Below are 55,631 nucleotides of genomic sequence, written 5' to 3' on the forward strand. Positions count from 1 at the left end.
CAGGGCAGCCAGGAGGCGAAGACGACGATGGCCAGCGCGATCCAGCCGCGGCCGGCCGTCATGCCCGAGGTCCAGAAGGGCGTATAGACCAGCGACAGATAGGCCCCCGCCAGCCCCGCGCAGGCCCCGCCGAACAGCACCGCCAGGAAACGCACCCGCAGCACATGATGGCCCAGCGCATGGGCCGAGGCATGGTTCTCGCCACAGGCGCGCAGCACCAGCCCCGCACGCGTGCGGAACAGGAACCAGGAGACCCCCGCCACCAGCGCGAAGGCGGCATAGACGAAGGGGTCCTGGGCGAAGAGCACGGGGCCGATGAAGGGGATGTCCGACAGGTAAGGGATCGCGATGGCGCCGATCCCCTCGCGCTGCACGCCCACGAAGGGTGCCCCCACCACGCCAGAGAGCCCCAGCCCGAAGATGGCCAGCGCCAGCCCCACGGCCACCTGGTTGGTGGCGAGCCCGAGCGTCAGAAGGGCGAACAGCGCCGCCATGGCCATGCCCGCCAGCACCGCCGCCAGCACGCCGAAGGCGCTGGACCCCGTGGTGATGGCGGCCGCGATGCCGACCGCGGCGCCCATGATCATCATGCCCTCCACGCCCAGGTTCAGCACGCCCGAGCGTTCCACGACCAGTTCGCCGATGGCGGCGATGAGCAGCGGCGTGGAGGCGGTGATGACGGTGAGCAGGATGGCTTCGAACAGGGTCATTCTTGCGCCCTCAAACGCCGGCCGCTTCGCGGCCGGAGACTCGTGGCGCGATTCCACTGCTGCCCGGTCATGCCTCCGCCCTTCGCACCCAGCGCACGCGATACAGAAGCAGCGTGTCGCAGCCCAGCACATAGAACAGCAGCAGCCCCTGGAAGACGCGCGTCACGTCCAGCGGCATCTGCATCATGATCTGCGCGTTCTCGCCGCCGATGAAGGTGATGGCGAGGAACACCCCCGCCACCAGGCAGCCCACCGGGTTCAGCCGGCCCAGGAAGGCCACGATGATGGCGGTGAAGCCATAGCCGGGCGAAAGCCCCGGTTGCAGCATCCGCACCGTGCCCGCCGCCTCCAGCACGCCGGCCAGCCCCGCCAGCCCGCCCGCGATGGCAAACACCGTCCAGGTGAGGCGCTTCGCGTCGAAGCCCGCGAAGCGCGCGGCCCGCGGCGCCTCGCCCACCAGCGTGATCTCGAACCCCTTCAGCGTGCGCGCCACCAGCAGCGCCGCCAGCACCACCACCAGCAGCATGATGGGCGTGCCGAGGTTCAGCCGCCCGCCCTCCATCAGCAGCGGGATGGTGGCCTCGGGCGCGAAGACGACGGTCTGGGGCATGTTGAAGCCCTGCGGGTCGCGCCAAGGGCCGCGCACCAGCCAGTCCAGCAGCAGCTCCGCCACATAGACCAACATCAGGCTCGTCAGGATTTCATTGGCGCCGAAGCGCGTCTTGAGCAGCGCCGGGATCAGCGCGAAGAGCGCGCCGCCCAGGGCGCCCATCACCAGCATGGCGGGCAGCAGCCAGGCACCGGCGCCGGTGCCGTGCGTGGCCACGGCCAGCCAGCCGCCCGCCATGGCGCCCATGAGGAACTGCCCCTCGGCGCCGATGTTCCAGTTGTTCGAGCGGTAGCAAAGCGCCAGCCCCACCGCGATCAGCACCAGTGGGGTGGCTTTCACCGCCACCTCCTGCAACCCCCAGGCGTCGGAGACGGGCATGATGAAGTAGACGAACAACGCCTCCAGCGGGTCGCGCCCCATGGCGAGGAAGACCAGCACGGCCGAAACCAGCGTCAGCCCCACCGCCAGCAAAGGCGAGGCCAGGGTCAGCGCCCAGGGTGTTTCGGCGCGGCGTTCCAGGACGAGGCGCCTCATGCCGCGCCCCCCATGCGCAGGCCGATGGCCTCGCGCGTCAAGCCGGCCACGGGTTCCGCGGGGGAAAGCGTGCCGTGGAACAGCACGGCGATGCGGTCCGCCATTTCCAGCAATTCATCCAGGTCCTGGCTTATGACCAGCACGGCCGAACCCGCCCGCGCCAGGTCCAGCAGCGCCTGTCGGATCAGCCCCGCCGCCCCCGCATCCACCCCCCAGGTGGGCTGGGATACCACCAGCAGCCCCGGCTTGCGCAGCACCTCGCGCCCCACCACGAATTTCTGGAGATTGCCGCCGGAGAGCGCCCGCGCCTCCGGGTCGCGCGGGCCTTTGCGCACGTCGAAGGCGCGCGTGACCGCATCCACCCAGCCCAGCATGCGGCCGCGGTCCAGCAGGCCGTGGCGCACCATGCCGCTGGCCGCATGGCCGGAGACCAGCGCGTTGTCGGACAGCGTCAGGCGTGGCGCCGCGGCGTGGCCCAGCCGCTCCTCCGGCACGAAGGCCGCGCCCTTGCGGCGGCGGGCGTTGATGTCGGCGCGGCCCACCGCCGCGCCGTCCAGAATGATCTGTTCCGCGCGCGGCGCCAGCACCTCGCCCGAGAGGGCAGCGAACAGCGCCTCCTGCCCATTGCCCGCCACGCCCGCGATGCCCAGCACCTCGCCCCGGCGCAGGTCGAGCGAGATGTCCTTCAGCCCGACCCCATGTGGGTCATCCGGCGCCACGGACAGCCCCCGCACGGAAAGCCGCACCGGCCCCTCGGGCGGTGCCGCGGCGTGGCGCAGCGCGGCCACCTCGCTGCCCACCATCATGCGCGCGAGGCTCGCGGCCGTTTCCGTGCGCGGATCGGTGCGCGCCACCACGCGGCCATGGCGCAGGATGGTGGCGGTCTCGCAGAGGCGCCGCACCTCCTCCAGCTTGTGCGAGATGTAGAGCACGGCCCGCCCCTCGGCGCGGATGCGGTCCAGCGTGGCGAAGAGGCCCTCCGCCTCCTGCGGCGTCAGCACCGAGGTGGGTTCGTCCAGGATCAGTAGACGCGGGTCCTGCATGAGGCAGCGCACGATCTCGATGCGCTGCCGCTCGCCCACCGAAAGCCGCCACACCTCGCGCGCGGGTTCGAGTGGCAGGCCATAGGCACGCGAAACTTCCGCCAGCCGGGCGGCGATGCGCGGCACGGGCTCGGCGGCGTCCAGCGCCAGCGCCACGTTCTCCGCCACGGTCAGGTTGTCGAACAGCGAGAAGTGCTGGAACACCATGCCGATGCCCAGGGCCCGCGCCGCGCGCGGCTCGGGCAGGTGGATCGGGCGGCCTTCCCAGGCGATGTGCCCGGCTTCCGGCTGCAACAGCCCATAGAGCATCTTCACCAAAGTGGACTTGCCCGCGCCATTCTCCCCCAGCAGCGCATGGGCCTCGCCGGGCATGACGCGCAAATCCACATGGTCATTGGCGAGCAGCGCGCCGAAGCGCTTCACCAACCCGGTGGCGTCAAGAAGGGGGGCGTCCAGCAGCGGCGTGGTCATCGCCCGTGCAGCGCGGCCCAGAGCTTTTCCGGCGTGGCCGGCATCGTGATGTCCGCACCCACGGCGTCGCGGATGGCGGCCATCACGGCCTGGGGTGCCGCGATGCAGCCCGCCTGGCCCGTGCCCTTCACGCCGAGCCCGTTCGCCTCGGTCGGCGCATCCTCGCGCAAACTGATGTCCAGCGTCGGCAAATCCGACGCGCGGGGCAGGCAGTAGTCCATCAGCCCCGCCGTCAGAAGCTGGCCGCTGTCCGCGTCATAGCGGATGGCCTCCAGCAGCGCCTGGCCGATGCCCTGCGCCACGCCGCCCTGCACCTGGCCCAGCGCCAGCATGGGGTTCAGCAGGCGTCCGTAATCGTCCACGGCGGTGTAGGCGCACAGCGTGCATTCGCCCGTCTCGGGGTCCACCTCCACCTCGGCGGCATGGGCGCCGTTCGGGAAGGTGCAGAGGTCCAGCGCGTGGCGGGCCTCGCCCTCCAGCGGCGGTTCCTCGGCGGCGAGTTCGGCCAGCGTCACGCTCTGTCCATCGGCGAGCGCGAAGCGGCCGCCGGCATAGTGCAGGGATTCGGGCGCGGTCTGCAGCAGGCGGGCGGCACGGCCGCGGGCCTCGGCCAGGAGGTTGTGCGCGGCCTGGCGCATGGCCTCGCCGCCCATGTGCAGGCTGCGCGCGCCGCCATGGCCATTGCCAAAGGCCACCAGGTCCGTGTCGGCCTGGACGTAGCCAATGCGCTCCATCGGCAGGTCGAGCTGATGGGCCACATATTGCGGGAAGCTGGTCTCATGCCCCTGCCCGTTGGACTGGGTGCCGATGGCGAGCGTCACATCGCCCTTCGCGTCTACACTCAGCTTCGCCCATTCGCCGAAGGCGCCGCGCGCGGTCTCCAGGAAGGCGGTGAGCCCGAAGCCGCGCCGCTTGCCCTGCGCCTCGCTGACCGCGCGGCGGGCGGGGAAGCCCGCGCGATCCGCCAGCGCGGCGCATTCCGCGAGCCTTGCGGCGAAGTTGCCGTCGCGCAGTTCCATCCCCAGCGCCGAGCGATAGGGGAATTCGCCAATCATGTTGCGCGCCCGCAGCGCCGCCGCGTCCTGCCCCGTGGCCCGGGCCGCGTGCTCGATCAGCGTCTCGACGATGTAGTTGGCCTCGGGCTTGCCCGCGCCACGATAGGCCTCCATGGGTGCCGTGTTGGTGAAGGCCCCGCGCACCGTCATGTGGATGGCGGGGATGGCGTAGACGCCACCCATGGCGGTGGCCGCCGCATTGGTCGGGCAATGCGGGCCATTTGCCGAAAGATAGGCCCCCATCTCCGCCACGCCGTCGAAGTCCAGCGCGAGGAACCGCCCCTCCGAATCCAGCGCCAGCCGCCCGCGCCCGTGCAGCCCGCGCCCATGGGCCGAGGCCGCGTAATCCTCGCCGATGCGGGCCGTCCAGCGCACGGGCGCGCCCAGTTCGCGCGCCGCGTGCAGCAGGCAGACATGCTCCGGGAAGGCCACGTTCTTCACGCCGAAGCCGCCGCCCACATCGGGCACGACCAGGTGCAGCGCCTCGGGCGGCAGCTTCATGGCGGCGCAGAGCTGGCCGCGCATGGAATGCACATTCTGCCCGTTGACGATGAGGCTGAGGCGCGTCGCCTCCGGCACGGCCATGGCCGCGCGCGGTTCGATGGGCGCACAGGTGACGCGGGGGTTGGGAATATCCGCCTCGACCACATGGGCGGCCCCCGCGAAGGCGGCCTCCACCGCCGCACGGTCGCCCTTGTGCCAAAGGAAGGCGAGGTTGCCCGGCGCCTGTTCGTGCAGGGTGGGCGCGCCCGGTGCCAGCGCCGCGTCGTGGTCCGTGACCGCGGGCAGCATGTCGTATTCCGCGAGGATGAGTTCCGCCGCGTCTTCGGCCTGATGCGCCGTCTCGGCCACCACACAGGCCACCGCCTCGCCCACATGGCGCACGCGGTCCAGCGCGAGCGGCGGGTGGTCCGGCTTCACCAAAGGCGTCTCGGCCGCCAGCACGGAGGAACAGGGCAGGCCGCCGATGCCCGCCTCCGCCAGCATGGCGCCCGTCAGCACCAGGCGAACGCCGGGGGCGGCGTGGGCCGCCGCCACATTCAGCGCCACCAGCCGCGCATGGGCGTGCGGGCTGCGCAGGAAGACGGCATGCAGCGCGCCGGGCTGCGCCAGGTCGTCCACATAGCGCCCCTCGCCCTTGAGGAAGCGCGCATCCTCGACGCGACGGATGGATTGGCCGAACAGGCTGATGGCGTTCATGAGGCGAAACTAGCCTCGGATCGGCTTCGGTGGAATCACCGAAGCCGCGCAGCCGCCGCCAGGACGGGCGGCGGCTGCCGCCCGCGCCCGTTTCGCCTCAGGCGGCCCGCATCTGGGTCAGCAGGGTGCTCAACTCGCCCCGCAGCCCCTCGCCCTGCTGGGCGATGTCGTCGGTGGTGGCGGCCAGGCTGGTCAGGGCGCCCTCGGCGGCCTGGGCGCCCTGGCCCACCTCGTCCATGCGGGCGGCCACGCGGTCGGTGCCGGTCGCGGCCTCGGCCACGTTGCGGGCGATCTCGCGCGTGGCGGCGCCCTGTTCCTCCACCGCGGCGGCGATGGCGTTGGCCACCTCGTTGATCTCGGCCACCACCGCGCCGATGCCCTGGATGGAGCGCACCGCCCCCTCCGCCGCACCCTGGATGGCGCTGATCTGGGCCGCAATGTCGCCGGTGGCGCGGCCGGTCTGGGCGGCGAGGCTCTTCACCTCGCTGGCCACCACGGCGAAGCCCTTGCCGGCCTCACCCGCCCGCGCCGCCTCGATCGTCGCGTTCAGCGCCAGCAGGTTGGTCTGGCCCGCGATGTCGCTGATGAGGCGCACCACCTCGCCGATCTTGGTGGCGGCCTCCGTCAGGGCCGCCATGGTGGCATCGGTGGCGCGGGTCTCCTCCATGGCGCGGCCGGCCACGCGGGCGGCTTCGGCCACCTGGCGGGTGATCTCGCTGACCGAGGCCGAAAGCTCCTCGGCCGCGGCGGCCACGGTCTGCACATTGCGGCTGGCCTGGTCCGCGTCCTGGTTCACCGCATCGGCGAGGCGCGCGGTATGGCCCGCCCCGGCGCGCAGTTCCGATGTGGCGCCGCGCATCACCTCCACGCGGTCCGCCATGGTGTCGAGTGCGGTGCCCAGCGCCGTCTCGATCTGCTGGGCCACCGAGGCGCGGGCCCGGCGGGCCTCCTCGGCGGTGGCGGCGCGCTGGGCGGTCGCGGCTTCCTCCAGGCCGCGGGCGCGCAAGGCTTCCTGCCGCAGCCCGTCCAGGCCCCGGGCGAGGGCGCCGAACTCATCCGTGCGCGCGGTGGCGGGCACCGGGGCGTCATATTCGCCGGCGGCCAGGCGGCCGGTGGCGGATTGCAGGCTGGCCAGCGGCGCCAGCACGCGGCGCAGCACCACCCACACCGCGACGGCGAGGAACAGCAGCGTCCCCCCCAGCACGGCGGCGGCGGCGATGGACTGGGCCCGCGCCTCCGCGATCAGCGTCTCGGCGCGATCTTGCGTCACTTCGCTGGCGGCGTCGCGCACCAGCAGCAGGGTGCCGATCTGCGGCGTGGTGCGCTCGATGAAGGCGGGGGCCGCCATGCGCGCGGCCGAGGGTTCGGCCTGGGCCGTGCTCAGCGCCCGGAATTCGTTGAAATAGCCGGCCTGCGCCGCCGCTACCGCCGCCGCGAGGCGCGGGTTCGAGCGGGTTGCGGGCTCGGCCTCCAGCAGGCGCCAGGCGGAATCCACCGCCCCGCGCGACTGCGCGACGGCCGCCTGGTTTTGCGGCGTCAGGCCCCGGTTCGCGGCGATGGCGCCGGCCACTGTGCTGCGTTCTTGTCCGGAGGCATCGCGCGCCAGCCAGCTCGCCTGCTTCAGCATGTTCAGCCGCGCGATCAGCGGGTCATGTTCGCCGGCCGCGGCGAGCAGCGACGACCAGATGCCCTGCTGCGCCGCCACGAAGCGCGAGATCTCCCGGTGCAGTCCGCCGCGCGCGAAATCGGCGTCGCGTGCCTCGGCGGCCATGGCCATCTGCGCGTCGGCGCGGCGGCGCAGGGCCTCCAGCGGGGCGGCCATACCCTCCAGCTCCTCCAGCATGCGGACGGTCTCGGGCAGGCGGGCCTCGCGCAGATGGACCAGCGCCTCGGTCAGCTTGGCCTGGAACACGCCGCGGTGCCGCGCGATGGCGCCGCGCGCCGCATCACCGGCGGGCGTGGCGGCGGCCAGCGCGGCGTTGCTCTGGGCGCGTTCCAGCAGCAGCTCGAACAACCCTTCGTTCAGGCGCGCGGCGGCCTTGTTCATCTCACTGGCCGCCCGGTGCTCCTCCCAGGCGGTCCAGGAGGAGCGCAGGGATGAGGTGGCCGGGATCAGCGCCAGGATGGCCAGCACGAGACTGACCCCCAGGATGGGTGTGCGGACGGAGCCAAACAACTTGCTCATGGAGAAGACCTTGCAGCTATTTCGCCGCAGCCTGCCCCCGCGTCCCTGAATCCGCGCTTAACGTCGCGCTGGCGCCTCCGGCTCGCCGCCCAGGTCGAAGAGGCCGCGCAGGAAGCCCGGCGTCAGCGCGGCCAGCGGGTTCACCGTGATGGTGGGGTCCTCCGGCGGGCCCTGCGCGCGGAAGGTGGCGGCGAAGACCCCACCGCCACGCTCGGGGCTGAACAGCCGACCGACCAATGGCAGGTTGCCCAGCAGCGTGTTGAAGACATAGGCGGGCACGATGGTGCCCTCCATGTCCAGCACCGCGCGTTCGCGCAGCAGCCGCCCCTGCGCCGTGAGGCCCAGCGAGGCCGAGAAGGCCCGCGCCTCGTTCACCCGCAGCACGTCCGGCTCCAGCACGAAGGGCACCACGGCGCGCGTGAAGACGAGGCCATTGCCCCCCTGCATGGCCTCCAGCACGCCGAACAGCGTCATGGCCTGCAGCAGCTTGCCCAGCGCCGGCGCGTCGCGCACCACGAAATTGTCCAGCTCGGCCGTGCCGGAGAGCGGCGCGCCGGGCCGTGTCTCGGTGTATTGCCCGGTCAGCGCCAGCCGCCCGCCGCTGATCGAGGTGGTGATGCCCAGCGCCCGCAGCACCGCCCCGCCATCCTCGGCCACTGCCCGCACCTGGCGGACATTGCCGCGGCCGGGTGTCAGCGCCGCCTCGAAGCCCCCGCCGCCGCGGGCGGTGCGGCCGCGCAGCGTGGCCTGACGCAGCACGCCGGCCGTATCCATCCGGCCCGTGGCCTGCACGGCGAAGATTTCGCGCTGGGGGCCGACCAGCACCTGGTCGAAGCGCAAATCCAGGTTCAGCGGCGGCTGTTGGCCCTCGGTGGGGGCGGGACGCTCGCTGGAGGGCGTGCTGGGCCCCAGCACCGGCCGCAGGTCGAGCAGGGGGCCACGCAGCGTGATGCTCCAGGGGTCGTTCGGCCGCGCGCCGGCCCGGGCATCGCCCACCAGGCGCGAGGCGCCGAACACCGTCTCCTGCAACTCCACGCGCTCGATACGGTTGGCGCGGGCCACGGCGCGGGCGCGCAGCGCGAGTTCCAGCGCCTCGATCCGGATGCCCTCGATGCTGGTGAGCTGGTCATTGTTGAGGCGCAGCGTCGCCTCGGCCTGGCCGGGGCTGCCCTCGGGCTTCTCCCAGCCCAGCGGCGGGAAGGCCAGCACCGCGTCGCGCAGATTTCCGGTCAGCGCGTAGCTGGCCTGGCCGTTGCGCCGGCGTTCGCCCCGCGCCTCGATGGCCACGGGCCCGCGCAGCAGCGCCCCGGCGTCGAGCCCCAGCGCGGCGAGCTGCGCCGCCGTGGGCCGCGCCGTCAGCGTCTCGCGCGAGACCACCTGCGTGGCCGGGCCGGGCCGGTAGTCCAGCTCCACCCCGAAGCGCAGCGCCACGCCTGCCAGCGTGCCGGTGCCGCTGCCGCGCAGCCCCTGCATGTCGGTGGTGAGTTCCGCCGTGGCCCCCTCCAGGTCGCGCCCCAGCAGCAGCGAGGCCACGCGTCCCTGGGTCAGCCGTGCCTCGGCGCGCAGCTGCATCTGCTCGGTGCGGAGGTCCGCCAGCAGGGGGAAGTCCAGTTGCAGCCGGCCGCTGAACTGCCCGGCGCGCACGTCGATCGGGAAGGGCCGGCGGTCGAACAGGGCGAGGCGCGGGTGGCGCAGCACCGTGACCAGCCCGGTCAGCGGGCCGGACAGGTTGAAGGACATCTCGGCCGTGTCCGGCTGGCCGGGGGGCGCGAAGGCGAAGCGCAGCGTGGACTCGCCCGCCTGGATGCCGCCGGCCTCGGCGGTAAGCGCCCCGCCGCGCGTCTCGACCACCACGCCATCCCGCGCGAAGCGGGCGCGCCCGGCTACGCCGGAGACGGGGGGCATGGGGCGCAGGTAGTGGACGGTGGCGCCTTCCACGTTTGCCTCGCCGTCCAGCGCCTCCAGCTGCACCTCGCCCAGGGAATCATTGGCCGAGACGCCGATGCGCCAGCGCCCCTCGATGAGGGTGCCGGTGGTGATGTTGGTCGTGATCCAGTCCCGCGCGCCCCGGACCACGCCCTCGGGCCAGAGCCGTGGCAGTTCCGCGAAGCGGGCGTCGTTCAGGCTGAGCGAGACCTCGCTGGCCCAGCGCCCCTCCGCGAAGCGCGCCGCGCCCGTGGCCGCCAACCGTGTGGCGCGGCCGCCTTCCGCCGGGGCGGCGAGGTCGAGGTGCAACGCCTCCAGCGTCACCGCGCCGGGGCCGAGCGAGGCGCTGACCGCCGCCTCCGCGACCTGGAGGGCGCCCATGCCCGGAGGCGTCACCTCGGCCTCCGCCAGCACCAGATCCGCGCGGCCGCCCACCACGGCCCAGCGCGTCAGGTCGGGCGCGGTGGTCACGTCCAGCAGCAAGGCCGCCTCGCGCAGCACGCCGCGGTTCAGCGCGAGCCGCGCGGCCTCCCTGGCCTCGGGCGCGAGGTCGGTGGGCCAGAGGCGCGGGATGGCAGTGATGTCCAGTTCGCCCAGGTTCAGCCGCGCCCTTCCGGCCCAGCCCGGCGGCCGGCGCTGGAGCTCCGCGCTGGCCTCGATCGGCTGGCCCGCGGTGCCGGGCAGGCGCAGCATGGCGCGTTCGAGAATGAGGCTGTCCGGCGTGGCCAATGCCTCCGCCTCCAGCGCGTCGAAGGGGAGTTCGAGGCCAGGTGCGGGTCGCAGCAGCCCGCCCTCGGCGGCTTGCAGCGCCACGCCCAGCCCGTGCACCTGGCCCTCGCCATCCATGCTCAGGCTGGCCTGCACCGCGACCGGCGCGTCCAGCATGGTGAGCGGCGCGAGGAAGGGCAGAACCGCGGCCAACTCCGGCGGGCGCAGCACCGGCAGGTCGAGACGGAGATTGACCGAAGTGGGCTCGCCCTCCGCCTGGCCGGAGACATGGACGGGCAGGCGCTTGGCGATGCCATCGGCGCCGATCGTCTCCAGCATGGCCTCGCCATCGGCCTCCAGCCCGCCCTCGCCGCCGCGCAGCAGGGTCAGGTGGATCTCGCGCAGGTGGAAGGTGGCGCCCAGCGCGGCATCGCGCAGGCTGACGCGCCCGCCCAGGATGCGGACGCGGCGCAGCAGGGTGTGGGCGGCGCGTTCCTCCGGCGGGCGCATCAGGTCGGCCAGGAGCTGGGGCAGGGCGGAGGGCGTGGTGTCCGCGGGCGCCGGCTCCGCGCCTTGCTGGGGCGAGAGGTCGAGTCCCACCGTGCCATCCGCCTCCCGCCGCAGGCTGAGGACGGGGGCGAAGAGATCCACCGTGGCGGGGGCGAGGGTGCCGCGCAGCAGGGGGGCGAGGGCGAAGGTGACGGCGGCATCGGGCAGGGCGCCGGCCACCATCCCTTCGGCATCGGTCAGCCGGGCGCCGGAGACACGCACCTCCACGGGCGCCGAGCCGCCATGGAAGCCTTCCCAGGCGATGGCCGCGCGGCCGACGGAGAGGCGCAGTTCACCCCCCTCGGCATTGGCCGCACGCTCGATCTGCCGGGCGAGGAAGGCCGATTCCCAGGGTCCGGAGGAGAGCCGCCAGGCCAGCGCGCCCAGCACCAGCCCCGCCAGCAGCGGCAGGAAGAGCAGGAAGGAGAGGCTCCAACGAAGGGCTTGACCGGGCTTCACCCTGCGCGTTCCCCTGCCCACCCATGACACGTCCCCTGCACGACCCCGAAGGAATCGCGCGGCTTCGCGCACGCCTGGCGGAGGGCGACGCCGCGCAGCAGGCGCTGGCGGCCCGCGCCGAGGCCGTCTCGGTGCTGGAGGTGCTGGGCGCGCACAGCCCCTTCCTCTCGGACCTGGCCTTCCGCGAGGCGCCCACGCTGCACCGCCTGCTGGACCGGGGTGCGGACGCCGCCATGCAGACGGTGCTGGAGCCCCTCTGCACGGCCGATGTCGCCTCGCCGCGCGAGGCGGTGGCGAGCCTGCTGCGCCGGGCCAAGCGCCAGGGCGCCCTGGTGGCGGGCGTGGCGGACCTGATGGGAATGTGGCCGCTGGACCGCGTGACCGGCGCGCTGTCCGACCTGGCGGACGAGACTATCGAGTTCGCCATCGCCCACCTGCTGCTGGATGGCGCGCGGCGCGGCCAGATCCGGCTGCCGCGCACGAAGGGCGACAAGAAGCAGGTCACGAAGGGCTCGGGCCTGATCGTGCTGGGCATGGGCAAGCTCGGCGCGCGCGAGCTGAACTACTCCTCGGATGTTGATCTCCTGCTGCTGCACGACCCGGATTCGCCTTCCTACCACGAGGAACATGGGCCCGCGCCCTACATCCGCATCGCCCGGGACCTCGTTCGCCTGATGGAAGAACGCACGGGCGAGGGTTACGTTTTCCGTACCGACCTGAGATTGCGTCCGGACGCCACGCCGCTCTGCGTCTCGGTGCCGGTGGCGCTGAGCTATTATGAAAGCCTGGGCCAGAACTGGGAACGCGCCGCCATGATCAAGGCGCGCTGCGTGGCGGGTGACCGTGCCCCGGCCGAGGCCTTCCTGCGCGAATTGCGCCCCTTCATCTGGCGCCGCCACCTGGATTTTGCGGCGGTGGCCGACATCCATTCCATCAAGCGGCAGATCCACATCCACAAGGGCGAGCGCGGCGCGGGCGGCGAGATCGCGGTGGCGGGCCATGACGTGAAACTCGGCCGTGGCGGCATCCGCGAGATCGAGTTCAGCGTGCAGGTGCTGCAGCTGATCTGGGGCGGGCGCGACCCGGCGCTGCGCGACCAGACCACGCTGGGCGCGCTGGCGGCGTTGGCGGCGGCGGGCAAGATGGACCGCCGCGCGGCCGCCGACCTCGCGGATGCCTATGTCTTCCTGCGCAACACCGAGCACCGGCTGCAGATGGTGGAGGACCGCCAGACCCACCGCCTGCCCGAGGCACCACAGGAGCTGGACCGCATCGGCCGCTTCATGGGCTTCGCCGATGGCGCGGAATTCGGCGCGGCGCTGACCGCGCACCAGCGCCGGGTGGAGCAGCACTACAGCCGCATGTTCGAGGCGGCGCCTTCGCTCTCCACCGAGGGCGGCAGCCTCGTCTTCACCGGCGTGGAGGATGACCCCGCCACGCTCGAGAATCTGCGCGCCATGGGCTACCGCGAGGTGTCGTCCATCGCGGGCATGATCCGCTCCTGGCATCATGGCCGCCCGCGCGCCACCCGCACCGAGCGCGCCCGCGAATTGCTGACCGAGATCATGCCTGCCCTGCTGGCCGCCTTCGCCCGCCAGCGCGAACCGGATGCGGCGTTGATTCGCTTCGGGGAATTGCTGGGGCGGCTCTCGGCGGGGGTGCAGTTCCTCTCGCTGCTGCACCGGAACCCGCCGCTGATGGGGCGGCTGGCCGGGCTGCTGGGCGCGGCGCCGCAACTGGCGGACCATCTGGCGCGGCAGCCGATGGCACTGGACGGGCTGCTGGCCGGCAGCCATGCCGCGCCGGGCGAGAAGCCGCTGGCCGCCCTGCCCGCCCTGGTGCGCGAGGCGCGCGACCTGGAGGAGGTGCTGGAGGCCACCCGCCGTCTCGTCACGGAACGCATGTTCGAGGTGGATGCGGCGAGCCTGGAGGGCCGGATGGACGCCGATGCCTCCGCGCTGGCGCGCAGCGAGGTGGCCGATGCCGCCATCGCCGCCCTGCTGCCCGCGGTCGAGCGCGACTTCGCCCGCCGCTTCGGCCGGGTGGCGGGCGGCGGCATGGCGGTGCTGGCGGTGGGCAAGCTGGGCGGGCGGGAGATGCTGCCGGCCAGTGACCTCGACCTGATCCTGATCTATGAGCACGCGCCCGAGGCCGAGGCCAGCGAGGGCGGCGCCAAGGCGCTCGCCCCTTCGGAATACTTCATCCGCCTGGCGCACCAGGTGGTGGCGGCGCTGACCTCGCCGGGGAAAGAGGGGCGCGCCTTCGAGGTGGACATGCGGCTGCGCCCCTCGGGCAACAAGGGGCCGGTGGCGGTGCGGCTCTCGGCCTTCCAGCGCTACCACGCCGAGGAGGCCTGGACCTGGGAGCGCATGGCCCTGACCCGCGCCCGCGCCGTGGCCGGCCCGCCCGAACTGTGCAAGGCCGTGCAGGCCGCGCGCGACGCGGCGCTGACCCAGCCGCGCGACCCCGCCGCCGCCCTGGCCGATGCGGCGCATATGCGCGCCCGCATGCTGCGCGACATCCCGGGCGATGGGCCCTGGGACATCAAGTCCATGCCGGGCGGGCTGGTCGAGGTGGAGTTCATCTCCCAGGCCCTGACGGTCGCCCATGCCCCCGAACGCCCCCGCCTGCTGCGCGGCACGACGCGCGAGGTGCTGGCCGCGCTGGGCCGCGCCGGCTACCTGGAGGAACGCGAGGCGGCCACCCTGATCCAGGCCGAGCGCCTGTGGCGCACCCTGCTGGGCGTGATGCGCCTGACGGTGGGGCAATGGAAGGACCCGACCCTGCCCGTCACGGTCGAGGAGTCCCTGCGTGAGGCCGCGGCCACCCTTGTCCACCACGCGGTCCCGGATTTGGCCGCGCTGCGCGAGGTGATGCGCGACCACGCGGCGGCGGTGCGCGCCAGCTTCGAGCGGCGGGTGGGCAGGCTTTCGCCTTGAGCGGCTGATGTCAGGTCCTATCGCCTCAACCGGCTGATCCCATCCGCCACCAGGTTGCAGGCCAGCACCGTCAGCATGATGGCCAGCCCCGGCCAGAAGGCGGCGAGCGGCGCCTGGAACACCAGTTCCTGCGCGTTGGCCAGCATGTTGCCCCAGGAGGGCGCGGGCGGCGCGATGCCCAGGCCCAGGAAGCTCAGCACGCTCTCGGCCAGAACGGCGCCGCCGACCGCCAGCGCGGTGGCGATGGCGATGGGCGCGGCGAGGCTGGGCAGCACATGGCGCGTCAGTACGCTCCGTTCCGACACCCCCAGCGCGCGGGCCGCCCGCACGAAGTCTCGTGCCAGCAGCGACAGTGCCGAGGCCCGCACCAGCCGTGCCACCCCCACCCAGCCGAAGGCCGCCAGCAGCCCCGCGATGCGGACCATGTCGGCCGTGGCCTCGCCGCGCGGCAGGCCGATGATGGCGGGATCCAGCGCGGCCAGGATCACCAGCAGCGGCAGGGCGGGCAGGGCCAGGATGCCGTCGGCCAGGCGCATCAATACCGCATCCAGCCAGCCGCCGCGCCAGGCGGCCAGCAGTCCGATGACGGTGCCGATGGTCGTGGCGGCCAGCGCCGCGGCCAGCCCCACGGTCAGCGAAACCCGCGCCCCATGCAGCAGCCGCAGCAGCACGTCGCGCCCCAGGTCATCGGTGCCCAGCGGATGCTCGGCCGAGGGCGGCGCGAAGCGGTTGAACAAATCCGGCGCGAAGGCGTCATGGCCAAGCCACCAGCCGCCCAGTGGCGCGGCGAGCGCGGCCAGGGCCAGCAAACCCAGCAGGGCGAGGCCCACCTTCATCACGCGATCCGTGGATCGAGCCAGCGCTGCGCCAGGTCGGCCGCCAGCGTCGCCAGCATGGTCACCACCGCCACCAGCAGCAGCGCCAGCAGGGCCAGGTTGAAATCGTTGCCCATCACCGCGTCATAGATCAGCTTGCCCATGCCGGGCCGGGCGAAGACCGTCTCCGTGATGAGCGCGCCCGAGACCATGGCCCCGGCATCGAGGGCCGCGATGGTCAGCAGCGGTACGGCGGCATTGGGCAGGGCGTGGCGGGCCAGCACCCGCGCCTCGCTGGCCCCCTTGGCGCGGGCGGTGCGGATGTGTGGCTCCTCCAGCGCGGCGCGCAGGGCGGCGGCGGAATGGCGCGCATAGGCGGCGAGGTTGGCGAAGGCGAGCGTCGCCACCGGCAGCACCAGGAAGCGCCACCCCGCATCGGCACCCCCCGCCGGCAGCCAGCCCAATTGCACCGCGAACAGGATGATCAGCAGGATGCCCAGCCAGAAGGAGGGCGTGGCCTGCGCCACCAGCGCCACCCCCTGCACGAAGGGCGCGAGCCGCGGACGCGCCGCCGCCAGCGCCCCCAGCCCCACGCCGAGCGTGATGGCGATGCCGATGGCCAGCGCCAGCAATTCCAGCGAGGAGAGCAGCGCCGGCCACAGCAGTTGCGCCACGGGCTGCGCGAAGAGGCGCGAATGGCCGAAATTGCCGCGCAGCACCTCGCCGGCCCAGGCGAAATAGCGCGACATCAGCGGCTGGTCCAAGCCGTGCAGTTCGCGCAGCCGCGCCGCGTCCTCGCTGGTCAGGCGAGGGTCGCCGGCGATGGCCATCTCGATGGGGTCGCCCGGCATCAGCCCGATCAGCAGGAAGGCGCAGAGCGAGAGGATGACCGTCATCACCGCGATCTGCGCCAAGCGCGAGAGGATGAGGCCCGTCATGCCTCGGGCCGGTGGCAGACGGCTTCCACCCGGTTGCCGTCGGGGTCGAGCAGGAAGGCGCCGTAATAGGCGGCGTGGTAGTGCGGGCGCAGGCCGGGGGCGCCGTCATCCCGCCTGCCCGCCGCCAGCCCGGCGGCATGAAAGGCGCACACCATGGCGCGGTCCCGTGCGCGGAAGGCCCAGTGGCGGCGGTCGGCCACAACCCCGGGCCGATGCAGAATGGTGAGGTAGGACGCCGCCTCCGCCTCTTCCGTGCTGCGGAGGCCGTAGCCGATGCCATCCGCCTCGCGCCACACGCAGGGCACCTCCAGCGCCGCCATCACCGCATCGTAGAAGGGCGCGGCGGTGCCGAGGTCGTTCACGGTGATGGAGACATGGTCCAGGATCATCGCACCCCCCATTGCTCCGCCCAGAGCGTCGAGGGGTTCAGGTGCCCGGTGGGCCGCACGCCCGTCAGCCATTGCGGCCAGACATGCGCGTCCTGCCGGAACCAGAGCGGCAGGGCGGGCAGTTCCTCGGCATAGATGGCCTGCAGGCGATGCCACAGCGCGCGGCGGCGCTCCCGGTCCAGCTCCTGCGGCAGGGCTTCGAGCAGCGCGTCCATCTCGGCGTTGCGGAAGCCCGGGTAGTTCTGGCCGGACCAGTTGCGCTCGGCGGTCGGGATTTCGGTGCTGTGGAGCGAACTCCGCGGCACGCCCTCGGGCGCGGACACCCAGGCGAAGAGCACCGCGCCGGTGAAGCGCCGGCGCGAGAGGGTTTCCCCGAACAGCACGCGCGGTGGCTCGTTGCGGATGCGCGCCTCGACGCCCACCGCGCGCCACTGCGCCTGGATCACCTGCTGCGTGGCCTCGCGCGAGCGGTTCCCGGCGGTGGTCATCAGCTCGATGGACAGCCGCTCCCCGGCCGCGTTGCGGCGGATGCCGCCGGGGCCCATGGTCCAGCCTGCCTCCTCCAGCAGGGCGGCGGCGCGGGCGGGGTCGTGGGGGTAGCGGCGCACGTTCTCGTCATGCGGCCAGTCCAGCGGGTTCACGCTGGTGTGGGCCACGGTCTGCCGGCCTTCGAACAGCCGCGCCACGATCTGCTCACGGTCCAGCGCGTGCAGCAGGGCCTGGCGCACGCGGCGGTCGTCCAGCGGCGGCTGGTCCATGCGCAGGTCCATGTGCTCGTAGACCAGGCCGGGGCGGAATTCGGTGCGGAAGCGCGTGCCGGTGCGGCGGGCCAGGGCGCTGGCCTGTTCCACCGGCAGGCCCAGCTCCCCCGCGATCATGTCCACCTGGCCGGCGAGAAGCTGGGCCTCCAGCGCGGGCGTGCTCTCGACGGTACGGATGGTGATGCGCCGGAAATGCGGTTCGGGGCCGGACCAGTGCGGGTTGCGCTCCAGCGAGATGGCGGCCCCCGCCTGCACCTGCGCGACACGGAAGGGGCCGTTCCATAGGCCGGGGTTGGTGGGCTCGGTGTCGTAGAGGGTGCGGGTGCGGTAGGTGCGCGGGTCCTGTTCCCAGCGGGCGCGTTCGAGATGCGCGGGCAGGGGCGCGAAATCGCCCAGGCTGCCGAATTCGAAGGTGATCCGGTCGAAGCGCAGGGTGAAGCGGCGCTCATCCTCCGCGATGAACTCATAGGCGCTTCGGTAGAATTCGGCGGGGCCGATGCCGGTGGTCCCGTCGCGGCCCGCATCATAGGTGAAGCGCAGGTCGGCGGTGGTGATGGGCGTGCCATCGCCCCACCGCAGCCCCTCGCGCAGCACCCAGGTCACGCGCAGGCCGGGGCGGCCATCGGGGGTGGTCTCCCGCACCGCCAGCCCGTTCTCCAGCGTGGGGAGGGTCTCGCAGAGCAGGCAGGTCAGCCGCCAGTCGGCGTCATAGGCGGTGACGGGGCGGCGCGCGAAACCCAGCACATAGGATTTCGCCACCATGCTCTCGATGTTGGGATGCAGCGTGGAGGGATATTGCGTGATGCCGATGGAGAGGTTGTCGCGCGGCTGGGCGAAGGCGGGTGCGGCGAACAGCAGGCAGAGGCAGATCAGGAAACGGGCGGCCATCCGGTGCTCCATGCGGCGGCCGCGCGGGAGGGCGCGGCCGGCCCGAAGCTACCCGCCCTTCCCCTTGAACGCCAAAGCTTCCTCCAGGCTGCCCACGCCGCCATGCGCGCGCGACCAGGCCACGGGGTCTTCCAGGAACTTCCGCACGCCGCTGAGCGAGGCCTCGGGGAAGTAGTCACGCTCCCGGCACACCTCCAGCACGTCCCACCAGGTGGCCAAGTGATGCAGCGAGAGGTCCATCGCCTTCATCTGCTCGAAGCTGCCCGGGAAGACGCCGTAATAGAACACCACGAAGGTGTGGGCACACTTGGCGCCGGCCTCGCGCAGGGCCTCGGCGAAGCGGATCTTGCTGGCGCCGTCGGTGGTGAGGTCCTCGACCAGCAGGGTCTCGCGGCCCACCGGCACGTCGCCCTCGATCAGCGCGTTCCGGCCGAAGCCCTTGGCCTTCTTGCGGACATAGGCCATGGGCAGGTTCATGCGGTCGCTGATCCAGGCCGCGAAGGGGATGCCGGCCGTCTCGCCGCCCGCGATGCTCTCGATGGTCTCGAAGCCGACCGCGCGGTTGATCTTCTCCACGCCCAGGTCGCAGATGCGGGTGCGGGCGCGCGGGTAGGAGATGATCTTGCGGCAGTCGATATAGACGGGGCTCTTCCAGCCCGAGGTCAGGGTATAGGGTTCCTCGGGGCGGAAATTCACCGCCTTGATTTCCAGCAGGATGCGCGCGGTGGTCAGGGCCGCGTCGCGATCGAACTCCGAGGCGTGGTGCGTCGTCATGGGAACCCTCATCGTGCTGCGCCCCAGTAACCTCCAGGCGCGGGCGCGACAATGACCGAAGCGCCGATCTGGGTGCTGGAGGACCCGCGCGCGGGCACGGCCGCCCAGGCGCTGGGCATCGCCGAGCGGCTCGATGTGCCCTTCCGGGTGGTGCCCCTGCGCTGGAGCGCCTGGGCGGGGCTGCCCTGGCCGGTGCCCACGCTGCTGGGCCTTGCCGACCGCGGGGCTTTCACCCCGCCCTGGCCGAAGCTGGTGATTTCCGCCGGGCGCCGGGCCGCGCCGGTGTCCCGCTGGCTGCGGGCGCGGGGGGTGCGGACGGTTCATGCGATGCGCCCCGGCCTTGGGGCGGGGGATTTCGACCTGCTGGTGATCGGCGCGCATGACAGGCCCCGCCCGGCCGCCAACCTGCTGGAAATCCAGGGCGCCACCCACCGCATCACCCCCGCGAAGCTGGAAGCCGCCGCCACCACCGCCTTCCCGGACCTCGCCGCCCTGCCGCGCCCGCGCGTGGGCCTGTTGCTGGGCGGGCCGGTGCGGGCGGAGGGCATGGACCCCGGCACCGCCGCCCGCATCGCCAGCCAGGCGGCCGGGCTTGGCAACTCTGTGCTGGCCACCACCTCTCGGCGCAGCGGCCAAGCGGCGGCGGCCGCCCTGGCCGGGGCGCTGAAGGGCCGCCCGCACCACCTGTATCCTTTCGGGGGGGGTGGAGCGAACCCGCTGCATGGAATCCTGTCCTTGTCGGATGTGCTGGTGGTGACCGGCGACAGCATCTCGATGCTCTCGGAGGCGCTGATGACCCCTGCCCCGTTGTTCATTGCCGACCCGGGCGGGCTCGGCCCGCGCCACCGTGCGGTGGCGGACAGCCTGTTCGCGGCGGGGCTGGCCGCGCCGCTGGGCGGCCCCCCGCCCCCTCCGCGCGCCGCCCTGGACGAAACAGCCCGCGTCGCCGCCGAAATCCGGGCGCGCGGATGGGTGTGACCCTTGCTTTGCCCTGGCAGGACCGCCAGGGGCGGTTCTCCGGACTGCGAGCGGTGGTGCTGGTGGGGCTTTGCCTGCCGCTGCTGCCTTTGCTCTGGCCCTGGGCCACCGGCACGCTGGGGCCGGAGCCCATCGAGGAGGCCATGCACGAGACCGGCCGCTGGGCCATCCGCTTCCTGCTGCTGACGCTGGTGGTGACGCCGCTGGGCCGAATCCTGGCCTGGCCGCGGCTGTTCCAGGTGCGGCGGATGCTGGGGCTGGGCGCGCTGGCCTGGGCGGTGCTGCACCTGGGTCTTTATGTGGTGGAGCAGGATTTCGTGCTGGCCCGCGTGGTCAGCGAGATCGCGAAGCGCACCTACCTGCTGATCGGCTTCGCGGCCCTGTGCGGCCTCGTGGTGCTGGGCTGGACCAGCACCGATGCCTGGATGCGCCGGCTGGGGCGGGGCTGGAAGCGGCTGCATCGCCTGGTGTTTCCCGTCGCGGTGCTGGCGCTGCTGCACGCCTTCATCCAGGCGAAGTCCGATGTGTCGCAGGCGGTGCTGCTGAGCGCGCTGTTGCTCTGGCTGCTGGGCTGGCGGGCGCTGCCGGCGCGCTGGCAGGGGAATCTGGGCGCGCTGGCGGGGCTTTCGCTGGCGGCGATGCTGGGCGCGGTGGCGGTGGAATACCTCTGGTATGCGCTGGCCACGAACCTGCCGGCCGCGCGGGTGGCGGCGGCCAACCTCGACCTCACCTTCGGCCCGCGCCCGGCCGTGCTGGCGGGCATGATCGGCCTCGGCGTCGTCGCGCTCCTGGGGGTGTGGCGGCTTGTGGGGGCGCGGCGCGCGGCGTAGGGATTTTGCCATCGGAGGAAGGACATCCCATGGCCCGCACGCACCGCATCGCCGTCATTCCGGGCGATGGCATCGGCAAGGAAACCACGCCCGAGGGGCTGCGCGTCCTGGACGCCGCCGCCCGCCGCTTCGGCTTCGAGCTGAAGCTGACGGAATACGACTGGTCCTGCGAGACCTATCTCAAGACCGGCAAGATGATGCCCGATGACGGGCTGGACCAGCTCAAGGACAGCGACAGCGTTTTCCTGGGTGCCGTGGGCTGGCCCGGCGTGCCGGACCACACCTCGCTCTGGGGCCTGCTGATCCCGATTCGCCGCGGCTTCGACCAGTATGTGTCGCTGCGCCCCTGCAAGCTGCTGCCCGGCGTGAAGACGCCGCTCGCCAACCGCGAGCCGCACGAGATCGACTTCTACGTGGTGCGCGAGAACACCGAGGGCGAATATTCCAGCGTGGGCGGCCGGATGTTCCCCGGCACCGACCGCGAATTCGTCAGCCAGCAATCCATCCTGACCCGCACCGGCACGGATCGCATCATCAAGTATGCCTTCGAACTGGCCATGACCCGGCCCCGCAAGAAGGTGACCAGCGCCACCAAGTCCAACGGCATCACCTTCACCATGCCCTATTGGGACGAGCGCTTCGCCGAGATGGCGAAGAACTACCCCGAGGTGACGACCGACCAGTTCCACATCGACATCCTCTGCGCCCATTTCGTGCAGCATCCGGACTGGTTCGACGTGGTGGTGGGCTCCAACCTGTTCGGGGACATTCTTTCGGACCTGGGGCCGGCGGTGGCGGGCTCCATCGGCGTGGCGGCTTCGGCCAACATCAACCCGGAAAAGGCCTTCCCCTCGATGTTCGAGCCGGTGCATGGCAGCGCGCCGGACATCGCCGGCAAATGGATCGCGAACCCCATCGGCCAGATCTGGTCCGGGGCCATGATGCTGGAGCATCTGGGCGAGGCCCAGGCGGCGCGGGCCATCACCGATTCGATCGAGAAGCTGCTGGCCGAGGGCGGCCCCCGCACCCGCGACCTGGGCGGCCAGGCCGGCACGGTGGATGTGGGCAAGGCCATCGCGGAGGCGGTGTCCCGCGCCTGACGGGCTGGAGCACGATCCGCGAAGGCGGACACGCCAGAGCGGTGAATCGTCCTCTCGGTAAAGGCTGGACCATGATCCGTTTCGCCGGATCATGGTCCAGGGGCCATCGCGCCCCTCCCGCACCCGCGAACAACACTTGAACAGGCGTTCAGACGTCGGTATCGTATTCTGACATTGCGAGTGATTCGCAATTGGAGGGTTTCATGGGCCGCGACTACAGCCATATCGCCCGGCGCTGCGAAAGGGCGGTCATCACCGCCTACCGTGAACTGCGCGATGTGGGGCAGAACGACATGGCGGCCTTCCAGGCCTGCACAACGCTCTATCGCGTCCATCACCCCGAGGCTTCGGTGACCGAGGCGCGGCGGCTGGTCGCCGAATGGGTGGACCACCACGTGACCCGCGCCGAATCCGGCCCCACCCCGGGCTGTGGGTGCGCGGCCGAATAGGCCCCACTCAGACCGGCAGCGCGCCCCGCATGCGCAGCCAGGGCATGTGGCTGCCATCTGCCCGCCAGGCGATCACCTCATAGACCTCCGCCTCCCGCCCCGGCACTTCCATGCCCGGGGTGCCGATGGGCATGGCCGGAACCGAAAGCCCCACGAAGCCCGCCGGTCGTTCCGCCAGGAAGCGGCGGATGGCGTGGGCGGGCACATGCCCCTCCAGCGCCACCCCCCGCACCCGCGCCGCATGGCAGGAGAGCAGGTCGGAAGGCGTGCCCAGCGCGCGGCGGAACGGCCCCACGCTCGGCACCACGCGGTCCGTGACGGCGAAGCCTTCCTGACGCAGATGCGCGACCCAGCCTTCGCAGCAACCGCAATAGGGGTCGCGCCAGACCTCCACGCGAAGCCCCTCCTGGCTGGCGGCGGGAAGGGCGGGCAGGGCGAGCGCGCCCAGCAGCAGGTGGCGGCGGATCATCGGCATTCCTCCCTCAGCGCCCCACCCAGCGGGGTGCGCGCTTCTCGATGAAGGCGCGCGGGCCTTCCTGGAAATCCTCCGTCTCGCGGATCGCGCGGCTCGCCTCGCCGCACAGGGTCCAGAGGGCGTCATCCTCCAGGTCGTTCGCGCGGCGGGCAATGGCAAGGCTCTCCCGCACGGCGATCGGGGCGTTCACCGTGATCCGCGCGGCCAGGGCCAGCGCGGCCGCCATCACCTGTTCCGCCGGGACCGCGGCGTTGACCAGGCCCAGAGCCTCGGCGCGGGTGCCGGTGATGGGCTCGCCCGTCGCGATCATCTCGAAGGCGATGGCGCGCGGCAGGGCGCGGGGCAGGCGGAACACGCCGCCGGCCGCGGCCACCAGGCTGCGCTTCACTTCGGGCAGGCCGAAGGTCGCGCCCTCCGCCGCCACCGCCATGTCGCAGGCCAGCAGCAATTCCAGCCCACCCGCCAGCGCATGGCCCTGCGCCGCCGCGATCCAGGGTTTTTTCCGAGATGCGCGGACGAAGCCCGCGAAGCCGCCGCGCTCGGTGTAGAGCGCGGCCCCGCGCCCGGCCGCCACCTCCTTCAGATCCGCCCCGGCGCAGAAGGCGTGGGGGCCGGCGCCGGTCAGGATGGCCACGCGGATGTCGTCCTCCGCCTCCACCCGCGCCACGGCGGCGTCCAGCGCCTGGGCCAGCGCGCCGTTGACGGCGTTGCGCGCCTCGGGCCGGTTCAGCGTGACCAGGGCCACATGCGGGGCCACGGTCTCGAACAGGACGGCGTCGGGCATTTCGGGGGTTCCTCTTCCTGGAGCGCGCGGCGCGAACGCCGCCCGCTCCGGCCATTGTTGAGGGCGGGATTCAGCGCCTTCGGTGATTTCACCTCGACGCATCCCGCCTACAGGAAGGACCAGTCCTCCTGGGCCAGGCCGGCCAGGATGGCGGCCAGGTTGGCGCGCAGCCGGTCGAAGCCGGCGTGGCGCTCGATCCGCGCCTCGTCCATGTAGAGGCTGCGGGCGATCTCGATCTGGATGGCGTGCACCCGCTCGCGCGGGCGGCCGTAATGGCGCGTGATGTAGCCCCCGGCATAGGGGTCGTTGCGGCGCACGCGGTAGCCCTGGCGCTGCAGCGCGGCCTCGATGAGGCGCGTCGCGCGGGGCGCGCAGGCGGTGCCATGCGCGTCGCCCAGGATGATGTCGGGCTGGTCGGCGCCGGGCGCGGGGTGGCTCGGCATGGAATGGCAATCCACCAGCAGGCAGGCGCCGAACTGCACCCGCGTCTCGGCGATCAGGTCGCCCAGGGCGGCGTGGAAGGGTTCCCAGCAATTCCGCACCCGGCTTTCCGCCTCGCGGAAGGAGAGGCGGCGGCGGTAGATGGCCTCGCCGGAGGCCACCACGCGGGCGATGGTGCCGAGCCCCGCCCCCACGCGCGGGCTGCCGCTGTTCACCCAGGGCGGCAGGGGGGCGTCGAACATGCCTGGGTCCAGTTCCCAGGGCTCGCGGTTCGCGTCGCACCAGGCCCGGGGGAAGCGGGCGGCCAGCAGGGGGGCGCCGAGGCGTGGGGCGGCCGCGAAGAGGTCGTCCACGAAGGCGTCCTCGCTGCGGCGGAGGGATTGCGCGTCCAGCCGCGCGGCGTCCAGGAATTCCAGAGTGTAGTCCCGCCCCGAATGCGGCGAGGTGAAGACCAGCGGGCAGAGGGCCGTGGCGGGTCGGGTCAGGTCATAGGCGGTGAGGGGGGCGTGCTGGTCCATGGGTCCGCCCTACACCACCACGCGCGCGCGCCGCTGTCACCCGCCGGCTTCCGGGGGGCGGCGCATTCGTGCCACGCTGCACGGGTCCGGCAAGAAATCAGGAGGAAACCGCCATGCCCGATGGCATCACCGAGAAACCCGCGCCGACGGGGCCGGAGCTGGTCCAGCTCGCCTCACAGCTGTCGGAGCTGTTGAAACTCCGCACCCTGCCCTTCGGCATGAAGCTGATGCGCGACGCGGCCGAGCTGGATTCCGTCCAGGGGCTGCGCCGCCCGCCGACGGGCAAGCGCTTTTCCACCTGCCAGCTTGTCACGCAGGCGCGCATCGCGGGCTTCACGCTCGCCATCACCCACGACAACGTGCCGGAATTCTCCAATTGCGGCGGGGTGATCGGGCTGAACCAGCCCTCCGACCTCTATCTGTCCGGCCGCAAGATGGAGGGCGTGTGGTTCGAGAACCTGGAGGCCTCGGCCGCGCACCAGGCGCAGATGCCGCGGGTGCCGCCCGAATACCACGCGCTGGTGGTCTCGCCCCTGCGGTCGGGAAGGCTGAACCCGCCGGATGTCTGCCTGTTCTACGCCAACCCCGCGCAGATGATCCTGTTCATCAACGGGCTGCAATGGCGCAACTACCGCCGCTATGACTTCTCGATCACCGGGGAGAGCGCTTGCGCGGACAGCTGGGGCCGGGCCCTGCGCGACCGGACGGTGTGCCTCTCCATCCCCTGCTATGCCGAGCGGCGCTATGGCGGCGTGGCCGATGACGAGATGCTGATGGCCTGCCCCCCCGCCGATCTCGCGCGCGGGATCGAGGGGCTGATGGGACTGGCCAAGGCGGGGCTGCGCTATCCCATCATGCCCTATGGCCCGCAATCGGACCCCGCGGCGGGCATGGACAAGAGCTACGCCGGAAAGGCGTAGAGCTTCGCGGGGTTGTCCACGAGGACGCGCTGGCGCGTGGCCTCGTCGGGCAGCCAGTCGTCCAGCCAGTCGAGCAGCAGGCCGTCATCGAGCATCTGCTCCGGCGTGGCGAATTGCGTGTGCGGCCAGTCGGTGCCCCAGACGCAGCGTTCGGGCGCCGCGGTGAGGAAGCGGCGCGCCAGCGGTGCCAGATCGTCATAGGGCGGGCGGCTGGCGCGGTAGCCGCAGAGCTTCACCCAGGCGCGGCCCGTGTCGAGCAGCCGGCAGGCGGCGTCCATGGCGGGGCTTTGGGCACCATCGGCGGCGCGGGCGCCGGCCATGTGGTCCAGCACCACGGGCACGGGCAGCCCAGCGAGGCGGGGGGCCAATTCCACCAGCGCCTCGCCCTTGAGGAAGAGCTGGATGTGCCAGCCCAAGGGCGCGATGCGGCGGGCCAGGGCTTCAAGTTGTTCCAGCGGCGCGCCATTGCCGCTGACGGCGTTGAAGCGCACGCCCACCGCCCCGGCATCGGCCATGGCCTGCAAGGGCGCGTCATCCTCCACCACCACGATGGCGCGGCTGTCGGCCCGGCCAAGTTGTTCCACCGCATCCAGCGTCACGGCATTGTCGGTACCATAGACGCTGGCCTGCACGATGACGCGCCGCGTCAGCCCCAGCGTGTTCGCCATGTCCAGGTAGTGCGGCACCAGCGCGGGCGGCGGCGTGTAAGGGCGCGCCTCGCTCAGCGGGAAGCGGTCATAGGGGCCGAAGATGTGGAAGTGGCTGTCGCAGGCGCCCACGGGCGCGCGGCGGCGCGGGGCGTTGGTGCGGGCGTTCGCGGGGGCGCAGGTGAAGGTCAGGTCCATGTGACGTCGGATCCGCGGAGGTGGAACACCGGAGCGGTGAATCCGCCGCCCGGCACGGCACCAGATTGCGGCCCGCGCGCCCCCGGCGCAATCTTGCGCCGCAATGAGCCAGGGGAGCGAGACGGCATGAGCAAGGTGGCGGTGGTGACGGGTGCCAGCACGGGAATCGGGCGGGCCTCCGCGCTGGCTTTATTGAAGGCGGGCTATCGCGTGGCGCTGGTGGCGCGCCGCCAGGCCGACCTGGAGGAGACGGCGCAGATGGCCGGTTCCAATGCCGGCAATGCCATGCCCGTGCCCACCAATGTGGCCGACCCGGACAGCGTGGCCGCGGTCTTCACGAAGCTGAAGGCGGAATGGGGCCGCTGTGACCTGCTGTTCAACAACGCCGGCATGGGCGTGCAGGGCTTCCTGCTGGAGGACCTTCCCGTGGAGAAGTGGCAGGAGGTGGTGAACGTCAACCTCAATGGCAGCTTCTACTGCGCGCAGCAGGCCTTCCGCATGATGAAGGAGCAGTCGCCGCAGGGCGGCCGCATCATCAACAACGGCTCGATCAGCGCGCATGCGCCGCGGCCGGACAGCATCGCCTACACGGCCACCAAGCACGCCATCACGGGGCTGACGAAGTCGCTGGCGCTGGACGGGCGGAAATACAACATCTGTGCGGGCCAGGTGGACATCGGCAACGCGGCGACGAACATGACTCAGCGCATGACCAAGGGCGTGAAGCAGCCCAATGGCGAGATGGTGGTGGAACCGACCATGGACGTGCAGAACGTGGCCAACGCCATCGTCTACATGGACAGCCTGACCCTGGACGCGAACGTGCTGTTCATGACCATCAAGGCGACGAAGATGCCGTTCGAGGGGCGCGGCTGATTCACGCCGTCGCCGGTTGCGGCGACGGCGATCAGATGCGGAAGGCGGCGCCCAGCACGCCGCCATTCACCACCATCCGACCGATGGCGTCCTGGATGAAGGCATCCAGCACCGCGTTCACGCGCGGCAAATCGGGCGGTGGTGGCAGGCGCGGCAGCAGGGTCGCCATGCGGCCCGCTTCCTTCCGCGCCAGCTCGCGCGTGGCGGCGATGGCCGCCTGCAACTCGCCGCGCGCGTGCAGCGGCGCCAGCACACCATGCGCCAGCGCCAGCGCGCCCGGCCAATGCGCCATGTGGCGATACATGCTGGCCAGGATGGGCTGTTCCGCCGTGCTGCCCATGGCGTTCAGCGCCAGCACCATCTCCGCCGCGTGCGGCGGCATCTCGTGCAGCGCCAGCAGGGCGGGCAACGGGATGGGTGCTTCGTCAGGGAAGATCGGCGCGCGCGGCGTGCCGCTGGCGACGAAGCCCGGTGCCGTGCTTTCGCGCAGCAGGGTGAGAGCCGCCAGCGCCATGGGGTTGCTGCGGTCATAGGCCGCGATCACGTCGCGCACCGGGGCGGGGTCGAGGCCGATGCAGGCCCAGGCCGCCGCCGGCACGCGCGGCGCCTCCGGCAGCGGGCGGTCGGCGCGCAGCACAGCCGCCGCCGCCGCCACATGCCCGCCGACATAGAGCGGCTTCAGGCTCGCCCAGGCCCAGGGCAGCGCACCGTCGAACACCGCCAGGTGCCGCCAGATCAGGTTCACCACGCCGATGCGATAGGTGGCGCGGATATCGGCGAAGATCTCCGCGATCTCGCCCGTCGCCTCCGCTTCGACAGTGGCGGGGACGGGGTCGCTCATCGCCCGGTGAAGACGCCGGGCCGCTTTTCCAGCATCGCGTTCACCGCTTCCTTGTGGTCCGCCGTCTCGTGCGCGATGGCCTGGAACGCTGCCGACATTTCCAGGAGCGAGGCGAGCGACATGTGCTGCCCTTCGCGCAGCAGCCGCTTGGTCATGCGCAGCACCTGGGGCGGGTTCTTCGCCACGCGCGCGGCCAATTCCCGCGCGGCGCCCATCAACTCGCCATGCGGCACCACGCGGCTGACGAGGCGCGCGGCCAGCGCCTGCTCGGCGTTCAGCGGGTCGCCGGTGAAGGACATCTCCGCCGCCATCGCCATGCCCACCGCGCGCGGCAGCAGCCAGGCGCCGCCATCGCCGGGCACGATGCCCACGCGCACGAAGCTTTCCGCGAAGATGGCCTTCTCGCTCGCCACGCGCATGTCGCACATGCAGGCGAGGTCGAGCCCCGCGCCGATGGCGGCACCATTCACGGCGGCGATGGTGGGCAGGTCCAGCTCCCACAGGGCCAGCGGAATGCGCTGGATGCCGCGCCGGTAGTTCTCGCGCATCACGGCCGGGCTGTCGGCGGCCATGATGCCCTTGCGGTCCCGCATGCCCTTCAGGTCACCGCCCGAGCAGAAGGCGGGGTCCGCGCCGGTCAGGATCACGCAGCGCACACTGTCATCGCGCGCGATGCGGCGGCACGCGTCCTCGACTTCCGCGCAATCCTCGAAGGAGGAGATGGCGTTGCGTCGGTCAGGTGCATTCAGCGTGAGCGTGACGACTGGGCCGTCCTGCTCGATCTTGAGGAAGTTCGTCATGCCAGGTGTTCCTTCAGGCGTCGCGCGCGGTCAGGTCGGGCCAGAGGTTCGCACCGCCGCGGGCAAGAGCAAGTTTGCCGATCTCGGCGGCCCAGGCGCGGTCGGTGCCGCCCTCCTCGCGCCAGGCCCAGAGGCGGCGGGTGAAATGGTGCAGCTCATGGTCCTCGGTGATGCCGATGGCGGCGAAGACCTGGTGCGCGGTGGCGGCACCGAAGGTCGCGGCCTCGCCCGCCACGACCTTGGCGCAGCCGATCTCGAAACCCGCCTCCGCCAGCCCGCGCGCATCCACCGCGCGGGCGGCATTGCTGACGGCGACTTGCACGGCCGCGACCTCACCCGCCATGGCGGCCAATTGCTGCTGCACCGCCTGGAACTTGCCGATGGGCCGGCCGAATTGCCGCCGCGTATTGGCCCAGTCCACGGCCAGCGCCAGGATGCGTTCCAAGGCGCCCGCGATCTGCGCGGCGCGGATCAGCGCCAAGCCCTGCCGCAGCGCGCGCGGACCATGGCTGTTGGGCAGGATGCCGGCGGCGCTGCGCTGGCCCAGCGTCAGGTCATCGCGCGGTTCACGTCCGATGTTCGCGCCCGGGGTGGCGCCCTCGACGGGGTGCAGCGTCAGCCGCGCGCCGTCCAGCTTCACCGCATTCGTGGCATGGCGGCCGAAGGGCGCGGCCTTCTCGCCCAAGGCGAGCACGCCATCGGGCACCTCCACACCCGCCGCCGAGAGCAGGGCAGCGCCCAGCATGGTCTCGGCCATGGGCACGGGCGCGCCATGCTTGCCCAGCACCTGCCAGAGTGCTGCCGCATCGCCCCAGGAAAGGCCGACGCCGCCCGCCTCTTCCGGCACCAGGGCCAGGGCGAGGCCCTGTTCGCTCAAGCCATCCCAGAGGGATTGCGGGAAATGGCCCGCCTCGACCTCGCGCAGCGGCGCGACGCCGCCCGCATCGGCCACCAGCCGTTCCACCTGCTCGACGAGAATGCTGCGAAGTTCACTCATGGTCAGCGCAATCCCAGATCGCGCGCGATGATCCCGCGCAGAATTTCCCGCGTGCCGCCGCGCAGGCTGAAGGTGGGCGTCAGCTGCGTCAGCGCCGCCAGCAGCGCGCGGAGTTCGGCAGGGCTGTCCTCGGGGTCGAGCAGGCCGCGCAGATGCTCGGGCAGGACCTGTTCGAAGACATTGCCCACATCCTTCACGAGCGCGGCCTCCACCGCTGGGTCCTCGCCGCGTTCCAGCATCCCGCCCACCGAGAGCGACATGCCACGCAGCGCCGACAGCCGCGCGACCATCCGGCCCACGCTGACCTCCGCCCCCGGCACGGGGTTCGCGGCCAGCGCATCCAGCCCTTGCGAGAGGGCCGGGAAAGAGGAGAGGTAGCGGTCCGGCCCGCTGCGCTCGAAGGCGAGTTCGCTGGTGGCCTGCGCCCAGCCCGCGCCCTCCGCGCCGACCAGGTCATCCTCGCCCAGCATCACGTCGTCGAAGGTGACCTCGTTGAAACTGTCCGCGCCCGCCAGGTCGCGGATGGGGCGGATGGAGATGCCCGACAGCTTCAAGTCCACCAGGAATTGCGACAGCCCGGCATGGCGCGACCCGCCCTCCGGCGCCGGCGAGGTCCGCACCAGCGCGATCATGTAGTCGGACTTATGCGCGAAGGTCGTCCAGATCTTGCGGCCGTTCAATTTCCAGCCGCCCGGCACGCGCTCGGCCTTGGTGCGGAGGTTGGCGAGGTCGCTGCCCGCATCGGGCTCGGAGAGGCCGATGCAGAAGGCGAGTTCGCCGCGCGCGATGCCGGGCAGGATGCGGCGGCGCTGTTCCTCGGTGCCCAGCCGCAGGATCAGCGGGCCGGATTGCCGGTCGCCGATCCAGTGCGCGCCCACGGGGGCGCCGGCGGCCAGCATTTCTTCCAGCACCACCACGCGCTCCAGGCCCGAACGCTCATGCCCGCCATAGGCCGCGGGCCAGGTCATCCCGATCCAGCTGCGGGCGCCCACCTCGCGGGAGAAGTCCCGGTCGAAGCCCATCCAGGAACGGGCGCGGATGTCGGGCGTCCAGGCGCGGCCCGCCTCGGCCAGGAAGGCGCGCAGCTCGGCGCGCAGGGCCTCCGCACCCGGGGGTGTGTCGGGCAGGTCAAAGCGCATGTTGTCTCCTCCGCGAAGAAGCGTAACGGCCCTGCGTTGCCAGGGCGACCCCCCACACCTAGTTTGCAGGGAAGCCTTGGGGAGACATGTTCATGGACCAATTCGGCATCGGCCAGCCTGTGCGTCGCAAGGAAGACGTGCGGCTGCTGACGGGGGCGGGCACCTACACCGACGACATCAACCGCGAGGGCCAGGCCTGGGCGGTGGTGCTCCGCAGCCCGCACGCCAATGCGCGCATCCTCTCCATCGACACCCAGGCCGCGAAATCCGCGCCCGGCGTTCTGGCGGTGCTGACGGGCCATGACGCGGATGCCGATGGCTTGGGCCTGTTTCCCGTGCAGGTCGAGGTGCCGGGGCTGGACGGCAAGCCCGTCTGGTGCCCGCCGCGCAAGACGCTGCAGACCGACTTCGTGCGCTTCGTGGGCGACCCGGTGGTGCTGGTGGTGGCCGAGACGCGCGCCCAGGCGCAGGACGCGGCCGAGCTGGTCGAGGTGGACTACGATATCCTGCCCTCAGTCACCGACACGGCCGCCGCCGCCGCGCCTGATGCGCCGGTGATCTGGGAGCAGCTGGGCTCCAATGTCTGCGTGTATTGGTCCAACAAGCGCGAGGCCCAGGCCGAGGAAGCCTTCGCGAAGGCCGCGCGGACCGTCAGCGTCGAACTGGTGAACAACCGCCTGGTGGGCAACCCGATGGAGCCGCGCGTGGCGCTGGGCGAATACGACGCGGCCAAGGACCACTACACGCTGCACAGCCCCACCCAGGGCGTGGTGCGCGTGCGTGAGGGGCTGGCGCAACACATCTTCAAGATCCCCAAGGAGAAGATGCGCGTCATCAGCCCCGATGTGGGTGGCGGCTTTGGCCTGCGCGGCAAGCTCTTCCCCGAGAGTGCCATGGTGCTCTGGGCCTCGAAGCGCCTGGGCCGCCCGGTGAAGTGGCGCTCCGACCGCACGGAAACCTTCATGTGCGACCCGCACGGGCGCGACCACGTGACCCACGCCGAGATGGCCTTCGACGCGAACGGCAAGATTCTCGGCATGAAGGTCGAGACCATCGCGGCGATGGGCGGCTACCTGTTCGACTTCGGCCCGCGCATCCCGACCGTCGCGGGCGGGCGCATCCAGGGCACGGTCTATGACATGCAGGCCGTCAGCACGCGGGTGAAGTGCGTGTTCACGAACACCGCCCCCACCGACGCCTATCGCGGCGCGGGCCGGCCCGAGACGGCCTATGTGATCGAACGCCTGCTCGACCAGGGCGCGGCTGCCTTCGGCATCAGCCGCGAGGAGATCCGCGCCCGCAACTACGTGAAGCCCGGGCAGATTCCCTATGTGAACTGCGCCGGCAACGAGATTGACAGCGGCCGCTTCGAGGAAACCCAGCAGCAGGCGCTGGCGCTGATGGACTGGGACGGCTTCGCCGCCCGCCAGGCCGAAAGCCGCGCGCGCGGCAAGCTGCGCGGCCGGGGCCTGGGCTTCTTCATCGAGGCCTCGGGCGGGCAGCCGGCGGAATGGGCGCGGGTCCGCATCAACGAACAGGGCGAGGCGCTGGTGCATGTCGGCACCTTCAGCCATGGCCAGGGGCATGAGACGGCCTTCGCGCAGGTGCTGCACGCGCGCCTCGGCATCCCCTTCGACAAGGTGCGGCTGATCCAGGGCGATTCCGACGTGGTGCCGGCGGGTGGCGGCACGGGTGGCTCACGCTCCTCGCAGATGGGCGGTGTCGCGGTGGCGCGCGCCTCGGAACTCGTGCTGGCCAAGGCCAAGCGCCTCGCCGCGCTGATCCTGGAAGCGGCCGAAGCCGACATCGAGCATGAGGGCGAGGTCTTCCGCATCGCCGGCACCGACCGGACCATCACCTGGGCCGACATCGCCCAGGCCGAAATCCCGGGCGAGACGCCGGGGCTGGACGAGGAACTGCTCTACAAGCGCAACACCGAGTGCAACTTCCCCAATGGCTGCCACGTGGCCGAGGTGGAGGTGGACACCGACACGGGCGAGGTCGCCGTGGTGCGCTACGCCGCCGTGGATGATGTGGGCGTGCCGCTGAACCCGCTGCTGGTGCATGGGCAATGCCATGGCGGCATCGTCTCGGGCATCGGCCAGGCGCTTTATGAACATGCGCGCTATGACGCCGAGAGCGGCCAGTTCCTGACCGCCACCTTCCAGGACTACTGCCTGCCGCGCGCCGCCGATCTGCCGGACCTGGAGGTGGACCTGAACGTGGTGCCCTGCCCGTCGAACGACCTCGGTGTGAAGGGCGCGGGCGAGGGCGGCTCCTGCGGCGCGCCGCCCGCGGTGGTCAGCGCGGTGTGCGATGCGCTGGGTGTCGCGCATATCGACATGCCGGTGACGCCGGAGAAGGTCTGGGCCGTGCTCAGCCAGCAGCGGATGGCGGCGGAATAAGCGCAAGCCCGCCTTCCACGCCCAGCGCCGTGGCGTCCCACAAGGGCCGCCCGGCCACCTCCGGCCCCAGCGCGGCCACGGGGCAGTTCGTGCACCAGCCCAGCAGCACATCGCAATGCGGGGCCACCGCCTCGCATTGCGCGCGCAGCCGCTCCAGCGGCATGGCGGCGTAGGAGAGGTTGTCGGTCAGCCCCAGATGGCTTTCCGCCGAGACGACCCAGCCGCGCCCGGCGAAGGCGTCCAGCAGGCGCGCCTGATAGGCATCGGCATAGGGCGTAATCAGGCCGAGCCGCGTCGGCCCTCGCGCCTTGAGCCGCGCCTCCAGCACCAGCGCCGAGGTGGTGGCCGGCACGCCCGTGGCGGCCGTGATGCGCGCCACGAGGTCCCGGTCATGGTCGAGGCCGATGATCCCGCCCTTGCTGCCATTCCACACGATGACGTCGGGTTTCGCGTGCGACAGCAGTTCCGCCGCGCCCAGCATCCCGTCCAGGTCGTAGCGATCCGGAAAGCGGTCCACCGCGCCATGCACGGCAATCCGGGAAAAAATGGGCAGCACGTCGGGCTGCGCGCGCAGCATGGCCTGGGTCACCGCCTCCACCACCGTGTTGCCGGAGGGAGTGATGGTGGCCAGCACGCGCGGCCCGGGCAGGATCATCCCCGCGTGAGCGCGATGATGGCCGAACGCGGCGGCTGCCCGGCCGCGAATTCCGGCCAGCGTGTCGCGGGGCGGTTGAAGCTCGACCCCTGCTCGGCGCCTGGGCGGCGGACGGCGGCGAAGATGGTGCCGCCATCGGGGCTGGCCACCGCGCCGCCCACATCGGCCGCGCGGGGCGCGCCGTAGATGGCATTGGCCCGCCCGCCCTCGGTCAGCCAGAGCGGCTGGGCATTGGCACCCACCACGCCCTCGCCCAGCCCGCCCAGCAGCACGCGGCCGCGCGGGTCGGCGCTGACGCTGCCCAGCCGACCCATGCCCTGGCCGCCCAGGCGCCCCACGGCCATGGAATCGGCGGCCGGGTCACCGCCATCCGGCGTCAGGGAAAGCGCGCCGAAATCGCCACAGGCCAGCAGGCGGTTGCCACGGGCGTCCCAGTCCAGCCCCTGCGGGCGGTCCATGGCGGTGGCGCCGGCCTGGCGCGCGGCTTCCGGCGGGTTGGCATAGGCGGCTTGCGGCAGGGCCAGCCAGGTCAGCCGCCCGCCCTGCATCCGCGCGGCCGAGAGCGTACCGAGCGCCAAGGCCCCCGGCGCCGCCGGCCCTTCCGAGACGAAGCGGAACAGGTAACCGCCCGCCCCCTGCTCGGCCAGGAAGACCACGGCGCGGCCGTCGCGGCTGGCGGCGGCGGCGGCATCGGCCTTGGGGAAGCGGCCCAGCGCCGTCTGCTTCACCGGGATGGATTGCGGGTCCAGCGCGTCCAGCTCCACCACCCAGCCATAGGCCTCGCCCCTGCCGAAATCGGGCAGGCGGCCGGCCCAGGGGGAGGGGTCGCCCTCGGTCAGCAGCAGGGTGCCCCAGGGGGTCGCGGCGCCGCCCGTGGGGGCGAGCAGGCCGCGCACCGCGCCGCCCAGAATCTCGGCGCCCGGCCCGCTGGTGGAGCAGAGGTTGGCCGCGGTCAGCCGCCGCGCCTGGAAGCCGCCATCCACGATGATCCAGCGCCCGCCCTGCTGTTCCAGGTTCAACAGGCTGGCGCCCTGCATGCGGGACGCGACCTCGGGCTGGTCCACCCCGCCGGGGAAGGCCACGGCGGGGTTCACCGTCGGGTGGGCCACGGCCAGCACGGCGCGGCGCACGCCATCGGCGGCCGGGGGGGGCACGACCAGGGCCGCGATGCGCGCATCCCAGCCGAACTGCGTGCCGGCGCCCTCGGCATCCAGCCGCGCCGGGTCGAAGGGCGGCGCGTCGAAGGTGACGCGGTCGCCCCAGCGGATCAGCGTGGCGCGGCGCCAGCCGGGGGCCGTGCTGTCATCCTGCGCCACCGGGGGCAGGGCCGAGGGGGGCAGGGCCGAGGGGGACAGGCCTTGGGCCAGGGCGGCGGCCGGCAGCAGGGCCGGCGTGGCGAGCAGGGTGCGGCGAAGGATCAAGCGGTGGCTTCCTCGATGACGGGGGGGATATGGGCGCGCACCGGCGGCAATTCACCCGTCCATGGCTCCACCCGCACCAGGCAGGATTGCGCCGACAGGCCCTGGGTGAGGCTGGAGGTCGCCACATCGGCCGTGAGCACATTGGGGTTGCCATGGACGCAGAGGCTGCCGGGCACGCCGGGTTCCAGCGGGTCGAACCAGGCGCCGGTGGCCAGCAGCACCACGCCGCGCAGCAGCCGGTCATCCAGCCGCAGCCCCGCCAGGCAGGCGCCGCGTGCGTTGAAGACGCGCAGCACCTGGCCGTCGGTGAGGCCGCGCGCGGCGGCATCCTCGGGGTGCATCAGGATGGGCTCGCGCCCCTGGATCTTGTCGCGCGCGGCGATCGGCCCGGGGTCGAGCTGGGAGTGCAGCCGCGTGGGGGGCTGGTAGCTGAGAAGGTGCAGTTCGTCCTGCGCGGCACCCCCCAGCCATTCGCGGGGCGTGATCCAGGTCGGCAGGCCGGGGCAGTCGGGCAGGGCGAAGCTTGCGATGGTCTCGCTGAACAGCTCCACCTTGCCGGAGGGCGTGTCGAGGGGGTGCTCTTCCGGGTCGGCGCGGAACTCGGCGAACTGGGTGTACTCCTCGCCGGGCGTCTGCGCGGGCAGTTCGACATGGCCCGCCGCCCAGAAGGCGTCGAAATCGGGCGCGTCGAAGCCCACCCGGCCGCAGGCGGTGCGCCACTTGTCGTAGAGGAAGCGCAGCCAGGCGCCCTCGTCGCGCTGTTCGGTGAAGCGGTCGCGGAAGCCCGCGGCATCGGCGATGTCGGCCAGCATGTCGTGGTCGTTCCGCGCCTGGCCCTGGGGTGGGATGGCCTGGTGCATGGCGCGCAGGAAGCGGTCGCGCGACGAGTGCCCGATGTCGTTGCGTTCCAGCGTGGTGGTGGCGGGCAGCACGATGTCGGCGTGGCGGGCCACGGCGGTCCACCAGGGTTCGCTGACCACGATGGTCTCGGGGTGGGACCAGGCGCGTTGCAGGCGGTTGAGGTCCTGGTGATGGTGGAAGGGGTTGCCGCCCGCCCACCACACCATGCGGATATCGGGCAGCGGCAGGTCGCGGCCGTTATAGGCCAGGGTGCCGCCCGGCCGTTCCAGCAATTCGGTGATGCGCCCCACCGGGATGAAGTGCGACACGGGGTTGCGCGTGGCCGGCAGGCTGAGCGAGGGCATCTCCCGCCGCGGATTGCCGATGCCGCCCGAGGAACCATAGCCGAAGGCCACGCCCTGCCCCGGCTTGCCGATGTTGCCGAGTGCCGCGGCCAGCGCCACCAGCGCCCAGTAGGGCTGCTCGCCATAATCGGCGCGTTGCAGGGACCAGGCGGCGGTCAGCATGGTCGGGTTGTCCACGCAGCGCTCAGCGAGGTCACGGATGGTGGCGGCGAGCACGCCGGTGATGCCCTCGGCCCATTCGGGCGTGCGGTCATCCAGCGTGGCGCGCAGCTTGTCCCAGCCGACGCAATGGGTGGCGAGGAAGCCGCGATCCTCGCGCCCCAGCGCCACGATGTGCTGCAGCATGGCCAGCATCAGCGCGGCATCGGTGCCAGGACGGATGGGCACCCATTCGGCGTTCAGCGCATCCTCGGTGTCGCCGCGATAGGGCGAGATGTTCACCATCCGCACGCCCGCCGCCGCCGCGCGCCGCATGTTCGGCCCATAGGTCATGGCCGCGCCGCCCGAGGTGACATACCCGTTCTTCGCCGCCAGCCCGCCGAAGCACAGCATCAGCTTGGCGTGCCGGGCGATGGCGGCCCAGTCGGTCATGCGGCCCAGCACCACCTCGTTGGTGCCCATGATGTGCGGCACCAGGGCCTGGGCGGTGGCGTAGGAATAGGCGTTGACGCTGTAGGTGTAGCCGCCGCCCATGCCCAGGAAGCGCTGCAGCTGGCTCTTGGCGTGGTGGAAGCGCCCGGCGGAGGACCAGCCATAGGAGCCGCCATAGATCGCGGCATCGCCATGCTCGGCGCGGACGCGGGCGGTTTCCTCGGCCAGCAGCCGCGTCACGCGGTCCCAGGAGACGGGCACGAAGGCATCGCCGCCGCGCAGCGCGCCCCGCCGGCGCCCCTCCAGCCAGCCCTTGCGGACATAGGGGCGGTCCACCCGGGCGGCGCTATGGACCGTCTCCGGCATGCTTTCGATGAGCGTGGCCGGCACCGGGTCCTGCGCGAAGGGGCGCACGCCGACCAGCCGCCCATTCTCGGTCACGGCGTCGAAGAAGCCCCAATGGGCGGCGTGCGGCTTGATCTCGGTCATCGCGGGCAGGGCTCCGGCTGATGGGGCGGGTCGTGGTGAAGAGCGTCAAGCGATGCCGTGACGCGCTGCCATCTGTGAGCCTACACTGTGGCCGACTGAGGCCAAGGCAGGAACCCATCCCATGACTCCCCCGCGCAATTCCACCGCCATCCGTGACGTCGCCAGCGTGCTGCACCCCTACACCGATGCCCGCGCGCACCAGAAGAACGGCCCGCTGGTCATCACCCGCGGCGAGGGCGTGCGCGTCTTCGACGACCAGGGGAAGAGCTACATCGAGACGGTGGCGGGGCTGTGGTGCGCGGCGCTGGGCTTCCATAATGAACGCCTGGTGCAGGCGGCGACGAAGCAGATGCGCCAGCTTCCCTTCTACCATGGCTTCACCGGCCGCACGCACGAACCCCAGGTGGACCTGGCCGAGATGCTGCTGGAACGCGCCCCGGTGCCGATGAGCAAGGTGTTCTTCGCCAATTCGGGTTCCGAGGCGAATGACAGCGCCATCAAGATGATCTGGTACTACAACAACGCCGTGGGCCGGCCGCAGAAGAAGAAGATCATCAGCCGCCTCAAGGGCTATCATGGCGTGACCATCGCCTCGGCCTCGCTGACCGGCCTGCCCTACAACCATAAATTCTTCGACCTGCCGATCGCGGGGATTCTGCACACCGGCACACCGCACCACTACCACAACGCCCGTCCCGGCGAATCGGAGGAGGCCTTCGCGACCCGCCTCGCCGAGGAGCTGGATGCGATGATCGTGGCCGAAGGCCCCGAGACGGTCGCGGCCTTCTTCGCCGAGCCTGTCATGGGTGCCGGCGGCGTCATCATCCCGCCCGCCACCTACTTCGAAAAAATCCAGGCGGTGCTGAAGAAGCACGACGTGCTGCTGGTGGCGGACGAGGTCATCTGCGGCTTCGGCCGCACCGGGGAATACTGGGGCAGCCAGAGCCTCGGCATGCGGCCGGACATCCTGACCTGCGCCAAGGCGCTGTCCTCCAGCTACCTGCCCATCTCGGCCGTCATGGTGAATGAGCGGGTCTTCGAGGGGCTGGCCGATGGCAGCGCGGGCCTGGGCACCTTCGGCCATGGCTTCACCTATTCGGGCCACCCGGTGGCCGCCGCCGTCGCGGTCGAGACGCTGAAGATCTACGACGAGATCGACATCGTGGGCCATGTGAAGCGCGTGGCGCCCACCATGCAGGACGGGCTGCGGGCGCTGGCCGGCCACCCGCTGGTGGGCGAGGTGCGCGGCATGGGGCTGATCGGCGCGGTGGAACTGGTGGCGGACAAGGCGACGCACGCCAATTTCGACCCCGCGCTGAAGATCGCGCCGCGCCTGGTGAAGATCGCGGAAAGCCACGGGCTGATCTTGCGCAGCCTGCCCAATGACAGCATCGCCTTCTCGCCGCCGCTGGTCATCACCGAGGCCGAGATCACCGACATGGTGACCCGCTTCGGCGCCGCGCTGGATGAACTGGCGGTGACGCTGCGGCGGGAATCCCTCGCCGCCGTGTGAGGGAGGCGGGGCCTTAACGCTCCGCTAAGGCTGAGGGGCCATGCTCGTCCTCCTTGAAGGGACGCGCATGAGCCTCTCCAGACTGCACATCGTGGATGACGACCCCACGATCCGCGAGATCGCCCGCCGCGTCGCCGAGGCGGCGGGCTTCGAGGCGCTGGGCTTCGACGCCCCGGCGCCCTTCCTGGCCGCCGCCGCCAGCGACCCGCCGGAACTCGTCCTGCTCGACCTCGCCATCGGTGAGCAGGACGGCATCTGCGTGCTGGAGGCATTGGCCAAGCTCAACAGCCGTTGCGCCATCATCGTGCTGAGTGGCCTGGAGGACCGGCTGGTGGGCTCCGCGGTCCGCATCGGCCGATCGCTTGGGCTGCAGATGCTGGAACCACTGGCCAAGCCCTTCCAACTGCATGATCTGCGCGCGCGGCTGACCGCCGCGGCCGCCATGGTCCTGCCGATTCGCGAATCCGACGTGCAGGATGCGCTGGCCAGCCACCAGCTCGTGCCCCGCTACCAGCCCAAGGTGCGGCTGAGCGATGGCGCGCCGGTGGGGTGCGAGGCGCTGGTGCGCTGGCAGCACCCCTCGCGCGGGCTGCTCGCCCCCAGCCATTTCCTGCCCCTGGTCGAGGCCGGCCCCAGCATCACGCCGCTGACCTACCAGATGATCGAGCGCGCCATGACCGACCTGGCCAGCTGGCGCCAGCGGCACCCTGGGCTTTCGGTGGCGGTGAACGTCTCCGCGCGCTCCCTGGACGATCCGGAATTCGCGGACCGGGTGTGGGACATCCTGGCCCGCACCGGTGCGGACCCCTCCAGCCTCACCCTCGAAATCACCGAGACGGCCGCCATGGCCGATACGGCCGCCGTCGCCGCCATGCTGACGCGGCTGCGCATCCGCAAGGTGAACCTTTCGCTGGATGATTTCGGCACGGGCTTCTCCTCGCTGGTGGAGCTGCACCGGATGCCCTTCTCGGAGCTGAAGGTGGACCGCGCCTTCGTCGGCACCATGGAGACCGATCGTGACGCGCGGGTGATCGTGAAGGCCATCATCGGCCTGGCGCACACGCTGGGCCTCACCACCGTGGCCGAGGGCGTGGAGACCGAGGGCGCGATGGACATGCTGCGCGAGATGGGCTGCGACGTGGCGCAGGGCTATGGCATCGGCAGGCCCATGACGGCCGAGGCTTTCCAGGAATGGCTGGACGCCCGGGCGGGCATCGTGGCCCCCCCCCTGGCCCGCGTGGGCTGAACCCATGGCGGCCGATGAGCCCGTGCTCGATGTCTCCGCGCTCGCGGCGCTGGAGGAGGTGGTCGGCGCCGCCGCCTCGGCCGAGATCGCGCGCCTGTTCCGCGAGGATTCCGAAAACCGGGTGGCGCGGGGCGGCGCGGCGCTGGCGGTGGGCGACCTGGCGGCGGTGGCGCGGGAGTTCCACGCGCTGAAATCCTCGGCGGCCACGCTCGGCGCGTGGCGCCTTTCCGCCCTGGCGGCCCGGCTGGAGGCCGCCGGGCTGGCGGGCGACGTGATGGCCGCCCGGCAGGTCGGGGTGGCGCTGGACGCCACCCTGCGCGCCACGCTGGACGCGCTGGCAGGCGGGCGCGCCGCTGCCTAGAGCGGGATGCGTTGAGGTGGAATCACCGAAAACGCTGAATCCCGCTCTCAACAAAGGTTGGAGCAGGCGACGTGAACGCATGTGAACGCAGCATGCTCTGACGCCGCCTCAGACCAGCCGCGCCTGCGCCACCGCCGCGCCCACGAAGCCCGCGAACAGCGGGTGGGGCGCGAAGGGCTTGGACTTCAGTTCCGGGTGGAACTGCACCCCGATGAACCACGGGTGGTCCGGGTATTCCACGATCTCGGGCAGCACCCCGTCGGGCGACATGCCGGAGAAGCGCAGCCCCGCCGCCTCCAGCCGCTCGCGATAGCCGACATTCACCTCGTAGCGGTGGCGGTGGCGTTCCTCGATGCGCGCCTCGCCATAGACGCGCGCGACCAGGGAATCCTGCGCCAGCACGGCGGGGAAGGCGCCCACCCGCATGGTGCCGCCCAGGTCGCCGCCGGCTTCGCGCACCTCGCGCTGGTTGCCGCGCACCCATTCGGTCAGCAGGCCCACCACCGGCTCGGCGCAGGGTCCGAATTCGGTGGAGGAGGCGCCCTGCATGTCCAGCAGGTTCCGCGCCGCCTCGATGACCGCCATCTGCATGCCGAAGCAGATGCCGAGGAAGGGGATCTTCCGTTCGCGGGCGAAGCGCACGGCCGCGATCTTGCCGCCGGTGCCGCGTTCGCCGAAGCCGCCGGGGACCAGGATGCCATGGACGCCCTCCAGGCGGCCCACCACGCGGTCTTCCTCGCGCTCGAAGATCTCGCTGTCCACCCAATCGAGCTTCACGCGCATGTTGTGCGCGATGCCGCCATGGGCCAGCGCCTCGTTCAGCGACTTGTAGGCGTCGAGCAGCCCCGTGTACTTGCCCACCACCGCGATGGTGACCTCGCCCTCGGGCGCGGTGATGCGTTCGGTGATGCGCTGCCAGCCGGTGAGGTCCGGTTCGCCATAGATGGACAGGTTGAAGTGGCGCAGCACTTCGCGGTCCAGCCCCTCGGCGTGATAGCTCAGCGGCACGGAATAGATGCTGGCGGCGTCATAGGCCGGGATGACGCTCTCGGGCCGCACATTGCAGAACAGCGCGATCTTGCGGCGTTCGTTCTCGGGAATCTTGCGGTCGCAGCGGCACAGCAGAATGTGCGGCTGGATGCCGAGGCCGAGCAGTTCCTTCACGGAATGCTGGGTGGGCTTGGTCTTCAGCTCGCCGGCCGAGGGGATGTAGGGCACCAGCGTCAGGTGGATGAAGAGGCTGCGCGTCGGGCCCAGCTCATTGGCCAGCTGCCGGATGGCTTCCAGGAAGGGCAGGCTCTCGATGTCGCCCACCGTGCCGCCCACCTCGACCAGCACGAAGTCGTAATTGTCGGTATCGGCCAGGACGGCCGCCTTGATGGCGTCGGTGATGTGGGGAATGACCTGGACGGTGGCACCCAGGTAGTCGCCGCGGCGCTCCTTCGCGATCACCTCGGAATAGAGGCGGCCGGTGGTCCAGTTGTCCGCCTTGTTGGCGTGGACGCCGGTGAAGCGTTCGTAATGCCCGAGGTCGAGGTCGGTTTCCGCCCCGTCATCGGTCACGAAGACCTCGCCATGCTGGTAAGGGGACATCGTCCCCGGATCCACGTTGAGATAGGGGTCGAGCTTGCGCAGCCGCACGCGATAGCCGCGTGACTGCAACAGGGCCCCGAGGGAAGCCGCCGCGATGCCCTTGCCAAGCGAGGAGACCACGCCGCCGGTGATGAATACGAACCGCGCCATGGGGGGTCCTGATAACCGCAACCGCGCCGGTGTTACAGCCCCCCGGTTGCGCCGGGCACCTATGTTCGCGCGGCGTTGCTCAGTTGGTGGGAACGGTGGGCAGCGCCGGGGCTGTGGGCGCGATCGCGGGGGCGTCCAGGATGGAGCGGTTCAGCGCCGTGCCACGGTCCAGCAGGGCCAGCGTCAGCGCCAGCACGAAGAACAGGGTGCCCAGGATGGCCGTGGTGCGCGTCAGCAGATTCGCCGTGCCGCGGCCGCCCATGATCGAGCCCATGCCGCCCCCGCTGGAGCCGCCAATGCCCAGGCCACCCCCTTCGCTGCGCTGCACGAGGATGACCCCGATCAGCGCCAGGGTGACCAGCAGGAACAGGATAAGCAGGATCGTCGTCATGATCTGCGCCTCCTACAGCCTTGGGCCCAGGAACGCCAGAGGCGCCGCGACGCGCACGCCCCAGGGATGCGTCTTCTCGAAAATGTGCAACACCAGATTACGCGTCATGCAAATAGATATTTGCCAGGATGATGAGGGGTTTCCTTCGCCCTTGCGTCCGGTTCACCATGTTTCCGCCAGTCCGCGCCTGGCGCTGGGGTATAAGCAGAAATGAATTCAGGGCCGGACGCCCACCCGACCGCCGCCGATCTTTTGCTGGAGATGGAGCTCGCGCCCGGCGAGGGCGCCGCCACGGCTCTGGTGGACGCGCTGCGGGAAGCGGCCGCGCAGGCGGGGTTCAGTCTGGACCTGGCGGCTTTGCAGGCCGCGATCGAGGCACAGGGCCCGATCCAGCTTGTGCTCGCGCGCGCCCAGGACAGGCTGCTGCTGCTGACCATCCAGCCCGGCCGGGAAGGCCGCTTGGCCCTGGCCACCTGGTTGCCCACGACGGGGCGGCGGGTGGACCTGGACATCCAGCTTCTCCAGGCGGTGATGGACCAACTCCCCGCCGCCGTCTCCATCAAGGATTCCGAACGTCGCTACCGCTTCGTGAACCGCTGCTGGGAGGCCAGCCTGTCCTTGCGGCGGGCCGAGGTGTTGGGCCGCCGCTTCGAGGATCTGGAGGGGACCTGCCTTTCCCCCAAGACCTTCGCACGCCTGGCGGAGGAACTCCGCCGCGACGAGGAGGCCCTGATCGAGGGCCGGGCCACCGAGACCGAGAGCGAGCAGGCCTTCACCTCGCCCCATCGCGGGCCGCGCACCATGCTGGTCAGCAAGGTCCCGCTGCGCGGCCTGCACGACCCGCGCCCGGGCGTCCTCTCCGTCACGGTCGAGATCACGGAGCGCAAGCGGGCGGAGCAGGACCTGCGCGCGGCGACGGCCCAGCTGTCGGAGCGCAGCGCGGCGCTCTCGGCCGCGCGGGACCGGGCGGAGCGCGCCCGCCGCGACGCCGAGGCCGCCGCCCGCACCAAGGCCCGTTTCCTGGCCATGATGTCGCATGAACTGCGAACGCCCATGACCGGCGTGCTCGGCATGCTGGACCTGATGGAGGATGGCGGGGACGGGACCGAGGCGCGGGACCGGCTGCAGGCGCTGCGCGGCTCGGCCGAGGCGCTGATGCGCGTGCTGGACGACATTCTGGATTATTCCTTGATCGAATCCGGCCATTTCGAATTGCGCGACGCGCCCTTCGACCCCGCGGCGCTGCTGCGCGAGGTGGCGGAGCAATTCGCCGCCCTGGCCGCCCGTCAGGGGCTGTTCCTGCATGTCGAGGTGGCGCCGGACCTGCCCGCGCAGGTGCTGGGCGACGCGCAGCGGCTGCGCCAGGTGCTGGGCCACCTGCTCAGCAATGGCGTGAAGTTCACCCAGGAGGGTGGGATCACGGTGCGGATGGGCACGGAGGCGGGGCCCGATGGCGCACCGTTGCTGGTGCTGAATGTGCTGGACACCGGGCCCGGCATCCCGCCCGAACGCCGGGCGGAATTGTTTCAACCCTATACACCGCTGGAGGAGGTCACCTCGCGCCGCGCCGGCGGCACGGGGCTTGGTCTCGTCATCTGCCGCCAGCTGGCCCATGCCATGCGCGGCGAGGTGGCCTGCGAAGATGCGCCAGGCGGGGGCGCGCTGTTCCGCTTCTCCCTGCCGCTGCGCCTGCCCGCGCCGCCCCGCGTCGCGCCGCGCCCCACCCCCGCGCGGGTGCTGGTGGTGGATGACGTGGCACTGAACCGCAAGGTCGTCTCCGCCATCCTGGAGCGGGACGGGCACCAGGTGGTGCTGGCCGCGACGGGCGAGGAGGCGGTGGCCCGCGTGGCCGAGGGGCCTCGCTTCGACCTGGTGCTGATGGACCTGCACATGCCGGGCATGGACGGCATCGCCGCCACCGCGGCCATCCGGGCACTGCCGGGCGAGGCGGGGCGGGTGCCGGTGCACGCGCTGACGGCCGATGTCTTCGCGCGGACCAGTCCGGAATATGCCATGGCAGGCTTCACCGGCTTCCTGACCAAGCCGCTGGACTGGGCGGCCATCCGCCAGGCCATCGCCGCGGCCCCGGCCGGCGAGGCCACGACCGAGGCCGCGCCGGCCGCCGATGGCGCCCCCGTGCTGGACCGCGCGCAGCTGGCCGGCATGTTCGAGGGGCTGCCGCGGGATGCGGTGGACCAGATGTATCAGGAATTCCTGCGCAGCCTGCATGACGCCCTGGCGCGCCTGCGCGCGCAGCGTGACCGCGATGACGGCGCCGCCCTGGCGCGGGAGGCGCATTCGCTGAAGGGCCTGGCGGGCAATTTCGGCGCCGCGCGCCTCGCGGAGGCGGCCGCCACCCTGCAAAGCCGACTCGATTCGGGCAGCGTGGTCGCCAGCCTGCCGATGGCCTCGCTGGAGGCCGCTTACAGCGACACCGCCGAAGCCATCCAGGCCGGCACCCACCTGCACCTCCTCGACGCGGCCTTTCCGCCGCCGCGCCCGCACTGAGGATCGGCACGCCGATGACCGAAGACCATGGCCTCGCCGCGCGCCGCCTGATCCGTGCCGCGCGGGCCGCGACCCTCGCCACCCAGCTCGACGGCCAGCCCTTCGCGAGCCTCGTCACCCCGGCCTCAGCGCCGGACCTCTCGCCCCTGCTCTGGCTCTCCCGCCTGTCGGAGCACACCCGCCACCTGGAGCGCGAGCCCCGCTGCGCCCTGCTCTTCACCGGGCCGGGCGAGGGCCCCAACCCGCAGACCGCCCCGCGCGTGACGCTGACGGGTCTGGCGGAACGGGTGGAGGACCCGGCGTTGAAGGCGCGCTGGCTGGCGCGGCACCCCTATGCCGCCCTCTACGCCGATTTCGCGGATTTCGGCCTGTGGCGGATCGCGCCGCAGGGGGCGCTCATGGTCGAGGGTTTCGCCCGCGCCCACCGGCTGCGCGAAGCCGCCCTTCGGCCCGACCCGGCCCATGTGGCGGCGCTGCTGGCGGCCGAGCCCGACATCATCGCGCATGTGAACGAGGACCATGCCGACGCCATCGCGGCCATCGCCCTGCATCTGCCCGGCGGCGGGCCCGGCGTGTGGAAGCTGGCGGCCGTGGATACCGAGGGTTGTGACCTCGTGGAGGGCGAGCGAGTGCTTCGCCTGGAATTTCAAATGGGTGCCACAAATGCGGACTCGGTTCGGCGGGAACTGGTACTTGCCGCGCGCGCGGCCCGTGCTGCATCGCACCAATGACGCCCACACAATGATTTGGGCAAGCCCTGGAAATGAACGGCTTTTCAGGATTGACGCTTTTCCCGGCTCGGCCCTATCTCCCGCCCATATCGTGATCGCATGGCTTCCTGCAGGAGGCGTGACCGGTCTGCTGTGCGCCCCCGAAGGAGGCTTATTTCATGAGTGATCATCCGCTGTCCGGAACCGGTGTCGCGACGGGCCATCCCGTCCATGCCAACCTCACCGCGCCGGGCCTGGTGCAGCATGCGCTGGTGCGGGGCGAGGGCCGGCTCTCGGCGGATGGCGCCTTCATGGCGCTGACGGGCCAGCACACCGGCCGTTCGGTGCAGGACAAGTTCGTGGTGGACGACCCCGAGGTCACGAACGAGATCTGGTGGGGCAAGATCAACCAGAAGATGGCCCCGGAGAAGTTCCAGGGGCTTTCCGCCAAGGTGCGCGGCTGGCTGGGTGAGCGCCCGGTGCTGTTCACCCAGGACCTCTATGCGGGTGCGGACCCCGCGCACCGCATCCGTGTGCGGCTGGTCACGACCAATGCCTGGCACGCGCTGTTCGCGCGCAACATGTTCATCCGCCCGCTGCGCCGCGACCTGCCGGAATTCGAGCCCGACTTCACCATCCTGCACGCCCCGGAATACGAGGCCGACCCGGCGGTGGATGGCTGCCGCACCGGCACCTGCATCGCGCTGTCCTTCGCGCAGAAGACGATCCTGATCGCGGGCACGAGCTATGCCGGCGAGATCAAGAAGAGCATCTTCACCGTGATGAACTGGCTGCTGCCGGCGCGCGGCGTGCTGCCCATGCATTGCTCGGCCAATGTGGGCCGGCATGGCGATGTGGCGCTGTTCTTCGGCCTTTCCGGCACGGGCAAGACCACGCTCTCCTCCGACCCCGAGCGCGCGCTCATCGGCGATGACGAGCATGGCTGGTCCGACAAGGGCGTCTTCAACTTCGAGGGCGGCTGCTACGCCAAGGTCATCAAGCTCTCGCGCGACGCGGAGCCGCAGATCTGGGACGCCTCGCACCGCTTCGGCACGGTGCTGGAGAACGTGGTGGCCGATGAGCGCGGCAACCTCGACCTCGACGACAACCGCTTCACCGAGAACACGCGGTCCTGCTACCCGATCAACTACATCCCGGGCCTGGCGCCGGGCGGCCAGGCGGGCCTGCCGAAGAATGTGGTGATGCTGACCGCCGATGCCTTCGGCGTGCTGCCGCCCATCTCCAAGCTGACGCCGGCCCAGGCGATGTACCACTTCCTCTCGGGCTACACGGCCCGCGTGGCCGGCACCGAGAAGGGGCTGGGCAAGGAGCCGCAGGCCACCTTCTCCACCTGCTTCGGCGCGCCCTTCCTGCCGCGCAACCCCGAGGTCTATGGCCGGATGCTGGAGGAGCGCATCCAGCGCGACGGCGCCGATTGCTGGCTGGTGAACACCGGCTGGACGGGCGGCGCCTATGGCGTGGGCAAGCGCATGAGCATCCAGCACACCCGCGCCCTGCTGCGCGCCGCGCTGGACGGTTCGCTGGCCAAGGTGGAGTTCGTGCAGGACCCCTTCTTCGGCCTGATGATCCCGAAGAGCGTCCCCGGCATTCCGGCCGAGGTGCTGAACCCGCGCGAGAGCTGGGCCGACAAGGCGGCCTATGACCGCACGGCGGCGGAGCTGGTGGCGCGGTTCGAAAAGAACTTCGAGACCTTCGCCGGCGCCGTCAGCGAGGATGTTAAGGCCGCCGCCATCAAGGCCGCGGCCTGACGCCATGCCGGATGGCAGCGGGTTCGGACGCGGGCCGCAGGCCCGCAACGTGCTGGGCGGGACATTGGTCCCGTGCAGCATGGACCCGCTGACCGGATGGTATCGCGATGGCTGCTGCAAGACGGACGAGCACGACCATGGCAGCCACACCGTCTGCGCCGTGATGACGGCGGAGTTCCTGGAATTCTCCCGCGGCGTGGGCAATGACCTGTCCACGCCGCGCCCGGAATACCACTTCCCGTGCCTGAAACCCGGTGACCAATGGTGCCTTTGCGCCATGCGCTGGGAACAGGCGCGTCAGGCCGGGGTGGCGCCGCGCGTGGTGCTGGCGGCGACCAATGTGGCGGCGCTGCGCTACTGCGCCCTGGAAGACCTCCAGGCGCACGCCTCCGCCTGAGGCCTACTCCGCCGCCGCCAAGACCCGCCGGCCACGCTTCTGCTCCTGCCACAGCGCCATCGCCACCGCGATGCCCATGAACCCGGCCGCCGCGACGAAGATCGCCTGGGGCTGGCCGTTGTCCAGCAGCGCGCCGAACATCAGCGGCCCCGCGATGCCACCGATGTTGAAGCCGGTGGTCACGATGCCGAACACCGCCCCCGCCTGGCCCGGCGGCGCCGCCGCCCGCACAAGCATGTCGCGCGAGGGCATGATGAGGCCCGTCAGGAAGCCCGAGGCCGCCATCACCACCGTCAGCGGCACCACGCCCATGGGCACCAGCCCGGCGACCAGGATCAGCACCGCCGCCGCGCCGAAGCCCGCCGCCGCCACCAGCCCGTGGCGGCGCGTGCGGTCGGCGATGAAGCCCCCGGCCAGCACGCCCACTGCGCTCAGTGCCAGCCAGGCTGTGAGCGCGATGTTGGCCGAGGCCAGCGACAACCCGCTGAAGGCCCCCCAGGCTGAGACCGCGAAGCTCTGCACGCCGCCCGCCGAAAGGCTGATCAGCACGAAGAACACCGTCAGCGTCAGCACCGCCGCGCTGAACACGCTGGGCGCGCCGGGCGCCGCCTTTGGGCGTGGGGGGGCCGGCCGTTCGGACAGCGCCGGGCGGATCAGTGGCAGGGCCAGCAGCGGCCCCAGCAGCCCCGCCGCGACCAGCGCGCCGCCCAGCCCGAAGACCCAGGCCGTGCCCAGCATGAAGGCGGGCGCGACCGCGCCGCCGAGATAGCCCGCGAAGGTGTGGATGGAAAAGGCGCGGCCCACATGGTCCTCGGCCACGTCGCGGCCCAGGATGGCGTAGTCGGCCGGGTGATAGACGCTGTTGGCCAACCCCAGCAGCGCCGAGGCCGCCAGCAGCCAGGAATATTCCTGGAAGATGCCAGCGAGCGCCAGGGCGAAGCCCCCCAGCATCATCCCCGTCACCAGCACGCGGTGCGGCCCCCAGCGGTCCACCAGGAAGCCCATGGGCGCCTGGGTGAAGAAGGAGACGATGTTGAACACCGTCAGCGCGATGCCGAGTTCGAGGAAGCTCACCCCCATCGCGTCCCGCAGCAGCGGGAACAGCGGCGGCAGGGCCAGGATGTGCAGGTGGCTGACGAAATGCGCGCCGGAAATGGCGAAGAGGGTGCGGCGTTCGTCGCGGGAGAAGCCCGACATCTCAGTGCGCCTCCGCCCAGGACCGGCCGTGGCCCACCTCGACCAGCAGCGGCACGCGCAGCTGCGCCACGCTCTCCATCACGGATTTGAGGGTGGCGGCGGTGGCATCCACCTCGGCCTCGGGCACCTCCAGCACCAGCTCGTCATGCACCTGCAGCAGCATGCGGGCGGAGAGGCCCGCATCCCGCAGCGCCTGGGGCACGCGCACCATGGCGCGCTTGATGACCTCGGCGGCCCCGCCCTGGAAGGGGGCGTTGATGGCCTGGCGCTCGGCCCCGCCGCGGCGCACCGGGTCCTTGGACTTGATGTCCGCGATCCAGAGCCGCCGCCCGAAGGGGCTCAGCACATGGCCATGGATGCGCGCCTCGTCCTTGAGGCGCTCCATCTCGGCGCGGATGCCGGGGTATTGCGCGAAATAGGCGTCAATGATGCCGCGCGCCTCGCCCGGGCCGATGCCAAGGCGCGCGCCCAGCCCGAAGGCGCTCATGCCATAGATGATGCCGAAATTGATGGTCTTGGCGCGGCGGCGCGCCTCCTTGTCCACCTTGCCGGGTTCCAGGTGGAAGATTTCCGCGGCGGTGCGGCTGTGGATGTCCTCGCCATTGGCGAAGGCCTCGCGCAGCGTCGGTACGTCGGCCAGGTGCGCCAGCAGGCGCAGCTCGATCTGGCTGTAGTCCGCGCTCATCAGCACATGGCCGGGCTCGGCCACGAAGGCGCGGCGGATGCGGACACCCTCCTCGGTGCGGATGGGGATGTTCTGGAGGTTGGGCTCGGTGGAGGACAGCCGCCCCGTGCTGGTGATGGCCATCGAGAAATCGGTGTGCACGCGCCCATCGGCGGCGAGTGCCGCCGCCAGCCCCTCCACATAGGTGGATTTCAGCTTGGCCAGCTGCCGCCAGTCCAGCACGGTGCGCGCGAGTTCGACGCCCTGCGCGGCCAATTCCTCCAGCACCGAGGCATCGGTGGAATAGGCGCCGGTCTTGCCCTTCTTGCCGCCCTTTAGGCCCATTTCCTGAAACAGGATTTCGCCCAACTGCTTGGGCGAGCCCACGTTGAAGGGGCGGCCCACAAGGCGGTGGCACTCGGCCTCCAGAACCACCAGGCGCTCGGCGAAATCCTGGCCGATGCGGGCGAGTTCCGCGCCATCCACCTTGATGCCGGCCGTCTCCATGGCGGCCAGCACCGGGATCATCCGGCGTTCCACCTGCTCGTAGAGGGCCAGCGCCTTCTCGGCCCGCAGCCGTGGGCGCAGCGCGTGCCACAGCCGCAGCGTGACGTCGGCATCTTCGGCGGCGTAGGCGGTGGCGCGGTCCAGCGGCACCTGCGCGAAGCTGATGCGCGCGCGGCCCGTGCCCGTGACCTCGTCGAAGGAGATGGGCTTGTGGCCAAGATGGAGCTGCGACAGCTCATCCATCCCATGCCCGTGCAGCCCGGCCTCCAGCGCGTAGGAGATCATCATGGTGTCGTCGAGCGGCGCAACCGTGAGGCCCCCATTGGCCGGGTTGGCCAGCACCTCGACATCGTATTTCGCGTTGTGCAGCACCTTGAGCACGCCCGGATCGGCCAGAAGCGGCCGCAGCGCCTCAACGGCCTCCGCCTGGGGCAGTTGCGCGGGCATCTCGGTCAGCATGTCGGCGGGCGCGTGGCCGAGCGGGATATAGGCCGCGCGCCCAGGTGCGGTGGCCAGGCAGATGCCCACCAGCCGGGCCGCCAGCGCATCGAGGCTGGTGGTCTCGGTGTCCAGCGCCACGACGCCGGCGGCGCGTGCCTCGACGATCCAGGCGTCCAGCGTCGCGCGATCGGTGATGGTGGTGTAGGGGCCGAAGGGCGCGGCTTCCGGCGAGGCCTCGGCGGTGTCCACCACCGGCCGCGGACGATGCGGCGCCCCGCCATCGCCCTCGCCCAACCGGGCCAGCAAGGAACGAAAATTGTTCTCGCGCAGGAAGGCCAGCAGGCGCGCGGGCTCGGGCGCGCGGGCGCGCATGTCCTCGACCGGGCAGGGCAGGGGGGCGTTGACGTCGAGCTGTACCAGCTTGCGCGAGATGCGCGCGGCCTCGGCATGGGTTTGCAGCACCTCGCGCCGCTTGGGCTGCTTGATCTCGCCGGCGCGGGCCAGCAGCGTCTCCAGGTCGCCATACTCGGTGATGAGCTGGGCGGCGGTCTTGATGCCGATGCCGGGCACGCCCGGCACATTGTCGGTGGCGTCGCCGGCCAGCGCCTGGACCTCGACCACCTTCTCGGGCGCCACGCCGAATTTCTCCATCACCTCGGGCGCGCGGATGGGCTTCTGCTTGATGGGGTCCAGCATGATCACGCGGTCGCGGATCAGCTGCATCAAATCCTTGTCGGAGGAGACGATGGTGACGCGCCCGCCCTCCGCCTCGAATTCGCGGGCGTAGCTGGCGATGAGGTCATCGGCCTCGAAGCCCGGCAGTTCCACGCGGCAGACGCCGAAGGCATCGGTCGCGTCGCGGATCAGGGCGAACTGGGGAACGAGTTCTTCCGGCGGCTCGGGCCGGTGCGCCTTGTAGGCGGGGTAGATCGCGTTGCGGAAAGTCTCGCGCGCGCTGTCGAACACCACGGCGATGTGGCTGGCGACATGCTGGCTGAGGAACTTCTCCAGCATCTGCGCGAAGCCGAACACCGCGTTCACCGGCGTGCCGTCCGGGCGCGTCATGGGTGGCAGGGCGTGGTAGGCGCGGAAGATGTAGCCGCTGCCATCCACCAGGATCAGGTGGCGGTCCTCGGCGGGCAAGGCGGGGCGCGACGCCTCCGCCACGCCCTCAATGGGCGTGGTCGTCACCCGCCCCGTCCTTCAGGCGCCAGGTGCGGGAGCAATAGGGGCAGGTCACCTGCTCGTGCTCGATGCGCATGAAGATGGAGGGGTGGCCCAGCGTGCCGCCGCCGCCATCGCAGCGCACCTGGCGCGTTTCCACCATGATGACCTCCTGCGGGGTGACGCCCTCGGTCAGGACGGGGGTATAGCCGGTGATCTGCGGGTCGCGCATCGAAGTCGGGTCCTGGCGTTTGCTTGGCCTTAACATACCCAAGCGGCGGAGGATGGACCAGACGGAACCTCCCCCATATGGCTGCGGCATGGGTCGTCTCCTCCTTCTGTTGTTCCTGGCGCTCGGCGCCTGCGTGCCGTCCGAACGGGTGCCGCCAGTCGTGGCCGGCCCGGCCATCGCGCCCTTCGAGGCCGGGCCGCTGCCCTGGGCGCCGCACCCGGCCTATCTGCTGGATGTCTCGCCGCCCCGGCCCCAACCCGCTGGCCCGCGCCCGGAGGCGGACCTCGTCATGGACGACGGCGCCCGCCTGCCGCTCCGCGCCTGGCGGCCCGAGGGACCGCCGCGCTTCGTGCTGCTGGCGCTGCACGGGCTGGGCGACCATGGCGGCAACTTCCTGCTGGAAAGCGGTCCGCAACTCGCGGCCGGGGGTGCGCTGGTCTACGCCTATGACCAGCGCGGCTTCGGCTGGACCGCCACGCGGGGCCTCTGGGCGGGGCGGGACCGGATGGTGGCCGATGCCCGCGCCGCCGTCGCCCTGCTGCGCGAACGCCATCCGGGCCTGCCCTTCTTCCTGCTGGGCGAAAGCCTGGGCGGGGCGGTGGCGCTGCTGGCCCAGCCCGAGGGGATTTCGGGCCTGATCCTCTCCTCGCCCGCCATCTGGGGCGGCGACTACTTCCCCTGGTTCCTGCGACCGCCGCTGGCGGTGGGGGCGGCGCTGCTGGGTCCGCTCGCCTCGCCCGCCGTGGCCGGGGGCATCGCCGCCAGCGACAACGCGGCCGCGCTGCGCCGCTTCGCCAATGACCCGCTGACGCTGAGCCATATTCGGCTGGACATGCTGGAGGGGTTGGTCGCCCTCATGGACGACGCGGTGGCCGCCCTTCCCGGCTGCTGCCGCGCCACGCCCACCCTGTTCCTGATGGGCGGCAAGGACCGCGTGATCCCCACCGCCTCCGCCCGCCGCGCCCTGCGCGACGCCGCCGTGCCCCGCGTGGTCTTCTACCCCGAGGGCTGGCACCTGCTGCTGCGCGACGCGGTGCGCGAGGAGGTGGCGCGCGACCTCCTCGCCTTCATGGCCGCCCCCGCCACGCCGTTGCCAGCCGAGGCGGCGGGCAGGGCATGGTTGGAGGGTGCGCCGCGATAAGCCCGGCCGGACGCCAGCCGCGCTTACGAGTCGACGCGGATATCCGCCCGCCGGATCACGTCGCCCCAGCGCTGGAATTCCTCCTGCTGGAAGCGGCTGAGCTCCTCCGGCGTGCCGCCGATGGGCTCGACACCGCTGTTGTTCAGCACGGCCAGCGTCGCCGGCTCGCGCAGCGCCTCGTTCAGGATGCGGTTCACGCGCGTGACGATGGGCTCCGGCATCCGGGCCGGGCCGAACATGGCCCACCAGCCCTCGGCGGCGATGCCCGGGAAGCCGCCCTCCGCGAAGCTCGGCACCTGCGGCATCAGGTTGGAACGCTCCGTGCCCGTGATGCCGAGTGCCACCATCGTGCCCTGCTCCACATGGGAGCGCACGAATTGCGTGTGGTAGAACATGCCATCCAGCCGCCCGGAGACGAGGTCCGTCACCGCCTGGCCGCCATCGCGATAGGGCACGTGGTTCATCGGGATGCCGCTGAGGTTGGCCAGCAGCGCCTGGTTGAGATGCCCCGTGGTGCCCGTGCCCGCCGAGCCGATGTTCATCGTGCGCTGCCGCGCCAGCGCCAGGAAATCCGCGAGGTTCCGCACGCCGAGCGAAGGCGGCACCACCAGCAGGATCTTGGTCTTGGAATGCGCCAGGATGGGCGTGAAGTCGCGCGCCGGGTCATAGGTCAGGCCCCGCATCAGGTGCGGGTTCACCGCATGCGTGCCGATCACGCCCAGCAGCAGCGTGTGCCCGTCGGGCGCGGCCTGCGCCACCGCGGCCGCGCCGATGGTGCCGCCCGCGCCGGCGCGGTTCTCGACCACGACCACATGCCCGTCCAGCCCGCGCGAGAGGTGCTGGCCGATCAGCCGGCCCACGATATCCGTGCTGGTGCCGGCCGCGAAGGGCACGATGAGGCGAATGGGACGCTGCGGCCAGGCGCCCTGCGCGCGGGCGGGTGACGCGATGACGGCGGGGGCGGCGAGCCCCGCGCCCAGCAGTGCGCGGCGGGTGGTGATGTTCATGTGGCGTTTTCCTCCTGGCAGATTTTTGTGAGTTCGTAGCCCGGCGCGGGCCGGCCGGCCACCAGGGGTAGGCAGGCGGCAGGGAAGTCCGGGGTGAAGCGGGCGCCTTCGTCCGTCAGGGTGCCCAGCACCCGGTCGAGATGCGCCATGGCGTCGGGCAACAGGTCGTGCAGCACCATCAGTACGGGGGCCTGGGCTTGGCGCGCGGCGGCCAGGGCGCGGTCGGGCCAGCCCTCGGCATCATCCCAGTCGCGCGGAACGGCGTTCCACAGAACCACGGAATAGGCCTCGGTCGTCAGGTGGTTCAGGGCCGCGCGGTTGAGCAGATGCGGGCCGACCTGCCCCCCGCCGCCATTGGGGCGAAACAGGCGGTGGGCGTTCAGCCCATGCAGCAGCGCTTCGGCGCCCGTGATCTCCGCCACCGCCTCGGCGGCCGGGCGCCGGCCCAGCGGCACGCCATGGTGCAGGGTGTGGTTGCCGATGCGATGCCCCTCGGCCAGGGCGCGTTCCGCCAGCGCCCGGCGCGCCGGGTCATGCAGCTTGGTGCCGATGGGGAAGAAACTCGCCTGGATGCCGCGCCGCGCCAGCACCTCCAGCACCAGCGGCGTGGTGGTAGGTTCGGGGCCATTGTCGAAGGTGAGGCAGACGGGCTGCATCGGGGCTACCGCCGCCACACCCCCCGCACGACCTCGGCGAGGCCCTGGTGGCGGGGGCCCTCGTCGAGGTGGACGGCACCCTCGGTCAGTTCCAGGGTTTGCAGCGTGGCGAATTCGGCCTCCGCGATGGCGCGGCTCCAGAGCAGTTCCGGCAGTTTGGGCCCGCCGGAACGCCGCCCCTCCTGTGCGGGCGAGAAGCATTCCAGCACCAGCAGCCCGCCCGGCTTCAGCGCGCGCAGGCAGCCCTGGGCCGCCGCGTGACGGTCCGCCG

46 protein-coding genes (2 of these 46 cut by a window edge) are annotated in these 55,631 nt (G+C 71.6%); 16 read left to right on the forward strand and 30 right to left on the reverse strand.

The features are described 5' to 3' along the window. The 6 genes from GGQ83_RS03385 to GGQ83_RS20270 all read right to left on the reverse strand — a co-directional run. A protein-coding gene (locus tag GGQ83_RS03385) for an ABC transporter permease (protein WP_184382175.1) crosses the window boundary here: on the reverse strand, window positions 1-710 show its 5' portion. Its footprint begins 205 nt before the window's first position; only the first 710 of its 915 coding nucleotides appear in the window; the start codon lies at window positions 708-710; the stop codon falls past the left edge of the window. Between the two features lie 67 nt (window positions 711-777). After that, window positions 778-1,854: an ABC transporter permease gene (locus GGQ83_RS03390; protein WP_184382176.1), complete on the reverse strand. Its 1,077-nt coding sequence runs from the start codon at window positions 1,852-1,854 to the stop codon at window positions 778-780. After that, on the reverse strand, window positions 1,851-3,368 hold the full coding sequence (locus GGQ83_RS03395; RefSeq protein WP_184382177.1) for an ABC transporter ATP-binding protein: 1,518 nt from the start codon (window positions 3,366-3,368) through the stop codon (window positions 1,851-1,853). Before GGQ83_RS03395 ends, GGQ83_RS03390 begins: the two co-directional genes overlap by 4 nt. Next, window positions 3,365-5,623, reverse strand: coding sequence for a xanthine dehydrogenase family protein molybdopterin-binding subunit (locus tag GGQ83_RS03400; RefSeq protein ID WP_184382178.1), 2,259 nt, complete (start codon window positions 5,621-5,623; stop codon window positions 3,365-3,367). The genes GGQ83_RS03395 and GGQ83_RS03400 overlap by 4 nt, the downstream gene beginning before the upstream one ends. Before the next feature lie 97 nt (window positions 5,624-5,720). Continuing rightward, window positions 5,721-7,808 (reverse strand): methyl-accepting chemotaxis protein, encoded by a 2,088-nt coding sequence (locus GGQ83_RS03405; RefSeq protein WP_184382179.1) that lies wholly within the window; start codon window positions 7,806-7,808, stop codon window positions 5,721-5,723. Window positions 7,809-7,865: 57 nt separating this feature from the next. Beyond that, complete coding sequence (locus tag GGQ83_RS20270) at window positions 7,866-11,450, reverse strand: YhdP family protein (RefSeq protein WP_184382180.1); 3,585 nt, start codon at window positions 11,448-11,450, stop codon at window positions 7,866-7,868. 23 nt (window positions 11,451-11,473) lie between these two features. Between GGQ83_RS20270 and GGQ83_RS03415 the strand changes: the two genes are divergently transcribed. Continuing rightward, window positions 11,474-14,389: a bifunctional [glutamine synthetase] adenylyltransferase/[glutamine synthetase]-adenylyl-L-tyrosine phosphorylase gene (locus GGQ83_RS03415; protein WP_184382181.1), complete on the forward strand. Its 2,916-nt coding sequence runs from the start codon at window positions 11,474-11,476 to the stop codon at window positions 14,387-14,389. Window positions 14,390-14,406: 17 nt separating this feature from the next. On the opposite strand, the gene GGQ83_RS03420 is transcribed toward GGQ83_RS03415, so the two are convergent. The 5 genes from GGQ83_RS03420 to GGQ83_RS03440 are packed head-to-tail and all read right to left on the reverse strand — an operon-like array spanning window position 14,407 to window position 18,954. Continuing rightward, entirely contained in the window at window positions 14,407-15,225 is an 819-nt protein-coding gene (locus tag GGQ83_RS03420; protein ID WP_184382182.1) for an ABC transporter permease, read from the reverse strand. After that, on the reverse strand, window positions 15,225-16,142 hold the full coding sequence (locus tag GGQ83_RS03425) for an ABC transporter permease (RefSeq protein WP_184382183.1): 918 nt from the start codon (window positions 16,140-16,142) through the stop codon (window positions 15,225-15,227). The genes GGQ83_RS03420 and GGQ83_RS03425 overlap by 1 nt, the downstream gene beginning before the upstream one ends. Continuing rightward, on the reverse strand, window positions 16,139-16,531 hold the full coding sequence (locus GGQ83_RS03430; protein ID WP_184382184.1) for a VOC family protein: 393 nt from the start codon (window positions 16,529-16,531) through the stop codon (window positions 16,139-16,141). The genes GGQ83_RS03425 and GGQ83_RS03430 overlap by 4 nt, the downstream gene beginning before the upstream one ends. Further along, a complete protein-coding gene (locus GGQ83_RS03435; protein WP_184382185.1) occupies window positions 16,528-18,180 on the reverse strand; it encodes a peptide ABC transporter substrate-binding protein in 1,653 nt (550 codons plus the stop codon). The genes GGQ83_RS03430 and GGQ83_RS03435 overlap by 4 nt, the downstream gene beginning before the upstream one ends. Before the next feature lie 48 nt (window positions 18,181-18,228). Beyond that, on the reverse strand, window positions 18,229-18,954 hold the full coding sequence (locus tag GGQ83_RS03440) for an orotate phosphoribosyltransferase (protein WP_184382186.1): 726 nt from the start codon (window positions 18,952-18,954) through the stop codon (window positions 18,229-18,231). A 51-nt stretch (window positions 18,955-19,005) separates the two neighbouring features. On the opposite strand from GGQ83_RS03440, the gene GGQ83_RS03445 reads away from it, so the two are divergent. From GGQ83_RS03445 to GGQ83_RS03460, 4 genes are all read left to right on the forward strand, one after another. Next, complete coding sequence (locus GGQ83_RS03445) at window positions 19,006-19,932, forward strand: mitochondrial fission ELM1 family protein (RefSeq protein ID WP_221223419.1); 927 nt, start codon at window positions 19,006-19,008, stop codon at window positions 19,930-19,932. After that, on the forward strand, window positions 19,923-20,762 hold the full coding sequence (locus GGQ83_RS03450) for a protein-methionine-sulfoxide reductase heme-binding subunit MsrQ (protein ID WP_184382187.1): 840 nt from the start codon (window positions 19,923-19,925) through the stop codon (window positions 20,760-20,762). Before GGQ83_RS03445 ends, GGQ83_RS03450 begins: the two co-directional genes overlap by 10 nt. Before the next feature lie 29 nt (window positions 20,763-20,791). After that, complete coding sequence (locus GGQ83_RS03455; protein ID WP_184382188.1) at window positions 20,792-21,862, forward strand: tartrate dehydrogenase; 1,071 nt, start codon at window positions 20,792-20,794, stop codon at window positions 21,860-21,862. A gap of 203 nt (window positions 21,863-22,065) precedes the next feature. Then, on the forward strand, window positions 22,066-22,311 hold the full coding sequence (locus GGQ83_RS03460) for a hypothetical protein (RefSeq protein ID WP_184382189.1): 246 nt from the start codon (window positions 22,066-22,068) through the stop codon (window positions 22,309-22,311). A gap of 7 nt (window positions 22,312-22,318) precedes the next feature. Here GGQ83_RS03460 and GGQ83_RS03465 read toward each other — a convergent pair whose 3' ends face one another. The 3 genes from GGQ83_RS03465 to GGQ83_RS03475 all read right to left on the reverse strand — a co-directional run bounded on the left by GGQ83_RS03465 (window position 22,319) and on the right by GGQ83_RS03475 (window position 24,529). After that, window positions 22,319-22,780 (reverse strand): DUF411 domain-containing protein, encoded by a 462-nt coding sequence (locus GGQ83_RS03465; protein WP_184382190.1) that lies wholly within the window; start codon window positions 22,778-22,780, stop codon window positions 22,319-22,321. Window positions 22,781-22,793: 13 nt separating this feature from the next. Further along, a complete protein-coding gene (locus GGQ83_RS03470; protein WP_184382191.1) occupies window positions 22,794-23,570 on the reverse strand; it encodes an enoyl-CoA hydratase-related protein in 777 nt (258 codons plus the stop codon). 107 nt (window positions 23,571-23,677) lie between these two features. After that, a complete protein-coding gene (locus tag GGQ83_RS03475) occupies window positions 23,678-24,529 on the reverse strand; it encodes an N-formylglutamate amidohydrolase (protein WP_184382192.1) in 852 nt (283 codons plus the stop codon). 113 nt (window positions 24,530-24,642) lie between these two features. On the opposite strand from GGQ83_RS03475, the gene GGQ83_RS03480 reads away from it, so the two are divergent. Then, the gene (locus GGQ83_RS03480; protein WP_184382193.1) at window positions 24,643-25,449 is read left to right on the forward strand and encodes a DUF169 domain-containing protein; all 807 of its coding nucleotides are present in this window, start codon (window positions 24,643-24,645) and stop codon (window positions 25,447-25,449) included. Here GGQ83_RS03480 and GGQ83_RS03485 read toward each other — a convergent pair. Then, window positions 25,431-26,294: an amidohydrolase family protein gene (locus GGQ83_RS03485; protein ID WP_184382194.1), complete on the reverse strand. Its 864-nt coding sequence runs from the start codon at window positions 26,292-26,294 to the stop codon at window positions 25,431-25,433. The genes GGQ83_RS03480 and GGQ83_RS03485 overlap by 19 nt on opposite strands. Window positions 26,295-26,420: 126 nt before the next feature. Between GGQ83_RS03485 and GGQ83_RS03490 the strand changes: the two genes are divergently transcribed. Beyond that, window positions 26,421-27,170 (forward strand): SDR family oxidoreductase, encoded by a 750-nt coding sequence (locus GGQ83_RS03490; RefSeq protein ID WP_184382195.1) that lies wholly within the window; start codon window positions 26,421-26,423, stop codon window positions 27,168-27,170. 31 nt (window positions 27,171-27,201) lie between these two features. On the opposite strand, the gene GGQ83_RS03495 is transcribed toward GGQ83_RS03490, so the two are convergent. Genes GGQ83_RS03495 through GGQ83_RS03510 form a run of 4 tightly spaced genes read right to left on the reverse strand, consistent with a single transcriptional unit; the run spans window position 27,202 to window position 30,947 of the window. Continuing rightward, window positions 27,202-28,011, reverse strand: a complete 810-nt coding sequence (locus tag GGQ83_RS03495) for a hypothetical protein (RefSeq protein ID WP_184382196.1) — start codon at window positions 28,009-28,011, stop codon at window positions 27,202-27,204. Beyond that, window positions 28,008-28,811: a crotonase/enoyl-CoA hydratase family protein gene (locus tag GGQ83_RS03500; protein ID WP_184382197.1), complete on the reverse strand. Its 804-nt coding sequence runs from the start codon at window positions 28,809-28,811 to the stop codon at window positions 28,008-28,010. The genes GGQ83_RS03495 and GGQ83_RS03500 overlap by 4 nt, the downstream gene beginning before the upstream one ends. Window positions 28,812-28,824: 13 nt before the next feature. Then, on the reverse strand, window positions 28,825-29,808 hold the full coding sequence (locus tag GGQ83_RS03505) for an acyl-CoA dehydrogenase (protein WP_184382198.1): 984 nt from the start codon (window positions 29,806-29,808) through the stop codon (window positions 28,825-28,827). Between the two features lie 2 nt (window positions 29,809-29,810). Further along, window positions 29,811-30,947, reverse strand: a complete 1,137-nt coding sequence (locus GGQ83_RS03510) for an acyl-CoA dehydrogenase family protein (RefSeq protein ID WP_184382199.1) — start codon at window positions 30,945-30,947, stop codon at window positions 29,811-29,813. A gap of 92 nt (window positions 30,948-31,039) precedes the next feature. Here GGQ83_RS03510 and GGQ83_RS03515 point away from each other — a divergent pair, with 92 nt between their 5' ends. After that, window positions 31,040-33,352: a xanthine dehydrogenase family protein molybdopterin-binding subunit gene (locus tag GGQ83_RS03515; RefSeq protein WP_184382200.1), complete on the forward strand. Its 2,313-nt coding sequence runs from the start codon at window positions 31,040-31,042 to the stop codon at window positions 33,350-33,352. Here GGQ83_RS03515 and GGQ83_RS03520 read toward each other — a convergent pair. From GGQ83_RS03520 to GGQ83_RS03530, 3 genes are read right to left on the reverse strand one after another with little or no spacing between them, the layout of a single operon-like run. Further along, entirely contained in the window at window positions 33,324-34,007 is a 684-nt protein-coding gene (locus tag GGQ83_RS03520; protein WP_184382201.1) for an aspartate racemase/maleate isomerase family protein, read from the reverse strand. The genes GGQ83_RS03515 and GGQ83_RS03520 overlap by 29 nt on opposite strands. Next, window positions 34,004-35,428 (reverse strand): PhoX family protein, encoded by a 1,425-nt coding sequence (locus GGQ83_RS03525; RefSeq protein WP_184382202.1) that lies wholly within the window; start codon window positions 35,426-35,428, stop codon window positions 34,004-34,006. Before GGQ83_RS03525 ends, GGQ83_RS03520 begins: the two co-directional genes overlap by 4 nt. Further along, window positions 35,425-37,713: a molybdopterin-dependent oxidoreductase gene (locus tag GGQ83_RS03530; protein WP_184382203.1), complete on the reverse strand. Its 2,289-nt coding sequence runs from the start codon at window positions 37,711-37,713 to the stop codon at window positions 35,425-35,427. The genes GGQ83_RS03525 and GGQ83_RS03530 overlap by 4 nt, the downstream gene beginning before the upstream one ends. Window positions 37,714-37,834: 121 nt before the next feature. On the opposite strand from GGQ83_RS03530, the gene GGQ83_RS03535 reads away from it, so the two are divergent. From GGQ83_RS03535 to GGQ83_RS03545, 3 genes are all read left to right on the forward strand, one after another. After that, window positions 37,835-39,226 (forward strand): aspartate aminotransferase family protein, encoded by a 1,392-nt coding sequence (locus GGQ83_RS03535; RefSeq protein ID WP_184382204.1) that lies wholly within the window; start codon window positions 37,835-37,837, stop codon window positions 39,224-39,226. A gap of 67 nt (window positions 39,227-39,293) precedes the next feature. Continuing rightward, window positions 39,294-40,472: an EAL domain-containing response regulator gene (locus tag GGQ83_RS03540; protein WP_184382205.1), complete on the forward strand. Its 1,179-nt coding sequence runs from the start codon at window positions 39,294-39,296 to the stop codon at window positions 40,470-40,472. A gap of 4 nt (window positions 40,473-40,476) precedes the next feature. Continuing rightward, window positions 40,477-40,833 carry an Hpt domain-containing protein gene (locus GGQ83_RS03545; protein WP_184382206.1) on the forward strand — a complete coding sequence of 119 codons (357 nt, stop codon included), beginning with the start codon at window positions 40,477-40,479 and terminating at the stop codon, window positions 40,831-40,833. Window positions 40,834-40,941: 108 nt separating this feature from the next. Here GGQ83_RS03545 and GGQ83_RS03550 read toward each other — a convergent pair whose 3' ends face one another. Then, window positions 40,942-42,576: a CTP synthase gene (locus GGQ83_RS03550; RefSeq protein ID WP_184382207.1), complete on the reverse strand. Its 1,635-nt coding sequence runs from the start codon at window positions 42,574-42,576 to the stop codon at window positions 40,942-40,944. Between the two features lie 79 nt (window positions 42,577-42,655). After that, entirely contained in the window at window positions 42,656-42,967 is a 312-nt protein-coding gene (gene secG / locus GGQ83_RS03555) for a preprotein translocase subunit SecG (protein ID WP_184382208.1), read from the reverse strand. A gap of 210 nt (window positions 42,968-43,177) precedes the next feature. Between secG and GGQ83_RS03560 the strand changes: the two genes are divergently transcribed. The 4 genes from GGQ83_RS03560 (at window position 43,178) to GGQ83_RS03575 (ending at window position 48,351) form a co-directional block, all read left to right on the forward strand. After that, window positions 43,178-45,475: a PAS domain-containing sensor histidine kinase gene (locus GGQ83_RS03560; RefSeq protein WP_184382209.1), complete on the forward strand. Its 2,298-nt coding sequence runs from the start codon at window positions 43,178-43,180 to the stop codon at window positions 45,473-45,475. Between the two features lie 14 nt (window positions 45,476-45,489). After that, window positions 45,490-46,206, forward strand: a complete 717-nt coding sequence (locus GGQ83_RS03565; protein ID WP_184382210.1) for a HugZ family pyridoxamine 5'-phosphate oxidase — start codon at window positions 45,490-45,492, stop codon at window positions 46,204-46,206. 158 nt (window positions 46,207-46,364) lie between these two features. Beyond that, on the forward strand, window positions 46,365-47,954 hold the full coding sequence (locus tag GGQ83_RS03570) for a phosphoenolpyruvate carboxykinase (protein WP_184382211.1): 1,590 nt from the start codon (window positions 46,365-46,367) through the stop codon (window positions 47,952-47,954). Between the two features lie 4 nt (window positions 47,955-47,958). After that, on the forward strand, window positions 47,959-48,351 hold the full coding sequence (locus tag GGQ83_RS03575) for a DUF2237 family protein (RefSeq protein WP_184382212.1): 393 nt from the start codon (window positions 47,959-47,961) through the stop codon (window positions 48,349-48,351). A 3-nt stretch (window positions 48,352-48,354) separates the two neighbouring features. On the opposite strand, the gene GGQ83_RS03580 is transcribed toward GGQ83_RS03575, so the two are convergent. Genes GGQ83_RS03580 through GGQ83_RS03590 form a run of 3 tightly spaced genes read right to left on the reverse strand, consistent with a single transcriptional unit; the run spans window position 48,355 to window position 52,556 of the window. Continuing rightward, window positions 48,355-49,548: an MFS transporter gene (locus GGQ83_RS03580; protein WP_184382213.1), complete on the reverse strand. Its 1,194-nt coding sequence runs from the start codon at window positions 49,546-49,548 to the stop codon at window positions 48,355-48,357. Between the two features lies 1 nt (window position 49,549). Next, the gene (polA, locus tag GGQ83_RS03585) at window positions 49,550-52,351 is read right to left on the reverse strand and encodes a DNA polymerase I (RefSeq protein WP_375781502.1); all 2,802 of its coding nucleotides are present in this window, start codon (window positions 52,349-52,351) and stop codon (window positions 49,550-49,552) included. Continuing rightward, window positions 52,332-52,556: a zinc-finger domain-containing protein gene (locus GGQ83_RS03590; protein ID WP_184382214.1), complete on the reverse strand. Its 225-nt coding sequence runs from the start codon at window positions 52,554-52,556 to the stop codon at window positions 52,332-52,334. The genes polA and GGQ83_RS03590 overlap by 20 nt, the downstream gene beginning before the upstream one ends. Before the next feature lie 88 nt (window positions 52,557-52,644). Here GGQ83_RS03590 and GGQ83_RS03595 point away from each other — a divergent pair, with 88 nt between their 5' ends. Then, window positions 52,645-53,697, forward strand: coding sequence for an alpha/beta fold hydrolase (locus GGQ83_RS03595; RefSeq protein ID WP_184382215.1), 1,053 nt, complete (start codon window positions 52,645-52,647; stop codon window positions 53,695-53,697). Between the two features lie 23 nt (window positions 53,698-53,720). On the opposite strand, the gene GGQ83_RS03600 is transcribed toward GGQ83_RS03595, so the two are convergent. The 3 genes in view from GGQ83_RS03600 to GGQ83_RS03610 are tightly spaced (at most 5 nt apart) and all read right to left on the reverse strand, a layout consistent with a single transcriptional unit that may run on beyond the window. After that, window positions 53,721-54,704, reverse strand: coding sequence for a Bug family tripartite tricarboxylate transporter substrate binding protein (locus GGQ83_RS03600; protein ID WP_184382216.1), 984 nt, complete (start codon window positions 54,702-54,704; stop codon window positions 53,721-53,723). After that, window positions 54,701-55,360, reverse strand: coding sequence for a polysaccharide deacetylase family protein (locus GGQ83_RS03605; protein WP_184382217.1), 660 nt, complete (start codon window positions 55,358-55,360; stop codon window positions 54,701-54,703). Before GGQ83_RS03605 ends, GGQ83_RS03600 begins: the two co-directional genes overlap by 4 nt. A gap of 5 nt (window positions 55,361-55,365) precedes the next feature. Then, window positions 55,366-55,631, reverse strand: partial view of a class I SAM-dependent methyltransferase gene (locus GGQ83_RS03610; protein ID WP_184382218.1) — the final stretch only. The gene runs 337 nt beyond the window's last position; the window shows 266 of its 603 coding nt (coding positions 338-603); its start codon lies beyond the right edge, outside the window; the stop codon is at window positions 55,366-55,368.

It is taken from the genome of Roseococcus suduntuyensis (assembly GCF_014196305.1).
GTDB classification, from domain to species: domain Bacteria; phylum Pseudomonadota; class Alphaproteobacteria; order Acetobacterales; family Acetobacteraceae; genus Roseococcus; species Roseococcus suduntuyensis.

What these genes read in the sequence shown, in the direction of transcription:
- GGQ83_RS03540 (WP_184382205.1), top strand. Translation starts at nt 39,294, where the DNA reads ATGAGCCTCTCCAGACTGCACATCGTGGATGACGACCCCACGATCCGC.
- GGQ83_RS03445 (WP_221223419.1), top strand. Translation starts at nt 19,006, where the DNA reads ATGACCGAAGCGCCGATCTGGGTGCTGGAGGACCCGCGCGCGGGCACG.
- GGQ83_RS03505 (WP_184382198.1), bottom strand. Translation starts at nt 29,808, where the DNA reads ATGAGTGAACTTCGCAGCATTCTCGTCGAGCAGGTGGAACGGCTGGTG.
- GGQ83_RS03440 (WP_184382186.1), bottom strand. Translation starts at nt 18,954, where the DNA reads ATGACGACGCACCACGCCTCGGAGTTCGATCGCGACGCGGCCCTGACC.
- GGQ83_RS03550 (WP_184382207.1), bottom strand. Translation starts at nt 42,576, where the DNA reads ATGGCGCGGTTCGTATTCATCACCGGCGGCGTGGTCTCCTCGCTTGGC.
- GGQ83_RS03580 (WP_184382213.1), bottom strand. Translation starts at nt 49,548, where the DNA reads ATGTCGGGCTTCTCCCGCGACGAACGCCGCACCCTCTTCGCCATTTCC.
- GGQ83_RS03595 (WP_184382215.1), top strand. Translation starts at nt 52,645, where the DNA reads ATGGGTCGTCTCCTCCTTCTGTTGTTCCTGGCGCTCGGCGCCTGCGTG.
- GGQ83_RS03395 (WP_184382177.1), bottom strand. Translation starts at nt 3,368, where the DNA reads ATGACCACGCCGCTGCTGGACGCCCCCCTTCTTGACGCCACCGGGTTG.
- GGQ83_RS03480 (WP_184382193.1), top strand. Translation starts at nt 24,643, where the DNA reads ATGCCCGATGGCATCACCGAGAAACCCGCGCCGACGGGGCCGGAGCTG.
- GGQ83_RS03450 (WP_184382187.1), top strand. Translation starts at nt 19,923, where the DNA reads ATGGGTGTGACCCTTGCTTTGCCCTGGCAGGACCGCCAGGGGCGGTTC.
- GGQ83_RS03590 (WP_184382214.1), bottom strand. Translation starts at nt 52,556, where the DNA reads ATGCGCGACCCGCAGATCACCGGCTATACCCCCGTCCTGACCGAGGGC.
- GGQ83_RS03515 (WP_184382200.1), top strand. Translation starts at nt 31,040, where the DNA reads ATGGACCAATTCGGCATCGGCCAGCCTGTGCGTCGCAAGGAAGACGTG.
- GGQ83_RS03415 (WP_184382181.1), top strand. Translation starts at nt 11,474, where the DNA reads ATGACACGTCCCCTGCACGACCCCGAAGGAATCGCGCGGCTTCGCGCA.
- GGQ83_RS03605 (WP_184382217.1), bottom strand. Translation starts at nt 55,360, where the DNA reads ATGCAGCCCGTCTGCCTCACCTTCGACAATGGCCCCGAACCTACCACC.
- GGQ83_RS03545 (WP_184382206.1), top strand. Translation starts at nt 40,477, where the DNA reads ATGGCGGCCGATGAGCCCGTGCTCGATGTCTCCGCGCTCGCGGCGCTG.
- secG (WP_184382208.1), bottom strand. Translation starts at nt 42,967, where the DNA reads ATGACGACGATCCTGCTTATCCTGTTCCTGCTGGTCACCCTGGCGCTG.
- GGQ83_RS03455 (WP_184382188.1), top strand. Translation starts at nt 20,792, where the DNA reads ATGGCCCGCACGCACCGCATCGCCGTCATTCCGGGCGATGGCATCGGC.
- GGQ83_RS03475 (WP_184382192.1), bottom strand. Translation starts at nt 24,529, where the DNA reads ATGGACCAGCACGCCCCCCTCACCGCCTATGACCTGACCCGACCCGCC.
- GGQ83_RS03430 (WP_184382184.1), bottom strand. Translation starts at nt 16,531, where the DNA reads ATGATCCTGGACCATGTCTCCATCACCGTGAACGACCTCGGCACCGCC.
- GGQ83_RS03470 (WP_184382191.1), bottom strand. Translation starts at nt 23,570, where the DNA reads ATGCCCGACGCCGTCCTGTTCGAGACCGTGGCCCCGCATGTGGCCCTG.
- GGQ83_RS03510 (WP_184382199.1), bottom strand. Translation starts at nt 30,947, where the DNA reads ATGCGCTTTGACCTGCCCGACACACCCCCGGGTGCGGAGGCCCTGCGC.
- GGQ83_RS03425 (WP_184382183.1), bottom strand. Translation starts at nt 16,142, where the DNA reads ATGACGGGCCTCATCCTCTCGCGCTTGGCGCAGATCGCGGTGATGACG.
- GGQ83_RS03565 (WP_184382210.1), top strand. Translation starts at nt 45,490, where the DNA reads ATGACCGAAGACCATGGCCTCGCCGCGCGCCGCCTGATCCGTGCCGCG.
- GGQ83_RS03535 (WP_184382204.1), top strand. Translation starts at nt 37,835, where the DNA reads ATGACTCCCCCGCGCAATTCCACCGCCATCCGTGACGTCGCCAGCGTG.
- GGQ83_RS03460 (WP_184382189.1), top strand. Translation starts at nt 22,066, where the DNA reads ATGGGCCGCGACTACAGCCATATCGCCCGGCGCTGCGAAAGGGCGGTC.
- GGQ83_RS03405 (WP_184382179.1), bottom strand. Translation starts at nt 7,808, where the DNA reads ATGAGCAAGTTGTTTGGCTCCGTCCGCACACCCATCCTGGGGGTCAGT.
- GGQ83_RS03465 (WP_184382190.1), bottom strand. Translation starts at nt 22,780, where the DNA reads ATGATCCGCCGCCACCTGCTGCTGGGCGCGCTCGCCCTGCCCGCCCTT.
- GGQ83_RS03600 (WP_184382216.1), bottom strand. Translation starts at nt 54,704, where the DNA reads ATGAACATCACCACCCGCCGCGCACTGCTGGGCGCGGGGCTCGCCGCC.
- GGQ83_RS03420 (WP_184382182.1), bottom strand. Translation starts at nt 15,225, where the DNA reads ATGAAGGTGGGCCTCGCCCTGCTGGGTTTGCTGGCCCTGGCCGCGCTC.
- GGQ83_RS03500 (WP_184382197.1), bottom strand. Translation starts at nt 28,811, where the DNA reads ATGACGAACTTCCTCAAGATCGAGCAGGACGGCCCAGTCGTCACGCTC.
- GGQ83_RS03435 (WP_184382185.1), bottom strand. Translation starts at nt 18,180, where the DNA reads ATGGCCGCCCGTTTCCTGATCTGCCTCTGCCTGCTGTTCGCCGCACCC.
- GGQ83_RS03530 (WP_184382203.1), bottom strand. Translation starts at nt 37,713, where the DNA reads ATGACCGAGATCAAGCCGCACGCCGCCCATTGGGGCTTCTTCGACGCC.
- GGQ83_RS03575 (WP_184382212.1), top strand. Translation starts at nt 47,959, where the DNA reads ATGCCGGATGGCAGCGGGTTCGGACGCGGGCCGCAGGCCCGCAACGTG.
- GGQ83_RS03560 (WP_184382209.1), top strand. Translation starts at nt 43,178, where the DNA reads ATGAATTCAGGGCCGGACGCCCACCCGACCGCCGCCGATCTTTTGCTG.
- GGQ83_RS03570 (WP_184382211.1), top strand. Translation starts at nt 46,365, where the DNA reads ATGAGTGATCATCCGCTGTCCGGAACCGGTGTCGCGACGGGCCATCCC.
- GGQ83_RS03495 (WP_184382196.1), bottom strand. Translation starts at nt 28,011, where the DNA reads ATGAGCGACCCCGTCCCCGCCACTGTCGAAGCGGAGGCGACGGGCGAG.
- GGQ83_RS03400 (WP_184382178.1), bottom strand. Translation starts at nt 5,623, where the DNA reads ATGAACGCCATCAGCCTGTTCGGCCAATCCATCCGTCGCGTCGAGGAT.
- GGQ83_RS03390 (WP_184382176.1), bottom strand. Translation starts at nt 1,854, where the DNA reads ATGAGGCGCCTCGTCCTGGAACGCCGCGCCGAAACACCCTGGGCGCTG.
- GGQ83_RS03520 (WP_184382201.1), bottom strand. Translation starts at nt 34,007, where the DNA reads ATGATCCTGCCCGGGCCGCGCGTGCTGGCCACCATCACTCCCTCCGGC.
- GGQ83_RS03485 (WP_184382194.1), bottom strand. Translation starts at nt 26,294, where the DNA reads ATGGACCTGACCTTCACCTGCGCCCCCGCGAACGCCCGCACCAACGCC.
- GGQ83_RS03490 (WP_184382195.1), top strand. Translation starts at nt 26,421, where the DNA reads ATGAGCAAGGTGGCGGTGGTGACGGGTGCCAGCACGGGAATCGGGCGG.